Annotated in this window: 53 protein-coding genes, 1 tRNA gene and 3 pseudogenes (1 of these 57 only partly in view); 25 read left to right on the top strand and 32 right to left on the bottom strand. The window is 68.5% G+C overall.

What is annotated here, in order from left to right:
• Both BS329_RS30915 and BS329_RS30910 read left to right on the top strand, forming a co-directional pair.
• A protein-coding gene (locus BS329_RS30915) for a helix-turn-helix transcriptional regulator (RefSeq protein WP_076165117.1) crosses the window boundary here: on the top strand, positions 1-306 show its 3' end. It extends 342 nt beyond the left edge of the window; only the last 306 of its 648 coding nucleotides appear in the window; its start codon lies off the left edge, out of view; it ends in the stop codon at positions 304-306.
• Positions 303-1,265, top strand: coding sequence for a pyridoxal-phosphate dependent enzyme (locus BS329_RS30910; protein WP_076165115.1), 963 nt, complete (start codon positions 303-305; stop codon positions 1,263-1,265). The genes BS329_RS30915 and BS329_RS30910 overlap by 4 nt, the downstream gene beginning before the upstream one ends.
• 175 nt (positions 1,266-1,440) lie before the next feature.
• Here the strand turns inward: BS329_RS30910 and BS329_RS30905 are convergent, their stop codons facing one another.
• The 6 genes from BS329_RS30905 to BS329_RS30880 form a co-directional block, all read right to left on the bottom strand.
• Entirely contained in the window at positions 1,441-2,418 is a 978-nt protein-coding gene (locus BS329_RS30905; protein WP_076165113.1) for an alpha/beta hydrolase, read from the bottom strand.
• Between the two features lie 13 nt (positions 2,419-2,431).
• A complete protein-coding gene (locus BS329_RS30900; RefSeq protein WP_076165112.1) occupies positions 2,432-4,015 on the bottom strand; it encodes an acyl-CoA carboxylase subunit beta in 1,584 nt (527 codons plus the stop codon).
• Positions 4,012-10,425: a type I polyketide synthase gene (locus tag BS329_RS30895; RefSeq protein WP_076165110.1), complete on the bottom strand. Its 6,414-nt coding sequence runs from the start codon at positions 10,423-10,425 to the stop codon at positions 4,012-4,014. The genes BS329_RS30900 and BS329_RS30895 overlap by 4 nt, the downstream gene beginning before the upstream one ends.
• A complete protein-coding gene (locus BS329_RS30890; RefSeq protein ID WP_076165108.1) occupies positions 10,422-12,182 on the bottom strand; it encodes a fatty acyl-AMP ligase in 1,761 nt (586 codons plus the stop codon). The genes BS329_RS30895 and BS329_RS30890 overlap by 4 nt, the downstream gene beginning before the upstream one ends.
• A gap of 170 nt (positions 12,183-12,352) precedes the next feature.
• The gene (locus tag BS329_RS30885) at positions 12,353-13,744 is read right to left on the bottom strand and encodes an MFS transporter (protein ID WP_076165106.1); all 1,392 of its coding nucleotides are present in this window, start codon (positions 13,742-13,744) and stop codon (positions 12,353-12,355) included.
• A gap of 336 nt (positions 13,745-14,080) precedes the next feature.
• Positions 14,081-15,850 carry an alpha/beta hydrolase gene (locus tag BS329_RS30880; protein ID WP_084750407.1) on the bottom strand — a complete coding sequence of 590 codons (1,770 nt, stop codon included), beginning with the start codon at positions 15,848-15,850 and terminating at the stop codon, positions 14,081-14,083.
• A gap of 199 nt (positions 15,851-16,049) precedes the next feature.
• On the opposite strand from BS329_RS30880, the gene BS329_RS30875 reads away from it, so the two are divergent.
• Complete coding sequence (locus tag BS329_RS30875; RefSeq protein ID WP_143253282.1) at positions 16,050-16,721, top strand: 8-oxoguanine DNA glycosylase OGG fold protein; 672 nt, start codon at positions 16,050-16,052, stop codon at positions 16,719-16,721.
• On the opposite strand, the gene ppk2 is transcribed toward BS329_RS30875, so the two are convergent.
• The 3 genes from ppk2 to BS329_RS30860 are packed head-to-tail and all read right to left on the bottom strand — an operon-like array spanning position 16,707 to position 19,516.
• Positions 16,707-17,687 carry a polyphosphate kinase 2 gene (ppk2, locus tag BS329_RS30870; protein ID WP_076165101.1) on the bottom strand — a complete coding sequence of 327 codons (981 nt, stop codon included), beginning with the start codon at positions 17,685-17,687 and terminating at the stop codon, positions 16,707-16,709. The two genes, BS329_RS30875 and ppk2, sit on opposite strands and share 15 nt — an antisense overlap.
• Before the next feature lie 42 nt (positions 17,688-17,729).
• On the bottom strand, positions 17,730-18,638 hold the full coding sequence (locus tag BS329_RS30865) for a serine hydrolase (protein ID WP_076165099.1): 909 nt from the start codon (positions 18,636-18,638) through the stop codon (positions 17,730-17,732).
• The gene (locus tag BS329_RS30860) at positions 18,635-19,516 is read right to left on the bottom strand and encodes a LysR family transcriptional regulator (RefSeq protein WP_076165098.1); all 882 of its coding nucleotides are present in this window, start codon (positions 19,514-19,516) and stop codon (positions 18,635-18,637) included. Before BS329_RS30860 ends, BS329_RS30865 begins: the two co-directional genes overlap by 4 nt.
• A 145-nt stretch (positions 19,517-19,661) precedes the next feature.
• Here BS329_RS30860 and bla point away from each other — a divergent pair, with 145 nt between their 5' ends.
• Entirely contained in the window at positions 19,662-20,531 is an 870-nt protein-coding gene (bla, locus tag BS329_RS30855; protein ID WP_425266387.1) for a class A beta-lactamase, read from the top strand.
• 156 nt (positions 20,532-20,687) lie between these two features.
• Here bla and BS329_RS30850 read toward each other — a convergent pair whose 3' ends face one another.
• Positions 20,688-21,173, bottom strand: coding sequence for a MarR family winged helix-turn-helix transcriptional regulator (locus BS329_RS30850; RefSeq protein WP_076165095.1), 486 nt, complete (start codon positions 21,171-21,173; stop codon positions 20,688-20,690).
• 92 nt (positions 21,174-21,265) lie between these two features.
• On the opposite strand from BS329_RS30850, the gene BS329_RS30845 reads away from it, so the two are divergent.
• Together BS329_RS30845 and BS329_RS30840 are read left to right on the top strand one after the other, a co-directional pair.
• The gene (locus tag BS329_RS30845) at positions 21,266-21,703 is read left to right on the top strand and encodes a Rid family hydrolase (protein ID WP_076165093.1); all 438 of its coding nucleotides are present in this window, start codon (positions 21,266-21,268) and stop codon (positions 21,701-21,703) included.
• A gap of 107 nt (positions 21,704-21,810) precedes the next feature.
• Positions 21,811-22,206: an ATP-binding protein gene (locus tag BS329_RS30840; RefSeq protein WP_076165091.1), complete on the top strand. Its 396-nt coding sequence runs from the start codon at positions 21,811-21,813 to the stop codon at positions 22,204-22,206.
• A 118-nt stretch (positions 22,207-22,324) separates the two neighbouring features.
• Here BS329_RS30840 and BS329_RS30835 read toward each other — a convergent pair whose 3' ends face one another.
• The 4 genes from BS329_RS30835 to BS329_RS30820 form a co-directional block, all read right to left on the bottom strand.
• A complete protein-coding gene (locus BS329_RS30835; protein WP_076165089.1) occupies positions 22,325-23,113 on the bottom strand; it encodes an alpha/beta fold hydrolase in 789 nt (262 codons plus the stop codon).
• Entirely contained in the window at positions 23,110-23,628 is a 519-nt protein-coding gene (locus BS329_RS30830; protein WP_076165087.1) for a PadR family transcriptional regulator, read from the bottom strand. Before BS329_RS30830 ends, BS329_RS30835 begins: the two co-directional genes overlap by 4 nt.
• Positions 23,629-23,681: 53 nt before the next feature.
• On the bottom strand, positions 23,682-24,617 hold the full coding sequence (locus BS329_RS30825) for an alpha/beta hydrolase family protein (RefSeq protein WP_076165085.1): 936 nt from the start codon (positions 24,615-24,617) through the stop codon (positions 23,682-23,684).
• A 119-nt stretch (positions 24,618-24,736) separates the two neighbouring features.
• Positions 24,737-25,648 (bottom strand): NmrA family NAD(P)-binding protein, encoded by a 912-nt coding sequence (locus BS329_RS30820; protein ID WP_076165083.1) that lies wholly within the window; start codon positions 25,646-25,648, stop codon positions 24,737-24,739.
• 97 nt (positions 25,649-25,745) lie between these two features.
• Between BS329_RS30820 and BS329_RS30815 the strand changes: the two genes are divergently transcribed.
• From BS329_RS30815 to BS329_RS45230, 5 genes are all read left to right on the top strand, one after another.
• Entirely contained in the window at positions 25,746-26,300 is a 555-nt protein-coding gene (locus BS329_RS30815) for a TetR/AcrR family transcriptional regulator (protein ID WP_076165081.1), read from the top strand.
• A gap of 376 nt (positions 26,301-26,676) precedes the next feature.
• Positions 26,677-27,033 (top strand): hypothetical protein, encoded by a 357-nt coding sequence (locus tag BS329_RS30810; RefSeq protein ID WP_076165079.1) that lies wholly within the window; start codon positions 26,677-26,679, stop codon positions 27,031-27,033.
• Positions 27,034-27,279: 246 nt separating this feature from the next.
• The gene (locus BS329_RS30805; protein WP_076165078.1) at positions 27,280-27,729 is read left to right on the top strand and encodes a trypsin-like serine protease; all 450 of its coding nucleotides are present in this window, start codon (positions 27,280-27,282) and stop codon (positions 27,727-27,729) included.
• 3 nt (positions 27,730-27,732) lie between these two features.
• A complete protein-coding gene (locus BS329_RS30800) occupies positions 27,733-28,719 on the top strand; it encodes a helix-turn-helix transcriptional regulator (RefSeq protein WP_076165076.1) in 987 nt (328 codons plus the stop codon).
• Positions 28,720-28,883: 164 nt separating this feature from the next.
• Entirely contained in the window at positions 28,884-29,015 is a 132-nt protein-coding gene (locus BS329_RS45230) for a hypothetical protein (RefSeq protein ID WP_279628209.1), read from the top strand.
• A gap of 3 nt (positions 29,016-29,018) precedes the next feature.
• Here BS329_RS45230 and BS329_RS43995 read toward each other — a convergent pair whose 3' ends face one another.
• The 3 genes from BS329_RS43995 to BS329_RS30785 all read right to left on the bottom strand — a co-directional run bounded on the left by BS329_RS43995 (position 29,019) and on the right by BS329_RS30785 (position 31,330).
• On the bottom strand, positions 29,019-29,198 hold the full coding sequence (locus BS329_RS43995) for a hypothetical protein (RefSeq protein ID WP_076165075.1): 180 nt from the start codon (positions 29,196-29,198) through the stop codon (positions 29,019-29,021).
• 330 nt (positions 29,199-29,528) lie between these two features.
• Entirely contained in the window at positions 29,529-30,281 is a 753-nt protein-coding gene (locus tag BS329_RS30790) for a S1 family peptidase (protein WP_076165073.1), read from the bottom strand.
• Positions 30,282-30,355: 74 nt separating this feature from the next.
• Entirely contained in the window at positions 30,356-31,330 is a 975-nt protein-coding gene (locus BS329_RS30785) for a LysR family transcriptional regulator (protein WP_076165394.1), read from the bottom strand.
• A 115-nt stretch (positions 31,331-31,445) separates the two neighbouring features.
• On the opposite strand from BS329_RS30785, the gene BS329_RS30780 reads away from it, so the two are divergent.
• Positions 31,446-32,414: a M64 family metallopeptidase gene (locus BS329_RS30780; protein WP_076165072.1), complete on the top strand. Its 969-nt coding sequence runs from the start codon at positions 31,446-31,448 to the stop codon at positions 32,412-32,414.
• Positions 32,415-32,420: 6 nt separating this feature from the next.
• Here BS329_RS30780 and BS329_RS30775 read toward each other — a convergent pair whose 3' ends face one another.
• The 5 genes from BS329_RS30775 to BS329_RS44815 form a co-directional block, all read right to left on the bottom strand.
• Positions 32,421-32,870: an SRPBCC family protein gene (locus tag BS329_RS30775; protein ID WP_076165070.1), complete on the bottom strand. Its 450-nt coding sequence runs from the start codon at positions 32,868-32,870 to the stop codon at positions 32,421-32,423.
• A 74-nt stretch (positions 32,871-32,944) separates the two neighbouring features.
• Positions 32,945-33,829 (bottom strand): AraC family transcriptional regulator, encoded by an 885-nt coding sequence (locus tag BS329_RS30770; RefSeq protein ID WP_076165068.1) that lies wholly within the window; start codon positions 33,827-33,829, stop codon positions 32,945-32,947.
• A 10-nt stretch (positions 33,830-33,839) separates the two neighbouring features.
• Positions 33,840-34,901, bottom strand: a complete 1,062-nt coding sequence (locus BS329_RS30765; RefSeq protein ID WP_076165066.1) for an LLM class flavin-dependent oxidoreductase — start codon at positions 34,899-34,901, stop codon at positions 33,840-33,842.
• Positions 34,902-35,174: 273 nt separating this feature from the next.
• Complete coding sequence (locus tag BS329_RS30760) at positions 35,175-35,804, bottom strand: SecDF P1 head subdomain-containing protein (RefSeq protein ID WP_244197359.1); 630 nt, start codon at positions 35,802-35,804, stop codon at positions 35,175-35,177.
• A gap of 34 nt (positions 35,805-35,838) precedes the next feature.
• Positions 35,839-36,246 (bottom strand): SRPBCC family protein, encoded by a 408-nt coding sequence (locus BS329_RS44815; RefSeq protein WP_244197358.1) that lies wholly within the window; start codon positions 36,244-36,246, stop codon positions 35,839-35,841.
• On the opposite strand from BS329_RS44815, the gene BS329_RS30750 reads away from it, so the two are divergent.
• Positions 36,145-36,543, top strand: a complete 399-nt coding sequence (locus BS329_RS30750) for a discoidin domain-containing protein (RefSeq protein ID WP_244197357.1) — start codon at positions 36,145-36,147, stop codon at positions 36,541-36,543. The genes BS329_RS44815 and BS329_RS30750 overlap by 102 nt on opposite strands.
• On the opposite strand, the gene BS329_RS30745 is transcribed toward BS329_RS30750, so the two are convergent.
• Entirely contained in the window at positions 36,434-37,339 is a 906-nt protein-coding gene (locus BS329_RS30745; RefSeq protein WP_076165063.1) for an Lrp/AsnC family transcriptional regulator, read from the bottom strand. The two genes, BS329_RS30750 and BS329_RS30745, sit on opposite strands and share 110 nt — an antisense overlap.
• Before the next feature lie 210 nt (positions 37,340-37,549).
• On the opposite strand from BS329_RS30745, the gene BS329_RS30740 reads away from it, so the two are divergent.
• The 3 genes and pseudogenes from BS329_RS30740 to BS329_RS30735 all read left to right on the top strand — a co-directional run bounded on the left by BS329_RS30740 (position 37,550) and on the right by BS329_RS30735 (position 40,496).
• On the top strand, positions 37,550-39,211 hold the full coding sequence (locus BS329_RS30740) for an amidohydrolase (RefSeq protein WP_076165062.1): 1,662 nt from the start codon (positions 37,550-37,552) through the stop codon (positions 39,209-39,211).
• Positions 39,208-39,800 (top strand): annotated as a pseudogene (locus BS329_RS44810) (MFS transporter); the annotation flags it as partial. The gene BS329_RS30740 and the pseudogene BS329_RS44810, both read left to right, overlap by 4 nt.
• Entirely contained in the window at positions 39,801-40,496 is a 696-nt protein-coding gene (locus BS329_RS30735) for an MFS transporter (protein WP_360909792.1), read from the top strand. It abuts the pseudogene before it with no gap.
• On the opposite strand, the gene BS329_RS30730 is transcribed toward BS329_RS30735, so the two are convergent.
• Entirely contained in the window at positions 40,493-42,067 is a 1,575-nt protein-coding gene (locus BS329_RS30730; RefSeq protein ID WP_076165060.1) for a succinic semialdehyde dehydrogenase, read from the bottom strand. The genes BS329_RS30735 and BS329_RS30730 overlap by 4 nt on opposite strands.
• A gap of 13 nt (positions 42,068-42,080) precedes the next feature.
• Positions 42,081-43,709 carry a GMC family oxidoreductase gene (locus BS329_RS30725; RefSeq protein WP_076165058.1) on the bottom strand — a complete coding sequence of 543 codons (1,629 nt, stop codon included), beginning with the start codon at positions 43,707-43,709 and terminating at the stop codon, positions 42,081-42,083.
• Between the two features lie 234 nt (positions 43,710-43,943).
• Between BS329_RS30725 and BS329_RS30720 the strand changes: the two genes are divergently transcribed.
• Both BS329_RS30720 and BS329_RS30715 read left to right on the top strand, forming a co-directional pair.
• A complete protein-coding gene (locus BS329_RS30720) occupies positions 43,944-44,291 on the top strand; it encodes a hypothetical protein (protein WP_076165057.1) in 348 nt (115 codons plus the stop codon).
• 70 nt (positions 44,292-44,361) lie between these two features.
• Complete coding sequence (locus tag BS329_RS30715) at positions 44,362-45,744, top strand: alpha/beta hydrolase family protein (protein ID WP_143253281.1); 1,383 nt, start codon at positions 44,362-44,364, stop codon at positions 45,742-45,744.
• On the opposite strand, the gene BS329_RS44805 is transcribed toward BS329_RS30715, so the two are convergent.
• Positions 45,741-46,016: a S1 family peptidase gene (locus BS329_RS44805; RefSeq protein ID WP_244197376.1), complete on the bottom strand. Its 276-nt coding sequence runs from the start codon at positions 46,014-46,016 to the stop codon at positions 45,741-45,743. The genes BS329_RS30715 and BS329_RS44805 overlap by 4 nt on opposite strands.
• Between BS329_RS44805 and BS329_RS44800 the strand changes: the two genes are divergently transcribed.
• Entirely contained in the window at positions 45,949-46,233 is a 285-nt protein-coding gene (locus BS329_RS44800; RefSeq protein WP_244197378.1) for a hypothetical protein, read from the top strand. The genes BS329_RS44805 and BS329_RS44800 overlap by 68 nt on opposite strands.
• 261 nt (positions 46,234-46,494) lie before the next feature.
• Here the strand turns inward: BS329_RS44800 and BS329_RS30705 are convergent, their stop codons facing one another.
• The gene (locus BS329_RS30705; RefSeq protein ID WP_076165054.1) at positions 46,495-47,517 is read right to left on the bottom strand and encodes an LLM class flavin-dependent oxidoreductase; all 1,023 of its coding nucleotides are present in this window, start codon (positions 47,515-47,517) and stop codon (positions 46,495-46,497) included.
• Between the two features lie 272 nt (positions 47,518-47,789).
• On the opposite strand from BS329_RS30705, the gene BS329_RS30700 reads away from it, so the two are divergent.
• The 6 genes and pseudogenes from BS329_RS30700 (at position 47,790) to BS329_RS42895 (ending at position 51,576) form a co-directional block, all read left to right on the top strand.
• Positions 47,790-47,873: transfer RNA gene (locus tag BS329_RS30700), tRNA-Leu, on the top strand.
• Between the two features lie 326 nt (positions 47,874-48,199).
• Positions 48,200-48,526: a hypothetical protein gene (locus tag BS329_RS42060; protein WP_143253280.1), complete on the top strand. Its 327-nt coding sequence runs from the start codon at positions 48,200-48,202 to the stop codon at positions 48,524-48,526.
• Positions 48,523-49,593: a tyrosine-type recombinase/integrase gene (locus tag BS329_RS30690; RefSeq protein ID WP_244197354.1), complete on the top strand. Its 1,071-nt coding sequence runs from the start codon at positions 48,523-48,525 to the stop codon at positions 49,591-49,593. The genes BS329_RS42060 and BS329_RS30690 overlap by 4 nt, the downstream gene beginning before the upstream one ends.
• A gap of 278 nt (positions 49,594-49,871) precedes the next feature.
• A pseudogene (locus BS329_RS44795) lies at positions 49,872-50,084 on the top strand (XRE family transcriptional regulator); the annotation flags it as partial.
• A 29-nt stretch (positions 50,085-50,113) separates the two neighbouring features.
• A pseudogene (locus BS329_RS44790) lies at positions 50,114-50,488 on the top strand (hypothetical protein); the annotation flags it as partial.
• A 407-nt stretch (positions 50,489-50,895) separates the two neighbouring features.
• Positions 50,896-51,576, top strand: a complete 681-nt coding sequence (locus tag BS329_RS42895) for a hypothetical protein (protein WP_143253279.1) — start codon at positions 50,896-50,898, stop codon at positions 51,574-51,576.
• Between the two features lie 729 nt (positions 51,577-52,305).
• Here the strand turns inward: BS329_RS42895 and BS329_RS30665 are convergent.
• From BS329_RS30665 to BS329_RS30645, 5 genes are all read right to left on the bottom strand, one after another.
• Complete coding sequence (locus BS329_RS30665) at positions 52,306-53,208, bottom strand: LuxR C-terminal-related transcriptional regulator (RefSeq protein WP_084750395.1); 903 nt, start codon at positions 53,206-53,208, stop codon at positions 52,306-52,308.
• Positions 53,205-53,543, bottom strand: coding sequence for a hypothetical protein (locus tag BS329_RS30660; protein WP_076165051.1), 339 nt, complete (start codon positions 53,541-53,543; stop codon positions 53,205-53,207). Before BS329_RS30660 ends, BS329_RS30665 begins: the two co-directional genes overlap by 4 nt.
• Before the next feature lie 50 nt (positions 53,544-53,593).
• Positions 53,594-54,208 (bottom strand): Imm1 family immunity protein, encoded by a 615-nt coding sequence (locus BS329_RS30655; protein ID WP_076165049.1) that lies wholly within the window; start codon positions 54,206-54,208, stop codon positions 53,594-53,596.
• Positions 54,202-54,489: a DddA-like double-stranded DNA deaminase toxin gene (locus BS329_RS30650; RefSeq protein ID WP_076165047.1), complete on the bottom strand. Its 288-nt coding sequence runs from the start codon at positions 54,487-54,489 to the stop codon at positions 54,202-54,204. The genes BS329_RS30655 and BS329_RS30650 overlap by 7 nt, the downstream gene beginning before the upstream one ends.
• A 67-nt stretch (positions 54,490-54,556) precedes the next feature.
• The gene (locus BS329_RS30645; RefSeq protein WP_076165046.1) at positions 54,557-55,957 is read right to left on the bottom strand and encodes an RNA-binding domain-containing protein; all 1,401 of its coding nucleotides are present in this window, start codon (positions 55,955-55,957) and stop codon (positions 54,557-54,559) included.
• Positions 55,958-56,220: the final 263 nt, after the last annotated feature.

Genomic DNA, 56,220 nt, shown 5'->3' with positions numbered 1-56,220 from the left:
CAGCTGCGGACGCTGGTCGGCGAACTCGCCGACGTCGGCACCGCCACCGCCGAAACGCCGACCACCACCTTCGGCGACGACGTCGACGCGGTGGTGGACGCGATCGTCGACGATCACCAGCTCCGGCTGAACAAGCCCTGGGCCGCGCTCAGCCGCGAAGAACGTCTCGACCTGTTCCGCAGCCTGCACGCGCGCGGCGTCTTCGCCGTGCGGCGGGCCGTGCCGCAGGTCGCGGCCCGGATCGGGATCTCCCGCGCCTCCGCTTACAACTATCTCGCCGAAATCCGTGATCAAGGAGCATCATGACCGCCCCCGTGACCATCGAAGACATCCGCGACGCCGCCGCCCGCCTGGCCGGGGTCGCGCACCGGACCCCTGTCGTGCGGTCCCGCACCCTCGACGACCTCGTCGGCGCCCAGGTCCACCTCAAATGCGAGAACCTCCAGCGCATCGGGGCCTTCAAGTTCCGTGGCGCGTACAACGCCGCCTCCCGGCTCTCGCCGGAGCAGCTGGCCAAGGGCATCGCCGCGTATTCCTCGGGCAACCACGCCCAGGCCGTCGCGCTCGCCGCCCGGGAACTCGGGAGCAGCGCGGTCATTCTGATCCCGGAGGACACCCCGAAATCCAAAAAGGACGCCACCGCGGGCTATGGCGCCGAGATCGTCACCTACGACCGGTACACCGGCGACCGCGTCGCGATCGGCGAGGCGCTGGCGGCGGAACGCGGCCTGGCGCTCATCCCGCCGTACGAGCACCCGCACGTGATCGCCGGACAGGGCACCGCGGCGCTGGAACTGCTGGAGGAGACCGGTTCGCTGGAGACCCTGGTCGTCCCGGTCGGCGGCGGCGGTCTCATCGCGGGCAGCTCGACCGCCGCGAAGGCCGTGCAGCCCGGCATTCGCGTCGTCGGCGTCGAACCCGCCGCGGGCGACGACACCAAACGCTCGCTCGAGGCGGGCGAACGCGTCTCGATCCCGGTGCCGCGCACGATCGCCGACGGGCAGGCCGCCGCGATCCCCGGCGAGCTGACCTTCTCGATCAACCGGAAACTCGTCGACGACATCGCACTGGTCACCGACGACCAGGTCCGGGACGCGATGCGGTTCGCGTTCGAACGCCTCAAGCTCGTCCTCGAACCGAGCGGGGCGACCGGTCTCGCCGCGCTGCTCAGCGGGCAGGTGCCCGTTTCGGGCAAGGTGGGAGTGATCATCAGCGGGGGGAACGTCAGCCCCGAGCGCTTCGCCGAACTGATCGCGGCCAGGTAGCCCTCGCGAGTGGTAAGGACGGTTAGGGCCAAGGGGTGTTTTAGGTGCCTACTGCGATGCGCGGTGGCGGTCTCGTGTGACTAACGGGACGACACGCGTGTCGTCCATCCCGTCACGCGTGTCGTCCATCGGATCACACGTGCCGTCCAACCAGTCACGCGCGAAGGCAGACGGATCAGAGGCCGAGCCCGCCTGCCAGCACCGGCCAGGAACTACGCAGTGCCCGTTGCCAGTAAGGCCAGCTGTGCGTGCCGTCGCCGTAGTAGTCGACAGTCACCGGAACACCCTTGAGCTTCAGCCGATCCGTGAAGCTCACGGAAGAGGAGAGCGCCGCCGGTTCGAAGAAGTCGGACTGCCCTGGCGGGTCGAGCGGACCGGTGTTCCCGTTTCCGCAGGAGACGTAGAGCGCCGTGCCGCGCAGATCCTCGACGTGATCGAAGGGGTTGTTCGCCGACCACAGCGGCCGCATCCCCCAGCTGTCGCCCCAGAGTTCGAGGTAGTTGAAGATCCCCGCCCGGGCCAGGATTCCCTGGATGAACAGAGGAGCGCCTTGGTTCAACGTGTTCGGCACCCCGCTGTAGGACGCCGCGGCGGCGAACATCCCCTTGTGCTTGAACGAATACGCGAGCGCGCCGTACCCGCCGATCGACAGTCCCGCGATCGCCCGGCGCGCACCCGCGCGGTACCCGCGTTCGACGATCTGCCGTACTTCCAAGGTGTGGAAGGTGTCCCAGTCGGGAGTGTTCTTGAGGCCGAAGTTCCACCACTTCGTGTACATCCCCGCGGGTCCGCCGGTCGGCATGACGACGAGGGCGTCCTTGTCCGCGGTGAACGCCTTGACGTCGGTGAACTGGTCCCACGAGCGGTAGTCGACCGGTTCACAGCAGCCGTGCAGCAGATACAGCGCCGGCCAGGTCCGCGTGGGTCGCGCGGCCCAGCCGGCCGGGACCAGCAGGCGGACCATGCCGGTGGTGCCGAGTGCGGGCGAACTGATCTTCAGGTCGACCGTGCGCGCGTCCAGCCACGTCTCCTCGACGACCTTCGCGCCGTTGTCGGCGGTGGCCCCGGTGGGAGCCGCGATCGCGGGGACCGAGCTTCCGAGCAGGGCGACCATGGACAACACCAGCAGACCCCATCGCCGCCTTCGGTTCATCACTTCTCCTCGCTCACAAAGGGATGTTTCCGTGCTTCTTGGCCGGGAGGGTCTGCCGTTTGGTCCGCAGCGCGCGCAGCGCACTCGCCACTCGCAGGCGGGTCTGCGACGGCGCGATGACCTGGTCGACGTAACCGCGTTCCGCGGCGAGGTAAGGATTCGAATGCCGTTTGCGGTACGCCTCGGTGAGCCGCCGCTGTTCGACGGACCGCTGTTCCGGTGGCATCGCGGCCAGTTCGCGCCGGTGCAGCACCCGCACCGCGCCCTCGGCACCCATCACCGCGATCTCGGCGGTGGGCCAGGCCAGGTTGACGTCCGCGCCGAGATGTTTCGACCCCATCACCGCGTAACCGCCGCCGTAGGCCTTGCGGATCACCACGGTCACCTTCGGCACGGTCGCCTCGGCGTAGGCGTAGATCAGTTTGGCGCCGCGGCGGATGATGCCGTGCCGTTCCTGGTCCGCGCCGGGAAGGTAGCCGGGGACGTCGGCGAGGGTCAGGATCGGGATGGTGAAGGCGTCGCAGAACCGCACGAACCGCGCGGCCTTCTCCGAGGCGTCGATGTCGATCACGCCCGCCTGATGCAGCGGCTGGTTGGCGACGACGCCGATCGTGCGGCCCCGCACCCGGCCGAACGCGCAGATCATGTTGCGCGCGAAGGCACTGTGCACCTCGGTGAAGTCGCCGTCGTCGACGAGGCGGAGGATCACCTCGGCCATGTCGTAGGCCTGGTTCAGCGAATCGGGCACCAGCCGGTCGAGTTCGAGATCGGCGGTGGTGAGTTCCGACGCGGTTTCGTCGGCGTACTCCGGGGCGGCGTCGAGATTGTTGGACGGCAGATAGCCGAGCACGGTCTGCACCCAGTCGATCGCGTCCCGCTCGTCGGCGGCCCGGTGGTGGGCGTTCCCGGAGACCTCGCTGTTCACCTCGGCGCCGCCGAGTTGCCGGGCGGTGACCCGTTCGCCGCTGACCGCGTGCACGACGTCCGGTCCGGTGACGAACATGTGCGCGGTCTCATCGACCATCACCGTGAAGTCGGTGATCGCCGGCGAGTAGACCGCCCCACCGGCGCAGGGGCCCATGATCAGCGAGAGCTGCGGGATGACACCGGAGGCCAGCGCGTTGCGCCTGCCGAGTTCGGCGTAGTAGGCCAGTGAGACGACGCCTTCCTGGATCCGGGCGCCGCCGGAATCGTTGATCCCGACCACCGGGCAGCCCAGCGTCATCGCCAGATCCATCACCTTGAGGACCTTTTCGCCGAAGACCTCGCCCATGCTGCCGCCGAACACGGTGAAGTCCTGCGAAAACACGCAGATTTGCCTGCCGTCGACGGTGCCGTGCCCGGTCACCACGCCATCGCCGTAGGGCCGGTTGGCGTCCATCCCGAACTCGACGCACCGATGCCGCGCGAACTGGTCGAGTTCGACGAAGGAACCCGGGTCCAGCAACAGATCGATGCGTTCGCGTGCGGTCAGCTTGCCCTTGGCGTGCTGCCGGTCGACGGCGCGTTTCTCGGCGATCCGGACGGCTTCGTCCTGCCTGGCCGCGAGATCGGCGATCCGGAACGCCGTCGTCGGAGCGAACGGGACGTCGGTCATGACCGCGCCGCCCTCGGTGCCGCGAGCCGGGCCGCGAGCGCCGCGGCGACCACTTCGACGTGCGGCGGATCGATCATCGACAGGTGGTCGCCCGGCACCCGCACGACCTCGAGATCGGTGCAGAAGGCGTCCCAGCCGAGGGCGTCGTCGGTACGCAGGTAGCGCGGGTCGAGGGTGGTGGTCAGCGGATGCGGTTCTCGCGCCCGCATCAGCAGCACCGGTCCGGCATACGGTTCCGGGTCGTACCGTTCGGCCATCCGTGCGTCCACATAGGACTCGTATTGGTGCCGCAGCACTCCCGGGCCCATCCCGGGCACCCGCGCGGCCAGTTCGCCGATCACCAGCCGGATCTGCTCGTCGTCGCCGAGCCGGGCGAGATCCTCACGCGGGATGTCCAGCGGGACGCCGTAGGTTCGTTCGACGTGTTCGGCGAACCGGTCGAAGCGGTCCAGCAGGATCTCGTGTGCCGGTATCCCGGGCGCGGGCAACGGCAGGATGCTGTCGATCATGACCACGAGGTCGACCCGCTCCCCCGCCGCGGTCAGCCGCCGGGCCGTCTCGTAGGCCAGGCAACCGCCGAACGACCAGCCGCCCAGCCGGTACGGGCCTCGCGGCTGGATCTCCCGGATCAGGTCGAGGTAGCGGACGGCCTTGCCCTCGACGGTGTCCTCTTCGTCGATCCGTTCGAGCCCGTACACGGGCCTGCCCTCCGGCAGCAGGCGGACGAGTCCGTCGTAGACACTCGTCGGGCCGCCCGCCGGATGGAACAGGAACACCGGATCGGTGCCGCCTTCGCGCAGCGGCCGCACCGGGCAGCCCCCGCGTCCCTCGATCCGGTCACGCAGCAGATCGGCCATCGCGGCGATGGTCGGCGTGGCGAAAAGCCGGTCGGGGACAGGCCCGAGTTGTCCCTCGAACACCGAACGCAGCCGTTCCGCGCCGTCGGAATCGCCTCCCGCGGCGAAGAACTCTTCGTGGACGCCGGGCTCCGCGCCGCCCAGTTCCGCCTGCCAGTGCCGGGCGACCCAGCGTTCGGCCGGATCACGGGGTCCGACCACCACACTCGGTCCGGCGGGCCGGGCGCTTCCCCCGCCGAACCCGGCCTCTTCGGCGAGATGGTCGGCGAGTTCGGCCAGGCTGGCGCCACGCAACAGCAGGGGAATCGGCAGTGGGAGGCCCAAATCGCGGTCCACGACGCCCCTGGCACGCATGGCGGTGAGGGAGTCCAGGCCGAGCCGGGTGAGCGAGACGTGCCGATCGATCTCGTCCGCGGCGAGGCCGAGCATCCCGGCGACGAGCCCGGTGAGGTAGTCGGCCAGCATCTCACGGGCGGCTTCCGGCAGGACCGCCCGCAGCGCGTCCAGTCCGTCCCAAGTGGATGGTCCGGAAGCCGAATCCTCCTCCGGCACCAGGAGTGCGAAGAACGGTCGTTCGGCGAGACGCGGGAACAGGGCCAATACGGTCCCGGCGTCGACCCGGGCGATGCCGGTCGCCGCACGGCCTCGCGCGAGCACGGCGTCCATCGCCGCCAGTGCCTCCTCGGTGCCGAGCGGTTCGAGCACCGGATTGCGGCTGCCGACAGCCGCTCCGGCCTCGCCCCACGCTCCCCAGCCGATGGTCGCGGCCGGTAGTCCGGCGGCCCTCCGCCACGCGACGAGCGCGTCCACCCAGGCGTTCGCGGTGGCGTAGGCGGTCTGACCGGGCGATCCGAGCAGCGCGGCCGCCGACGAGTACGCCAGCCACCAGTCGAGGTCGTGTCCGGCGGTCGCCTCGTGCAACCGCCACGCTCCCAGCGCTTTCGCCCGCCAGACGACCTCGACCGCGTGGGCATCGACGGTGACCGCGGCGCCGTCGGACAGCACACCGGCCGCGTGCAGCACGCCACGCAACGGCAGACCGCCTTCCGTGGCCGCCGCGACCAACGCCTCGGCCGTTCCCGGCGCGGCGATGTCGCCTGTCACCACCCGGACGTCGGCGCCGAGGTCACGCAGGCCCGCCAGCATCGGTTCGACGTCCGCGTTCGCGCCACGCCGACCGGAGAGGACCAGCCTGGTGGCACCGCGTCCGGCGAGCCAGTCCGCCGCGACCAGACCGAGACCGCCGAGACCGCCGGTGATCACGTAAGCGCCGTCGCGCACCACGGTTTCGTGGCCGGGTTCGCCGAGTTCCGGACGGGCCAGCACTCTCGTGTACCGGATGCCTTCGCGCCAGGCGATCTCGTCGTCCGGCGCGTCCGCGCGGATTTCCGCCACCAGCCGGGCGGGATCCGGCTCGGCGCCGAAGTCGACCTGGCTCGCCCGCAGTTCGGGGTGTTCGAAGGCGAGGACCCTGACCAGCCCGCGCAGCCAGGCCTGGCCGGGATCGACGGCCGACTCTCCCGCGCTGACCAGCCACAACCGCGGCGCTGGCACCGTTTCGGCCAGTTCGGCGAGGACACCGGAGAGCGTGGCGACCACCTGTCCGGCTCGCATCGGGTCGGGCTCGCCCGTGGTGGCGACGCACACGAGCACACCGGTCACTTCGCGGGATCCCAGGAGTTCCACCAGTGCGGCCCGGTCTCCGAGCGGCGCGATCGCCAGCTCGTCCCCGGACTCGGTGAGCTGCTCACGCAACGCCGTCAGCCAAGGTTTGCCCGCGTGTTCGCCGTCGTGCAGCACGACCCAGCTCTGCTTGCCCGGTTCCGGCGCGGGCAGCTCGGCCCGCCGCCAGACCGTTTCGAACAGCAGGTCCGCCATCGGCACCGGCAGCGCCGAACGCTGGAACCGGCGGCAGTAGACCTCGCGGAACTCGACCAGGACGACGTTTTCGGCGTCGACCAGCTGGACACTGCCGACCAGGCCGTCACCGGCCGGATCGAGCGAGCCGAGCACGGCGTCGACCCGGACACCACGGCGCGGATCGCCCGCCAGGACGACCTCGCCCAGGGTCAACGGCAGGAAGACACCCTCGGCCTCGCGCAGCGCCTCCCCGCCGGCCGCGGCCAGCGCGTGCAGGCAGGCGTCGGCGATCACCGGGTGCAGGACATACGCCGGATGGTCGGCGGGCATGGTGATCGACGCCGACGCCCGGCCGGGCGCGGCCAGAACCCCGCGCAACCCACGGAAAGCGGGACCGTAGCTCTGCCCCATCCCCGCCAGCACCTGGTAGAGGTCGATCGGCCGGGCGTCCTCGCCGACAGCGCCGAACGGCACCACCGTGGTGTCCCCGTCACGGACGCGGGCGGTGGCGTGCCGGATCCAGCCGCCGTGCGCGGACCGCGCGTAGACGTCCACTTCGGACGGTCCGGAACCGGTGCCGAGACTGGTCGTCACCTCGGTGTGCGCGGCGAGCGGAAGCACCCGGTGCAGTTCGAGGCCACCGACCCGCAGTTGCCCGCCGGACCGCGGGACGGCCTTGGCCGCCGCGAGCGCGAGTTCCAGGAAACCGGCGGCGGGAAACAGCGGGACCCCCATCGCCGCGTGGTCGGCCAGCCACGGCAGGACAGCGGTCCCGACGTCCGCGCGCCACAGGTGCCCATCGCCGGTCGGCTGTTCGATGTGGACGCCCAGCAACGGATGCGTGCCACCGGTTCCGGGCCGGGAGGCCGCGCGGCGTGGCCAGAACCGCTCGTGCCGCCAGCGCGGGGCGGGCAGCGCGACCGGAACCGGACGGGGGCCGCGGGCATCGAGCACGCCGGGCAATCCGAGCGTGTGGAGCCGGGCGAGTGTGGTCAGGAACGCCGTCCGCTCGTCGATCTTGCGGCTCGCGGACGGCAGCGCGAGCGCCCCGGTGCTCTGCTCGATCGCGGTCAGCGCCACCGGATGCGGTGAGATCTCGACGAACACGCCGTATCCGTCGGCGGTCGCCGCCGCCAGTGCCTGGCTGAACCGCACCGGACGGCGCAGGTTCGCCGCCCAGTACTCGACGTTGAACGTCGGTGTCCGCTGTGGATCTTCGAGAACACTGCTATAGCCGGGGATTTTGGCCGGTTGCGGGGAGAGCCCGTCGAGGTCGGCGCGGAACCGGTCGACTACGGCGTCGACGGCGTCCGAATGCCCGGCACCCCGGACCGGCAGCCGCCTGGCCAGCCTGCCGAGGCTCTCGACGTGCGTGACCAGCGCCTCGACCTGGTCCGTGGCGCCGCTGACGGTGCACTGGACCGGCGACGCGTAGACCGCGACGGTGATCCCGGGGAATTCCGCTTCCAGGTCGGCCAGCTCGGCCGGAGACAGCTCCACCACGGCCATCGCGCCGTCGCCGGTCCCGTCGACCTCCGCGAGCAGCCGGGCCCGGGTGATCATCACGCGCAGGCCGTCCGCGACGTCCAACGCTCCCGCGACGACGGCGGCCGCGACCTCGCCCATCGAATGCCCGAGCACCGCGGCCGGGACGACACCGTGTGCGCGCCAGAGCCCGGCGAGCGCGAGCTGCATGCCGAACAACGCGAGTTGCGTCGCGCCGAGGTCCGGCAGGTCGCGCTCACCGGAGAACACCTCGCGCAGGGAGAACCCTGTTTCGGCCCGGAACACCGGATCGAGGGCCTCGATCTCGGCGCGGAACGCGGGTTCGCTGCGCAGCAGGAGGCGGCCCATCCCAGGCCATTGAGCGCCGTAACCGGAGAAGACGAACACGACACCGGGCACGGCCCCGGCCTCGGCGGCGGTCAGTCCCCGCACCGCGGCGGCCGCCCGGGCACGCCCGTCGGCGACCACGGCGCCCCGCACCGGGAGATGGTCCCGGCCCCGGGCCAGGGTCGCGGCGACGACGTCCAGCGGCACCGCGGCGTTGGCGGGGTCTTCGAGCCAGTCCGCGAGATCGGCGGCCCGCGCCCGGAGCACTTCGGACGACCGGGCCGACAACGCGAGCACCTGCGGGCCTTCGGTTTCCTCACCACGAGCGGGGAACGACGCGGCAGGCCACTCTTCGAGCACGACGTGGGCATTGGTGCCGCCGAACCCGAACGCGGAGATCCCGGCGCGCGCGACACCCGAGTACCGCGGCCAGTCCGTCCCGGCGCCGACCACTCGCAGGCCGAGACCGGCGAAATCGATGTGCGGGCTGGGTTCGCGATGATGCGGGGTCGGCGGCAGGCGCCGGTGGACCATCGCGAGAACGACCTTGATCAACCCGGCGATCCCCGCCGCGCCTTCCAAATGGCCGAGGTTGCCCTTCACCGAGCCGATCAGGAGCGGGCGGCCGGGTTCGCGCCCGGCTCCGAGCACCTCGCCGAGCGCACCCGCCTCGATCGGATCCCCCAGCTCGGTACCGGTCCCGTGCGCCTCCACGTAGTCCACCGAGGACGGTTCGACACCCGCAGCCGCGTACGCGTCACGCAGCAGTGAGGCCTGCGCGTCGGGACTGGGCGCGACGAGGCCGTTGGACCGGCCGTCGGAGTTCACCGCGCTGCCGCGGATCACCGCGAGCACCCGGTCCCCCGCCCGGCGGGCGGCCTTCAGCGTTTTGAGCACGACCACCCCGCAGCCCTCACCGCGGGCGATACCGTCGGCGGCGGCGTCGAACGGTTTGCAGTGACCGTCCGGGGCCAGCACCCCGGCACGCTGGAAGGTCGCGGTGACGGCGGGCGAAAGCAGCAGGTTCACTCCGGCGGCGAGCGCGGTCCGGCATTCGCCGCGACGCAGGCTCTGCACCGCCTGATGCACCGCCACCAGCGAGGACGAACAAGCGGTGTCGAGGGTGAGACTCGGCCCGCGCAGGTCGAACAGGTACGAAAGCCGGTTGGCGGTGATGCTCGTCGCAGCCCCGGTGGCGGACCAGACGTCGACTGCCGCGGGGTCGCTCATCGTCAGGTGGCCGTACTCACCAGCCGAAAGGCCGACGAACACGCCGGTCCTGCTTCCCCGCAGGGTGGACGGCGGGATACCGGCGTGTTCCAGCGCCGCCCACGCGACTTCGAGCAGTATCCGCTGCTGCGGATCCATTGCTTCGGCCTCACCCGGCACGATGCCGAAGAACTCGGCGTCGAAGCCCGCGATGTCGTCGAGGAATCCGCCTCGGCCCGGAAGCCAGTCGAGGTCGGTGTCCCAGCGACCTTCGGGGACCTCTCGGATGCCGTCGCGTCCCGCGTCCAGGAAATGCCAGTACCGCTCCGGGGACTCGGCCCCGCCCGGCAGGCGGCAACCGACGCCGACGATCGCGATCGGTTCCTCCGTACGGCCTTCCACGCTCACGACGGCTTCACGCTCTACTGTGGACAGTCGCTCGGCGAGGGCGGCGATCGTCGGGTACTGCCACACCAGGGTCGGCGGCAGCGGACGGCCGAGGTGCTGGCCGAGATCGGCGGCGAGTTCCATCGACTCCCGCGACGACAAGCCGCTCTCGTGCAGCGGGCGGTCCGGATCCACCCGGTCCTCGGGCACGCCGGTCCGCTCCGCCACCCGAGCGGTCAGCCAGGCACGGATCGCCGCGTTCACCCGAGCCGCCGCGCGGTCAGCGGACCATCCACATAGGACTTCCGGCACAGCGCGCGGCTGATCTTGCCGCTGGAGGTGCGCGGAACTTCGCCCGGTCCGAGGAAGACGACGTCATGCGGGCGCAGGCCGTGCGCGACCGCGACCGCCCTCCGGATCTCTCCGGCCGCCACGGTGATGTCGGCCTCGAACGCCTTGGCCCGCTCCAGCACCACGATCGCCGCTTCGCCGTCTTCATGCTCGATCGCGAAGGCCGCGGCGGAATGCGGCCGGACCGCGGGATGCGTCTCCACGGTCTGTTCGATGTCCTGCGGGTAGTGGTTGCGGCCGTCGACGACGACGAGATCCTTCAGCCTGCCGGTCATGAACAGCTCACCGTCGTGGCGCACGCCGAGATCCCCGGTCGCCAGCCAGCCCGCACCGGACTCCGGATCCACCGGCGGCAGACCGAAGACGGCGGCGGACGCGGCGGGCCGTCCCCAGTAACCGACGCCGATGTTCGGGCCGCTGACCTGGATCTCCCCCACCCTGCCCGGTTCGACGAGCGCGCCGGTGACCGGGTCGGCGATGCGGATCCGCTGACCGGCCGGAAGTCCGCAAGAGACGAGCGTGGTGGACGCCACACCCGGTCCGGCGGGGATCGCGACCCCCGCGGCAAGCCGGTCGCGGTCGAACGTGACCTGTCTCGGCGCCTTGCCCGCCTCGGTGACGGACACGAGCACGGTGGCCTCTGCCAGCCCGTACGAGGAACGGTGCACCTCGGGGCGCAGGCCGCACTCGGCGAAGGCGTCGTGGAACTTCGCGATGGTCGCGGGCAGGACCGGCTCGCTTCCGTTGATCAGCGAGACGACGCGGCTCAGTTCGAGGTAACTCTTCTCGTCCTCGCTCACGCGGGAAGCGCTGTAGGCGTAGGCGAAATTCGGGGCAGCGCTGATCGCGCCGGGGCTCGCCGAGAGCGCGCGCAGCCAGCGGGACGGACGTTCGAGGAACGCGAGCGGGTCCATCAGCACCGAGGCCACCCCGGCTGCCATCGGCGCGCCGATACCGAGGATCAGGCCCATGTCGTGGAAGAGCGGCAGCCAGCTGACGGTGGACGTCGCCGAAGTCTCGATCGCGTAGGCGTCGCAGGCCTGGCGGGCGTTGGTGAGCGCGTTGCGGTGGGTCAGCATCACTCCCGCCGGGGTGCGCGTGGAACCGGACGTGTACTGGAGGTACGCCAGTCCGTCCGGTTCCGGTCGCGGCCAGGACTGTTCACCGGCCGCGACCGGAGCTGAGGTGTCGACGGCGAGCACCGCGGGCCGCTCGGTGTCCGTCGAGGCGAGGAAACCGGAGACGCCGTCGATCCCGTCGGCGGTGGTGAGCACGACGCGCGGCGCGCAGTCGGCGAGCACGGCGGCCAGCCTGCCCGCGTGCCCGGGGAGGTCCGGGGCGAACAGCGGGACCGCGACCAGCCCGGCCCGGATCGCGCCGAGGAAGGCGACGACGTAGTCGGCGGACTGCCGCGCCAGGATCGCGGCCCGCTCCCCCGGCACGGCGAAAACCGCCAGCCGGGTGGCGAGAGCGCCGACCCGGTCGTCGAGTTCGCGCCAGGACAGGGTGACCGCCCGGCCGTCCGCGCCGGTTCGATGGTCGAGGTAGGTCACGGCGACCTCGTCGCCGAGTCGCCGGGCCCAGTACTCCAGCAGGGTCGCGAACGACTCCCCGAAGAGTGCGTCGTCCCGCCCTGGTGCGGCGACGACCGTTTCCGAAATGGTTTCCATAGCCCCTCGTTTGACGACGTGAGCAGGAGCGAGTGAATTCGGAACGGCACCGTTGCCGAAAATCGGATTCCATTCCGGAGACCGTTCTTTGTCTGCCGGGAACTGTATGGATCGGCCGGGAAGAGTGTCAATCAAAGGAGTGCGAAACACTGATTCCAGTGCGGCCATGCTCACCGTGAAGAGAGAAACGGGTCCCCCCGCTTGTCACTTCGGGACGGACTTTGCCCCGTTTGGCCGCTCAGCAGCCGGAGCGCGAGGAGCGCGCCGACGAGTTGCAACGCCGCCGCGGTCAGCAGACCCGCCGTGTAGCCATCGGCCAAAGCGGGTCCGTGGCCTTCGCCGAGCTTCGCCGTGCGCACCACCGTCAGCACGGCTCCGATCAGCGCGACCCCCAGCGCGCTCGACAGTTCACGGGACGCGGTGAGCAGACCGGAAGCGGCACCAGCGTGCTTCTCCGCCACGATTTCCAGCGCGTGCGAGGTCAGCGGCGTGGTCAGCGCGGATCCGGCGCCGATGAGCACCAGGCCGGAAAGCCGCGGGAGCACCTCCGGGACGTGGTTGACCGCGGCGACCGCCAGCAGTCCGGCGGCGACCAGGGCCAACCCGGCCGCGACAGTCCGATGTGGACCGAATCGCGGTACCGCCCAGGGCACGAGCGGGGTCGCGGCGACGACCGCGACCGCCACCGCGACCAGCGGCAATCCGGCGAGCATCGGCCCGAGCCCGAGGGATTCCTGGTGCAGCAACGGCGTGAAGAAGAAGACGCCCGAGACACCCAGTCCCCACAGCAACTGCACGATGAGCGCGCCGGTGAAGACCCGATGACCGGTCAGTTCCGCGGGCACCAGCCGCTCGCGCGCGCGTCTTTCCCTGCGCACGAACCAGATCGCGAAGCCCACCCCGGCGGCGCCGAGCACCACGCCCAGCTCCACCACGGCCGCGGTGACCAGGACCATCCCGGTGGTCACCACCAGCATCGACAGTACAGCGGGGCGTGCTTTCGATCCCCGATCACGACCGGTGGTGTCGAGAGTGCGCAGCAGGACCAGCATCGCCGCCACGAACGGGAGATTGACGAAGAAGATCCAGCTCCAGCCCAGGTATTCGCTCAGCACGCCGCCGAGCGTCGGGCCGAGGGCCAGCGCGACCGCGAGACAGGCCGTCCACACCGTCGCGCCGAGGGCCCGTCGTCGCGCGTCGAGATTCGTCCGCAGCAGGCTAAGCAGGGCCGGGACCAGGAACGCCGCCGCGGCACCCTGCAAGACCCGCGCGGAGATGACGAGCCACGCCGTCGTGGCCAGCCCGCCGGCGGCCGCTCCGGCGCCGAACGTGAGCAGCCCGGCCCTCAGCGTCGCGGCCTGCCCCCAGCGGTCGACCAGCGTGCCCGCCACCGGCAGCAGTCCGGCGAACGCGAGCATGTATCCGATGCTCACCCATTGCAGGGCGGGCAGATCGAGGGCGAGATCGCGGGCGATCGAAGGCGCGCCCGCCGCGACGATCGTGTTGTCGAGGGTGGTGACGAATGCCCCGAGCGCGATCATGGCCAGTGTCCGCGGAATCATTTCTCACCTCGCGAGTGAACGGTTTGCACCGTCCTTACCACTCACGACATGCTCACCCTTACTCACGTGACAATTCCCGTCTGCCCCGTTGACATCCCCGCGACAGAACCTCATTCGATCACGCCCTCCGCACCGCGCGGCACCGGCTGACCGCTGAAGTATCTGAAGGCCCCTTCCTTTCGCGTAGGTATACCGGTTGCGAAGCCCCGCGAGCGGGGAGGATTTCGGACGTTCACCGTCCGGAATCCTCCCCGCTCGACCCTTACGGGCACCAGCGATGTCAAAACCGGTTACCCAGAGCAGCGCTGACCAGCAGCTCTGCGACTTCGCCGGGGACTAACTGCTCGCGGGCATCCCCTTCTCGCCGGCTTCCGGCGTGACCGCGCCTTCGAGCAGTTCACGCACGATCTCGTTCGCCTTGCGCACCTGGGGCGTGAGCATCTTGATCTTGATCTTCCCGTTGTGCCCGAGGTTGCCGCCGACCTCGACCGTCGTGTCCTCACCCGGCAGGGGCAGCCCCTGGCAGCCGGTGAACTTCTCGTTCGGCGTCAGACCGGTCTGGAAGTAGGCGACGATCGGGTCGTCGACGCAGTCGGTGTTGTACGGGAAGATCCCGTGGCTGCCTTCGTTGTCGACGCTGATCATCTTCGCGCCCGGCAGGCCGTTCGCGGTGGCGATCCCACCTTCGTACGGCGTGGCCGCGTCGAGTTCGGCCTGCGCGACCAGCAGCTTCGGGAACGTCCTCTGGTCCGGCGCCGGCTTGGCGTTGGCGGTCGGCCAGAACGCGCACAGCGGCGCACCCGACTGGGCCATGATCGGCGCGATGAACGGCGCGTTCACGGTCAGGTCGGCCTGCCAGTAGTTCCAGTAGCGCAGGTTCTGGTTCCACTGGCCGTCCTGGCAGCGGATCGCCTCGAACGCGGCGTCCCAGGTCTCGACTTCGGCGCCGCCCTGGTAGGAGGCTTTGCGCTCGACCGAGTTCTTCTTCGCGATGGCTTCCAGCGCGTTCTTCTTGCCTTTGGCGAGGAACGCTTTGTTCGCGTCGGTCAGGCCGGGCGTGGTCAGCGCCTCGGCGACGACCTGCTCGAGTTTCTCCGCGTCGGTCCCGGCGGTAGCGGGCTTCTTGATCAGCGCGGCCACCATGGAGGCGGCCGACGGGTACTGCCTGGTGTCGTACATCGCCGGGATGATGAACCAGGCGGCGTTGAGCATGCCCGCGAACTCACGGGTGCCGCCCGCCTCCTCCCAGTCGCGGCGGATCTCGAACGGGTCGGTGCCCGCCTTGTACTCGGCGTCGTTGCGCGCCATGTAGGGCAGCAGCGCGTCCTGGAACTGGCGGTCACGGCTGCGCGGCTGAAGGTCCCAGGTCTTCTCCAGCGTCGAGCGGCTCGCGTCGGTCGAGGAGTCCAGCAGGAACCGATGCGCCTTGCCCGGGAACGTCGTGGCGTACCAGGTGCCGAGCCACGTGCCGTACGAGTAGCCGATGTAGCTGATCTTCTTCTCGCCGAGCAGCACCCGGATGAAGTCCATGTCGTACGCGGTCTGCTCGGTGGTGATGAACTTCGTCAGCGGGTTCTTCAGGCAGCCTTCGGCCTTCGCCCGGCTGATCACGTTCTGATCGGTGCTGTCCGGCACGGTGTAGCTGCACGTCAGCGGCGTGCTCAAGCCGACACCGCGGGGATCGAAGCCGACGAAGTCGTACTGCGAGGCCAGCACGGGGCTGCGCATCGCCATCGCGGCGCCCCACGGCAGGCCTTCACCGCCGGGTCCGCCCGGGTTGACCAGCGCGATGCCCTGTCTGCCGGTGCCGGGGTAGGCGGTCGCGGTCTTGGAGACGCGGACGCCGATGGTGTTGCCGTCCCGCGGGTCGTGCCAGTCACGCGGCACCTGGACGGTGGCGCAGGCGAGACCCTTGACCTTCTTCAGTGCGGCTTCCGTCGCCGGGGCGACCGAGGGGAACGAACACTCACCCCAGGCCACCTCCTGCTTGGTCAGCGCGCCGGCGAGCGCCGCCGTGTCCGGGTCCGCCTTGGTGGCGGGTGCCGCGCCCGCGGAGGAGGCCGGCACCAGGCCCGAGGCCAGAAAGGCACCGGCGATCACCGCCACCGCGCCTCTCCGCGTCTTTCTCGTACTACTGATCACCATGATCCCTTTCGACCGGAGCCCCCGACGTCCGTACGAGAAGTAAAGACAGGTGATCAGCACTCCCATACGGCCGTGAGATGGCGGATACCCGGCATGGCGGGATCTCGACACCGAAGGCGCGACCAGCGTAACGACTCCGGATGATTCGCGACCTGTGGGTGTGCCCGCGACCGATCTCAGCACCCTGTCCCTCCCCGGCTGGGCCGTGCCCACGGCCCCGCGCCGGGTGGCCGTGGCCGGGCAAGCGATCCGGATCCGAAGGGAATGGTGGCAGCGTTCGATCGCGTCCAGAAGGCTGCCCGGTGCGCCGCCGTCGGCCTCGACACTGACCCGCGCCGACGTCTGGGAGCCGGGCGAGGACGTGTTCGCCCTCCTGTGGCGGACACTGGCCTGGGGGTCCGGCAGTCACCTGCGGCAGAACAGCGCGCGGCTCAACAGCATCGAACGCGATCTACCGCGCGCGGCGGAACTCCTGACCCGGGCCGCGGCCGAATCGCGGCGCGATCCGGCCCGCGCCTACGCGGTCCTGCGGCCGGACAGGCACAACCTGATCCCCGGGCTCGGGCCCTCCTTCTTCACGAAGTTCCTGTATTTCGCCGGTGGCGGAGCACCGGGCCATCCCTGCCTGATCCTCGACCGGGTGGTCGCTTCCGCCCTGCGCGAATTCGGATGGGGCTCCTTGCATCGCGCCGGTCCCTGGCCCGTGGACTCTTACGAGCGCTACTGCGGCCTGCTCGCACGCTGGGCGAGTGAACACGGGTGCGCACCCGATGAGGTGGAGGCCGCGATCTTCTCCGGGAGGGTCACCCGGCCGGCGTCAACCCGGATGTAGACCGGGTCCGGGATCGGGATCCGTCGACCGCGCGATCGGCGTCGGGCTGAGCGACGCGTCGTCCTCCCCCTCTTCCAGGAGGGTCGCCGCGGCGCCGACCACCTTCAGATCCGGCTCGCCGACGGTGTCCTCGTCCTTGTCGGCGTAGTCCACCCGCGCGAGCACACTGCGCATCGCCTCGACGCGGGCACGTTTCTTGTCGTTGCTCTTGACCACCGTCCACGGCGCGATCTCCGTGTCGGTGGCACGGAACATCGCGACCTTCGCCTCGGTGTAGGCGTCCCAGCGATCGAGTGACTTGATGTCGTTGGAGCTGAGCTTCCACTGGCGCACCGGGTCGACCTGCCGGATGAGGAATCGGGTCCGCTGCTCGGATTTCGACACGGAGAACCACAACTTCACCAGGAGGATCCCGTCGTCGACGAGCATCCGCTCGAACGTCGGGGCCTGCCGCATGAACCGCTCGTACTGCTCGTCGGTGCAGTACTCCATCACCCGTTCGACGCCGGCGCGGTTGTACCAGGAGCGATCGAACAGCACGATTTCGCCTTCGGTGGGCAGATGGTTCACGTAGCGCTGGAAGTACCACTCGCCCTGCTCACGTTCGCTGGGCTTGCTCAGCGCCACCGCCCGCGCGCCGCGCGGGTTGAGATGTTCGGTGAACCGTTTGATGGTGCCGCCCTTGCCCGCCGCGTCCCGGCCTTCGAACAGGATCACCATGCGGCCGCCGGTGTCCTTGATCCAGTACTGCAGTTTCAGCAGTTCGATCTGCAACGACCTCTTGACCACGTCGTACTCGTCGCGGGTCATCCGCGTCGAATACGGATAGTTCTCTCGCCAGGTGTCGATCGGGGAACCGTCCGGGCGGAGCAGGACCGGGTCGTCGGCATCGTCGTAGTCGACGACGAGACGCTGGTCCCGCAGTTCCGGGAAGTGCGCGGCGAGATCAGGCGATGGGTCGAGCACACGTCGCTGATACCCGGGGTAGGCGGCGGGCAAACGCGGCGATCAACCGCGGCCCGCGCGCAAGTGATCGCGCAGCGCCCGCGCCACGCGGGCCATCAGCACTTCGGCTTCCGGCTGGATCGCCGCGGGCACCCGGGATTCGGTCAGCGCGGCGATCGCGAAGATGCCGCCGTCGGCGTGCTCGACCACCCCGACCTCGTGCCGCAGGTTCAGCAGGGTGCCCGTCTTGGACGACCATGTCGTGGCGTCGGAGACGAAGTCGGGACTCAGCCGCTGGCGCAACAGGTTGAGCCCCATGAGTTCGCGCACCCTCGCCGCCACCCGAGCGTCCACTTTGGACGGTTTCCACAGCGCTTCGAGCAGGCCGACGAACGCGCGGGCCGAGCCGGAACTCGCGCGGGTGATGTCCAGCTGGGGAACGGGATGTCCTTGTCCCGCGGTGCCCGCGCTGATCGCGAGGGCGTGCGCGAGGTGGACGTCCGTGGGGTCGAAGCGTTCCGCGGGCGTGTCGCTCAGATCCGCCGCCGGATGCCGCGCGGAGATCCCGGCGACACCCCAGTCGCGCGTCATCCTGGTGACTTCGGCGGGCGGTGTCAGGGAGAACAGTGCGTCGGCCGCGGTTTCGTCGCTGATGGCCATGGCGAGGTAGAGCAGGTCGTCGATCGCGACCCTCGCCGGATGCCGGAACCGGGTCAGCCCGGTCGGTCCGGGCGCGGTGGCCCGGCCCGGCCGGACGTCGATCGGGGTCGAGCCGTCCAGTTCGCCCAGCCGGATCCGCTCCAGGGTCGCCGCGGCGAGCGGGATCTTCACCAAGGAGGCGCTCGGGAACACCAGATCGGGATCGATGCCGATCTCGTACCCGGTCCGCAGGTCGCGTACCAGGAACGAGCCCCGCAGACCGCCGTCGTCGAGTTCCGCGCGCAACCGCGGGAGCGGCGTCTCCGTGGTCATGTCGTCTCCTCCGCGCCGAGACACCGGGCGATGTCGGACCACAATCGTGCACGCAGCCGCTGCGCGTCCTCGCCGAGCCCCGCCGTGATCTCGAAGCCGCGAGCGAGCCGGATCTCGCCGAGAGGCAGCCAGTCCAGCCCGAGTTCGGCGGCCTGGGCCGTCGAACACACCAGCAGATCGGCCGAACCGAACACGGCCGCCGCGGCCGCGGTGAGCGAATCGGCGACGGCGACCTGGGCAGGCCGCAGCCCCACCGAGTCACGCACGCGGAACAGGCGGTCGCGGATATGCGGGACGTCGTCCTCCGGCTGGATCCAGACCCGGCGCGGCGGGCGGCCGGATCGGCCGACACGCAACGTCTCCAGGTAAAAGGAACTCGCTCGCGGCCTGGTCCCACCGGCGACCCCCAAGGGAACCTTCCACCCGCCCTCTTCCGCGGGAACGGCCGTGAGAGCGGCCCGGACCTCTTGCGTGCGCACGAGTTCCGGCCGCTCGCGGGGACCGGCGCGGCGGAATTCCAGGAAGACGTCCAGCGTTCGTGCCGCCGCGTCGAGTTCGGCGAGTTCGCGGGTGGTGCAGGTTTCCGGTACCGCGAGCCGCATCGGCCGCAGTTTGGCGCGTTGCGCGTCGTGTTCCATCGCGTCGGCCAGGGCCACCAGGCGTTTCGCCGACGGCAGCATGTCCTGCCCGAACGGTGTCAGCAGGGCGCGACGGGTGGTGCGGTCGAACAGCCGCTCGCCGAAATGCCGTTCGAGCGCGGCGATGCGACGGCTCGCCACGGGCTGGGGAATCCGCGCGATGGCGGCTCCCGCGGTGAAGGAGCCGGCCTCGCTCACGCTCACGAACGCCCGGCAGCCGCCGATCAGGTCCACCACCACATACTATGCGTGAATCGCATGGAACCGGTCATTCAGGTCTTGGACAGCATGAGCGGCGATGGACAGACTGCGGACATCGAACGATCTTGAAAGGAAGTCACCCGTGTCCGTCATCTCCCGCCGGTGGGCAGGCCGAGCCGCGCTCCTGGCGCTCTCGGTCGTGTCACTCGCCGCGTGTTCCACTCCCGCCCCGGCGCAGCCGCCTGCCGCCGCACCCGTCAGCGCCCCGGTCGCGACAGCCGGACGAGCCGACTTCGAGCAGCTCGAACGCGCCTTCGGCGCCCGGCTCGGGCTGTACGCGGTGGACACCGCGACCGGCCGCGAGGTCGCCTTCCGCGCCGACGAGAGGTTCGCCTACGCCTCGACGCACAAGGCGTTCAGCGCCGGTGGCGTCCTGCAACGGACCCCGATCGCGGACCTGGGCCGGACAGTCACCTACCGCGCACAGGACCTGGTCTCCAACTCGCCGGTCACCGAAAAGCACGTCGACACCGGCATGCCGCTCCGCGACGTCATCGATGCCACCCTTCGCTACAGCGACAACACCGGCGGCAACCTGCTCTTCCGCGAACTCGGCGGCCCGGCGGGCCTCGGCGCGGTGCTGCGCGGGATCGGTGACACCACCAGCCACGTCGACCGGATCGAACCCGAACTGAACGACACCGCTCCCGGCGACATCCGGGACACCAGCACACCTCGCGCCCTTGCCGTGAGCCTGCGTGCCTTCGCCCTCGGCAACGCCCTACCCGAGGACAAGCGCAAGATCCTGGTCGACATCATGCGCGCCAACACCACCGGCGACACGAACATCCGTGCCGGAGTCCCCGGCTGGCCGGTCGCCGACAAGACGGGGACCGCGAGCTACGGGACGCGCAACGACATCGGCGTCATCTGGCCGCCGAACCGGGCGCCGATCGTCCTTTCGGTGCTGACCGACCGGGCCACCAAGGACGCCGGGATCGACAACAAGCTGCTCGCGCAGGCCACGGCGGTCGCGGTCAAGGCCCTCTCCTGACCGGACCTCCCGGAGTGGACACGGCACCCCGCCAGAGCAAACGGCTATACCGGATCGGACCGAATGGTCTTGGACATCGCCGACGACGCCGAATGAGACTGCCAGTGCGCGTAACCGCCGTCCAATTACGCATGATCGCCGTCTGATCACGCGACACTAGGCCAGGTCGGCGGGCCTCGCCCTCAGTCTCGCGGCGATCCGGGCCAGCGCCTGCCGGTCGTCTTCGGTCAGCGGGTCGAGGACGAGCTCCCGCACCGAACGGACATGCGTGGGGGCCGCGGCGACGACCACGTCGTAGCCGGAGTCGGTGAGCGCGGCGAGGGTGTACCGGCCGTCGGCGGGATCCGGCGAGCGCCGCACCCATCCGCGTTCCTCGAAGCGTTTGACCACATTGGACAGCCGAGAGAGCGAACCGTTGGCGAGGTAGGCCAGTTCACTCATCCGCAGCCGCCGCTCCGGGGCCTCCGAAATATGGCTGAGGGTCAGATACTCGAACAACGTCAGACCGGCTTCGTGCTGCAGCGGCGACTCGAGCCGCCCTGGCAGCAGCAGGACCAGGGAGACCAGACCGGTCCAGGCTTCTTTCTCGGACGGGGTCAGCCACAGCGCGTCGTCCGGGTCCGGGGTAGCGGAAGTGGCCATGCCGGAACCTTACCCACCGTGGCGCCACTTCACGCGTGAAGCGAATTCGTGCTAGGTTTGACTTCAAGAATGAAGTCAACGAAGGGATCACCATGACCAAGCCGGAGTTCTTCACCACCCCCGGTTACGGCGACCAGCAGCTGGCCGAGATGCGTTACAGCCAGGCGGTGCGCGTCGGCGATCGCATCGAAACCTCCGGGCAGGGCGGCTGGGACGACGACTGGAACTTCCCCGAGTCCTTGGAAGCCGAAATCGTCCAGGCCTTCGAGAACGTCGAACGGACCCTCGCCACCGCGGGCGCCACCTGGCGCGACGTCATCGCCGTGAACTCCTACCACGTCCCGGACTCCCCCGAGACCATCGGCGAGGCCCACAACCGCGTGATGGTCGCGCAGTTCCGCGAGCGCATGGGCGACCGCGCGCCCATCTGGACCGAGATCGGCGTCCCGGCCCTCGGCGCGCCCGGGATGCGGGTGGAGATCCGGGTGACCGCGATCGCCGGCCGGGAGGAGCCCCCGCGAGGCCGGTGATTCTCGAGCTCCACAGCGGAAGGAGTGTGAGTACCCTCCCTCCTGGGTACTCAGCCCATGCGCCCATGCTCTTGGCCCAGCTGGGAAAACCCGCTAAGGAGACACGCATGGGTAGAACCGGAACACGCCACGCCTACGAATTCCCCAGTGGCAGCGCGCCCCCGCTGCGGGAAGTCCGGGCATGGCTGCGCGACCGGCTCGGCGGAGTCGGCCGGGGCACCGTGGCCGACACCGAGCTACTGACCACGGAATTGGTCGCCAACGCGCACGAACACGCCGACGGCGTCACCGAACTGCGGGTGTCCCTCCCTTCCGGACGTGCCGTGGTCCGCGTCGAAGTCGACGACCGCCGCCCGCAACTGAAACCGCACCGGGTGGTCAACCGGGATCCGATGAGCCCGCACGGGCGGGGGCTGGCCTTGGTCGAGGCGATCAGTACCGACTGGGGGGTGGACACCGGCGCCGGGATCAAAACGGTGTGGGCGGAGATCCCGGTGCTCTGACACGATCACCGCGTGGACGACTCGCAACGCGGTCTCGCTCGGCCGGCTTCGAGGACTACGCCGCTCGCGGCTGGACGCTCGTCGACGTCCTGGTAGATCGGCTGGGACGCGGGCACGCTCACCGTGGAACCGGCGGTGCGCTGACGAGTGACGGATCCACGGTCCCGTCGAGCCACGCACGAAGGACCCGGTTGAACAGTCCGGCGTCCTCCACGTTCCAGATGTGGTGCATCCCCGGCACGAGCCGTGACTGCGCCTGGGGCGCGGCCCGCACGATTTCCGGCAGGGATCGCCGCACCGCGGCGGAATCCTTCTCCCCCGCGACCGCGAGCAGCGGGCCTGAGTAGCGACGGACCTCCTCGGGCGCCCCGCCCGCGCACGCTTCGGCGACCATCGCGGACTCGGTTTCGCGGCGCACCGAGACACCGTGCTCGACATACCGGTCGCGCGAGTCTCCGGGAAGCCTGAAGGCCACGGCCTGGGCACGCCAGAACCAGCGGGCTCGCAGGAATGCCAGCTGCACCCCGCAGTACAGGCGCATCCCGGCACCGGCGGGCAAGAGCGGCGCACTGGTGAGGAACGCCGAACTCACCCGGTCCGGATGCCGCGCCAGCACACGCAACGCGGTGAGTGCTCCGAGGGAAAGCCCGACGAGATCGAACTGACCGTCGACCCCGTGCCCGGTCACTCTCGCGACGACGTCGTCCGCCACCGCGTCCAGCCCCGGCCAGCCCTCGCGGACCCGCTCGCCGAAGCCCGGCAGATCCGGCGTGAACACCGTCCGGTCGCCGAACGCGGGCAACTGCGGCATCCACATCCAGTTCGCGACATTGCCGCCGTGCAGCAGCACCACCGGCCGCTTCGCCGTCGCCGTCCCGGCGGGGTGCACCTCGGGGAACGTGCTCACGCGAACTCCTCTTCGACCGTGTCCAGCCAGTCGAGTTCGACGCGCAGGTGCGCGATTCCGTTGTCCAAAGTAGACAGTCGCAACCGGCTGGCGCGGTCGGACGCCGCGGACTCGGCCCGCGTCCGTTCGAACTGCTCCAGCCGGGCCCGAGTCGCTTCGCGACGTCCCGCCAGCAGCGCGCGGAAGCCGTCATCGTCGAGGTCCGCGCCGAAGAACACCCGCGCGAGAAAGGGATCTCGTTCGACGTGCCGCTCCGGCTCGCTCGCCAGCCACCCGGCGAGAGCCGCCCGCCCCGCGGCGGTGATGCGGTGTTCCTGCCGGTCCGGCGCCCCGGACCCGGCCACCTTCTCGACCTCAGCGAGCCCGTCGGCGACGAGCTGGGCGAGAGTGCGGTAGATCTGCGCTTTGTCCGCCGCCCAGAAGTGCCCGACGGTCGACTCGAAATGACGCTTGAGGTCGTAGCCGGTCATCGGCACGAGCGCGAGCAGCCCCAGGATGAGACGGGAAAGAACCATGCCACTAGTAGACAACTCATCTAGAGATTTGTCAACTAGACTTCGTCAGGGACCTACTTCGACTCGATCCGTCCGAGCGGATCGGACTCGGCGGCCAGCGCGTCAGCCGCCTCCCGCCAAGCGGGATCGCCCGGGTGCAGCTCGCTGCGGAGATAGGCCGACGTGAGCCACTGCACCGCGGCCACTCGCCCCGGGTTCTCGTCCGTGGTCTCGGCGACGTCGTAGCCGGAGATCCCGCCGAGCCCGTGCTCCGCGCCGAACAGGGTGAGCAAAGTCTTGCGTCCCGGGGAAAGGAAGTACGGGTCGGCGTGCCAGTCCGGGCCGCGGACCGTCAGATGTGCCGAAGCGTCCTTGTCACCGGCGACGACGAGCGCGGGGGTCGTCATCGCGGAGAAATCCGCGCTCAGGAAGAAGGGGTAATTCTCCGCCACGAACTCGGTGACGGCGTCGCCGCCGCGGCCGGGTGCGGCGAGCAGCACTCCGGCGGAGATCCGGGGTTCGGCCAGGTTCACTTCCGTTCCGGTGCGGGGTTCGGTGTACCGCGCGCCCAGCAGCAGACTCGCGGTGTGCCCGCCCATCGAGTGCCCGGCAACGGCGACCTTGTCCCGGTCCAGGCGCCCGCCGAGGCCCGGTACCGCGGCCTCGATCTCGTCGAGCCGGTCGAGGATGCCGATCATGTCCTCGGCCCGGGATCGTTGATACAGGGGCGCTTCCGGGTGATCGGACCCCAAATCCAGCGTCCTGGAACTTAGGTGGGTGGGCTGAAGGACCGCGAACCCGTGCGTCACCCAATGGTTCACGAGCGGCGCATAGCCGTTCAGCGACGACAGGTGGTTCGAATGGCCCTGGCCGTGCGACAACAGGATGATCGGCAGCCTGTCGCCGGTCACCGGCACCGAGACCCGGACTCGCAGATCCACGGCACGGCCCGGGAAAGGCAGCACCACCGGACTGATCGACAGGACAGGGGCGGAGGCCGAAAAGCTCATGACTTGTCTTCCCTCGGGTCGGCGAACTAAACGGAACAGTGTTCCACAAACATACGGATCACTGTTCCGCTTTGTCAAACGCCCCTCGCCGGGCCGGCGCGCCTCGACGATCACACGGGTCAGGCGCCGGGGCGCAGGTATTTCCGGGCCCACTCCTCGAACCCGGTGAGCGGAAGGCCCAGCTCCGTCGCGTACTCCGGGCGCCCCGGCTGGCCGACGGCGTTCAACCACTCGTGCGAGGCGCCCATCGGCGGCATTCCCGCGGCCGACGCCTGCTCCACCGTCATCTCCGGTGCGGGCAGGCGTACGCCAAGAGCGTCGGACAGGATCGCGGCGATCTCCTTCATCGAAAGGAAATCACTCGCCAGTTCGAGCTCGACGCCGTCGAACCGCTCCGGCTCCGCGATGGCGGCCGCGGCCGCCGTGCCGATGTCGTCCACCGCCGCCAGCGACAGACGCGTCTCCGGCCTGAGGACGCTCACGAGACCGCCCTCGACGCCTCGCGGGAACAGGAACTTCATGGCAGGCAAGAAGTTCTCCATGAAGAAGCCCGGCTTGAGCAGGGTCCACCGCGGAAAACCCGCCGCCCGGACACGGTCCTGGATCGCGGCCTTGGCGCCCAGCGTGGGCTCCATCGAAGCCCAGCGTCCCTCGGCCCAACCGGGGGCCTCGACGTGCTGTCCCGCGCCTGACACGGACGTGTGCACGAACTGCGGCACCCCCGCGGCCTTCGCGGCCTCGACGAGGTTCACGCCCTGGGTCACTTCCCCGGCGAAGTCGAAACCTTCCACGCTCATTCCGGGCATCTGCACGGAGAACACGGCACGGGCGCCCTTGGCGGCCCGGACCACGGAATCGAAGTCGTGCAGATCCCCGACGGCGAGTTCCGCGCCGAGCGCCTCGACGGCCTCGGCCCCGGCCGGGTCCCGCACCAACGCGCGGACGGGGACGCCCGCCGCGAGCAGGGCGCGGACGGTCGCGCCGCCCTGCCTGCCGGTGGCACCGGTGACCAGAACGGGTTCTGAAGACATGATCGCTCCTTCGTGAGCATAAGTGGCGGGGTCCGCCGTTTATCGTCCGCTACGATATGGCGGGCCCCGCCACTTACGCAACCATCGAGGTGAAGGCATGTCCGACGGACGGCGCGCCGACGCACGGCGCAACTACGCGCGGATCCTCGCGGCCGCCGAGGAGGAGGTCGCGGCCCACGGTGCGAACGCGTCCCTGGAACAGATCGCCCGCGTCGCCAACGTCGGCTCGGCGACCGTCCGCCGCCACTTCCCCACCCGCCGCGCCCTGCTGGAGGCGGTGTCCGCGCACCGGATCGAGGCGCTGTGTGCCCGCGCGGTCGAACTGACCGGCGAGGGCGACAGCGGGGCCGCGCTGATGGACTGGCTCGAAGACGTCGTCGCCTACTGCGTTTCCGCCCGGGGACTGGCGGCCACCCTCGCCTATGACGGCCCGGTACACGAGAACTCCTGCTCGGCTGCCTTGGAGAAGGCCGGCGAGCCCCTCCTCCTGGGGGCCGCGCGGGACGGCGTGGTGGCCCCGGAGGTCACCGTCGGGGACCTCATCACGTTGATCGTCGGCATCGTCCTGGCCACAGAGCACCATCCGGATCCGGCCGCGCGCGCGGACCGGCTGTTCCGGCTCGCCGTGGCGGGCTGGGGCCCGCGGAATTGAACGGGGCCGGAGTGGTCGCCCACCCCGGCCCCTGACCGCGTTCGGGTGACCTCGTCTCGCGACGGCCGGGCGAGCCCGCCGCGGGCGCCGCTCATCGCGAGGATGCCGCCCCGTTGTGCAACTGGCCGATCTTGACGCCGCCGGCGGTCTTGAACTGGACACCGTCCTAGGTCGATGCGCCACGGCGCCCGTCTCGGCCATACTGTGGGCAATCGCCGGAGGACGCCGCTCCTTACTCAGTACATGGCTGTCCACTCAAGACCGGGCCGATTCAGCTATCCCCTACTGCACAAAGAGAATCGCGGGACCGTATTCCGGACACTGGGAGTACGGGCGTACACTCAACGCAGGCGAGCCGCGTGGAGGTCGATCCCTGATGGACGTGACAAAAACCCTGAAGTCCGCACTCACCGGGACGACAACCGAGTCGCGATCCGCGGTCCGTGAGCTGCGCCGGGAGACCGAGGACCTGGTGGCCCGCCGGGCGGGCAGGACGGCGAACCAGGTGACCGAACTGGGCGAGCGCCTCGCCGATCTGGTCCTGCTCTCCGGGAGCAGGCTCGCCGGTCTGGCCGACCGGCACAGCAAGCCCGTCGGCGAGGGCGTGCGCCGGGAAGCTGGCCGGATCGGCGATTCGGTGGAGCGGTTGTCCACGACGCTGTCGGATCGGGCCATCCTCATCGCCGAAGAACTGCTCGAGGCCGCGCCGTCCGGGAAACGCCGTCGTCGCTGACCCGCTCCGCGGAATATGACGCATCCGTGCCATCGGCACTTCCGTGCCGACCGGCCGGGTGCCGTGCCAGTCGGCGCGCTTTTCTCCCGTCTTTAGTCGCTATCAACGGCCGTATCCGCTTGCCTAGCATGGGAAAACCGGCAACGGATCCGGCCGGGCGACCCCTGGCGATCCCTTTGCGGCCATAACACGGGCGGCCCGTCGAATTCCCCTTCTTTCGTCGTTTCCCTGTAGCGGAAGGCACCCATGCGCATCCGAGGTCTCCTCACCGCACTGCTGTGCGCGGCCGGGCTCGCGACGGCCGCGCCCGCCGCCGGCGCGGCCCCCATCATCGACGGCCGATACGCCGACATCGCGCTGCTGAGGCTCGATCGTTCGGTCAGCACGACGTATTCCTCCCTCGGCACTTCCGTCGCCGCCGGTGACACCGAACACGTTTATGGCTGGGGTTACGACGAAGACGGCGACCTGCAGCGCCACCTCAAGGTCGCCCGGATGACGGTGACCAGTGTCGGGAGTGGACTGATCAAGGCGCGCGAGGGCGACGGTCTGACCGACGGCGGCGACTCGGGCGGGCCGGTGTTCGTCGGCGGCAAGCAGGTCGGCGTGCACATCGCGGGCAACAAGGTGGACAGCTCCACGCACACCGGCATCGCGGCGAACCGCACCTGGATCCGCGACACGTCGGGCGTCTAAGCCATGTCCCCCGACGGACTCGGCGCGCAACTGATCAGGCTGGGTCTCGGCGAGACCGCCGCCCGGATCTATCGCCGGATGCTCGAGAGCGCGCCCGTGTCGGCCGGGGAACTGGCGTGCCGGGAGGGCGACGCGGAAACCGTCCACCTGGCATTGAAAGAACTGGCCGACGCGGGGCTGGCGGTGTCGTCCGGAGTGGACGGCACCGATTTCCTCCCCGCCAACCCCGGTGAGGCGCTGGCCGCGCTGACCACGCGACGGCAGGCCGAACTGCACGACGCGCGGCTCGCGGTGCAGACCGCGTACCGAGCCTTCCGGCGGGCGCATTCGGGGATGCCGCACGCGCAGGATCTGCTCGAAGTGGTCACCGGCGACGCCATCGTTCCCCGGTTGCAGCACCTCGCGACCATGGTGCGGCACCAGGTGCGCCGTCTCGATTCCCCGCCCTATTTCACCGGCGGCCACCGGAATCTCCTCGAGGAGGAGCAGTTGCGGCGCGGGATCACCTACCGCTGTGTCTACAGTGGAGCGTCACTCGGCGATCCCGGTTATCTCACCGGGAACATCCTGCCGTGCCTGCGCGCCGGTGAGCAGGCCAGGCTGTTGCCCGAACTTCCGGTGAAACTGACCCTCTTCGACAACCGGGCGGCCACCATCGCCCTGACCATCCGCGAGGCGGATCGCAACCAGTCCATCGTCATCGTGCGGCCTTGCAGCCTCTTCTCCGCGTTGGAGGGGCTGTTCGAAACCTCGTGGGCGGCGGCGCTTCCACTCGACCGGCGAGGCCAAGCGTCCGAGCAGCCGATCCGGCCGATCGAACGGGAGTTGCTGATCCTGCTCGCGGCCGGGCGCAAGGACGACGAGATCGCCGCCGAACTCGGCGTCAGCAGGCGCACCCTGTTCCGCTATCTCGAAACCCTGATGGATCGCGCCGGTGTCACCAGCCGCTTCCAGCTGGGCGTCTTCGCCTCACACAACGGCTGGCTCTAAACCCGCAATTCGTCCTCTAGTTGCGGTAGTTTGTGCCGCCAACTACCGCAACTAGAGGACGAATCGCGGGCTGCCCTCACCCGGATGGGGTCACCCGGCCAACTCGTCCCCGCTGCGGCGAGCGCCGGGAAAGCGGAGGGTGATCTTGAAAGGAGGGCGGAATCATGGGCAATCACCGTCAGCAGAACGCCACCGCATCGCTCCGGATCGCCACCGCCGGCCTGCGGGTTTTCGCGGTCGTCGTCGCGGTCGCGGCTTGCGCCTGGCTCGCGCTTTGGCTCGCGTTCACTCTGTGAGGATCACTGCCCGCCCGGCTGCGGCGCCGGCTCGGGGAGCGGTTCGGGGACCCCGGGATCCGGCAGCGGTTCGGGCTTCCCCGGGTCCGGCACCGGCTCGGGCACTCCGGGATCGGGCACTCCGGGATCCGGCGGCATGGGGTTCGGCGGCGCCGGAGGCGCGGTCATTCGCTCGGTAGTCATGGCGATACCTCCTGCTCAGGCAGCTACCCGGTCGATCACCGGCCGAAACAGCGAACTCGCGTGCTTGGAGGCGGAACACGCGTCCAGTTGAGTAATTCCGTGGCGATCGGGCCAACCGCAAGAAGCGGACGTGGTCTCGCATCGGCTCGGTTGCTCAGCGTGTGAAGGCCTCTGGCGCAAGGAAGAGGCCCGCTGAACTTCACGTTCCGGGCATTGACCCTGAGCGTAGGCGACAAGGCCTTGACGTACGGGCATACGGCCGCTAAAAGACCGATTTGACTCGAAAAGCGTCCTCCATAGACAGTCGCTGAGCCTCACGGAACCCACCGTCTAGGCCGTTTGGGTGGCGATCCAGTCCGCGATGACGTCCGCACGGGAGGTCGTCTCGACCCCGCTGTGCGGGCAATTCGGCCCGGTCGTCTCCAGCGAGACCAAAGCGCCGCTCTTGCCTCCCGGGACGAAGTACGGCGCGCCGGAGTCGTAGGTGCAGGCGCTGGTCGTGATCGCCGGGCCCGCGCCGCGGACCCCCACCGTCGTAGGGGCCACCGTGGCCACCTGGACGGTTCCCTGCTGCATCCGGGTCGCCGGAGCGGGATTCGTCGCGGTCAGGCTGCCCCAGCCCGCCAGTGTCAGCTGCTGGCCGACCGCGGGAAGCACGCGGTTCACCGTCAACGGGGTCACCATGCTCACCGGGGTGTCCAACTTGAGGAGGGCGACGTCGTTTTCCTTCGCCTGCCGCACTTCGATCGCCTTGCGGGCCACCCCTGATTCGGTCGCTTCGTCGACGAGCCCCAGCGTCACCGTGGTCGGGTACGGCATCTTGCCCGAGACCCGCTTGCGGTGCGCGTCGTGGAAGCAGTGCCCGGTGGTGACGACCCAGCCGGGCGAGACCAGCGCACCCGTGCAGTAGCTGCTGTAGGTCGAGCCGTCCGGGCGCGGGATCTTCGTCATCGCGATCTTCGCGACGAAGCCGAACTGCCCCGGTGGGACAGCGGAGCCGTGGGCGACGTCCGGCGCGGCGAACGCGGCCGGAGCGGTGAGGATGGTCAGGACAGCGGCGGCCAGCAGGGCGCGCAGACGCAATTTCTTACCCTTCGTCGATGAGGTGATCCGAGGCTAGGACCACCGCCCCGACAGGGGAATTCCCCGACCAGGTGTCACCCGATGGCACGCCGGACGGCGACCGGTTCGCCACGGCGGGCGAGCCAGTGCCGGTAGGGGCGACTGCTGTCGGTGTCGGACCGGTAGGCCGCCTCGGCCGCGGCGATCAAGACGTCGCTGGTCCCGCCGAAGGCACCTTCGGTGTTCCAGGCGATCAGATACCGCATCCACAACGGATCTCCCGTGAGAGCGCGGATCGCGATCCCCGGTGTGGCGGGAAAGGTCACCTGGCACGGGGAAGCCGCCCGGCCCGCGGCGATCAGGCGTTGCAGCGGCCGGAGTTCCGTACTCCGATGCGCGACCTGCGGCCGGAATCCCGACCGCGCACAAGCTTCCTCGAAACACTCGGGCCAGCCTGCACCGTCGGACGGCCCGAGCACCCACCGTTCCCCGGCGAGGTCGGCGAGGTCGATCTCGGTGCCGCGGGCGGCCGGATGGTCCGCCGCGATCGCCACGAACACCGGTTGCGCGGCCAGCGGCCGCAGCGCCACCCCTGGCGCCGGGGGAAGGACGTGACCGGGGTAGTCGGCGACGACGGCGGCGTCGAGTTGCCCGCCCGCCACGAGATCCAGCAGTCGCAGGGGTGAGAACTCGGTGGTCACCGAAACCGCTTGCGCCCGGCCGGAATCACCGAGCCGGTCCGCCAGCTCGACGACCATCGAACCACCGATCCCGCCCAGCGCGACCGGCCGCTTCTCCCCGTCCGCCAGCCAGCGTGCCGCGTCCCGGTGCATCGTGTCCGCCGCGGCGAGGACGGTCCGCGCGCGAGCGAGCACGCATTCGCCGAACGCCGTCGGCACGACCCCTTCCCGGCTGCGGACGAACAGCGTTTCGCCGAACGCGCGCTCGATCCGTTGCACGGCGGCGGTCAGCGCGGGCTGGGTGCTCCCGACGCCGATCGCCGCGCGCGTGATGCTGCCCGCGTCGGCCACGGCGCACACCACCCGCAGATGACGTAACTCGACATCCATCACGCGGACCTTATGGCCACTTGGGATGTGCCGGAAGCCGTCGAAAGTCGGGATCGTTTTTCGTACTCCGCCTCTCCCCTTCCCCTCCCCTCTCCCCTCCCCGCAAGGAGCACGCATGCGACGCGCATGTCTCATGTTCGCGCTGACCGCGACCCTCGTCGTCGGCTTCGTACCCGCTGCCGCGGCGGCGGCCCCGGCTCCCCGGTTCACGACTTCGATGGAAACTTTCGAACCAGGAGGAACCATCAGCCGGGTGGACGTCACCCGTCCGGCTTCGGACCGAACAGCGGCGCCGCAGCGGATCGCGAGCGCCGCAGCGGTGACCCCGATCGAAACCAACGGCCCCAGCGCGACCACCTTCGATCTGGTCTTCGTCGGTGACGGCTACACCTCCACGCAGCTGGGCACGTATTCGCAGCACGTCCGGTCCAGCATCGCGGCGCTGTTCGCCATCGAGCCGTACAAGAGCTACCGCAAGCAGTTCAATCTCTGGCAGGTCGACGTCGTCTCCGCCCAGTCCGGCGTCACCAACGACCCGACACAGGGAGTGCGGCGCAACACCGCGCTCGGCTCGTACTTCTGGTGCGGCGGCATCGAGCGGCTGTTGTGCGTCAACGAAACCAAGGCGAACCAGTACGCCGCGGCCGCGCCGGACGTCGACCAGGTCATCATGCTGGCGAACACCACCAAGTACGGCGGCGCGGGCGGCGGCGTCGCGACCTCCTCGGGCGGCAACATCCAGGCCAGCCAGATCGTCGCCCACGAACTCGGGCATTCCATCGGCGGACTGGCCGACGAATACGACTACGGCACTTGCGACACCCGCGAACCCCGGGAGCCCAACGCGTCCGCGCTCACCGCCACGCAGATGCGGGACCGTCGCGCCAAGTGGCACACCTGGCTCGGCAAGCCGTCCCCCGACGGCGGCACGGTCGGCGCGTTCGAGGGATCCCGCTACTGCAAGACCGGGATGTACCGCCCGAGCGTGAACTCGCTCATGCGCACACTCGGGCAGCCCTTCAACCCGCCGAGCACCGAAGCGATGATCGCCGGATTCCACCGGGAGGCCGTCGCCGGGCACTGATCCCCGTCATGGTCGCCGGGCCGGGCCGCCGGCGTGGTCGGCGAGCCCGGTCGCCATGTCCCGCATGAAACGGCGGAGATACCACCGGAAGATCCATGCGCTACCCCGTCCCACGCGATACGTTCCGTGCCAATGGATCCGGGTACCGCCGCCGGGTGTTTCACTCAGATCGACGGCGGCCTGGTAGTCGACCATCACCGGCACGTCCACGCCCTCGTAGGCGAACCGGCGTTCGGGGTGGAGCGCGGTGATCCGCTCCTTGGTGACCGTCTTGCCGGTTCGGAAGGCTCGGACCGCCCCGACACCGTCTCGTCCGTCGGCGGAAAGCCCTTGAGACGCACCGGTTTCCAAAGATTCCACCCGCGACCAGACCGGCCAGCTGCGGGCATCCAGCAACAGTGCCCACACCGCGGCGGGCGGCGCCGTCGATTCGGCGGTGACGTCGTACGACTGCATTCCAGAACTACTCACACGCCTCACCCTAGGAACGGGCGGCCGAGGTCACCATGTGCGGGATTGCGGTGCCGCGATCAGGAATTGCGGTACTCGGAAGGACGCGATCCGGTGTGCTTCAGGAAAGCGGCCGACAAGGCGCCGGGAGTGGCGAACCCGCATCTACCCGCGATCCGGGCGATCGGGAGGTCGGTGCCGCGCAGCAGTCTTCGCGCCTCTTCGATCCGGAGCCCGCCGAGGAAACGGTGTGGTGTCTCGCCGGTCTTCTCCTTGAAGACCCGGATGAAGTGGTAAACGCTCAGATGTACTTCGGCGGCGATCTCGGCGACGCTGAGCGGATCGGCGAGCCGGTCGCGCATCATCGCCACGGCCGCGCGGACACGTTCGTCCTCCCGGCCCGCGCTCGGCGGGCCCGGTTTCCGCGCGTGGCGGGTGAGCAGGTGCACGGTGAGGAAGGCGGCCGCGGATTCGGCGTAGAGGTCGTCCTCTTCTCTCGCGTTCCCGACTGCCCGGACCAGCTCGTCCAGCAGCGGGTCTCCCCCGGCCACGGACGCCGCCATCGCTTCGTGGTCCACCGCGCGACCACCGAGCCGCGCGGCGACCGACTCCACCGTGACACCTGGGACGTGCACCTGAAGGCTGCGCATCGCTTCGTCGCCGCGGTAGCGACGCGACACCGGCCTGCCGGGGACGGCGAGTTCGAGCCGTCCCCAGCGGTGACGGTTCCACCGGCCGTCACCGCGGGTCTCCATCACCGCCCGTCCCGAGAGCGGCAGGACCAGGTGCAGATCCGCGACGGCCGGCATTCGCAGGTCCTCGGCGACCGGAACGTGTTCGAACCGCTGGACGAGCAGGGACTGCCACCCGGAATCCTCCCAGCTGCAATAGGTCCGCCGGACGTAGCGGGCCATGTCGAAACCGGCATACGGCTGAAGGTCGAATCGCTCGGAGTCGAACACCACGGTTCCGAGGCTAGACCGTGCCGAGCAGTTCCTTCACCCGCGGGACGACCTGCTCGCCGTAAAGCCGGATCGATTCCAGCCGCTGCTCGTGCGGGAGCGCGCCCGCCCCGTACTTGAGCTGGAATCGCGACAGGCCGAGGGCCCTCACCGCCCAAGCGATCTTCTGGGCGACGGTCTCGGGAGAACCGACGAACAGCGCGCCGCGCGGCCCGGCCATCGCGTCGTAGTCGGCCCGGGACATCGGGCCCCAGCCGCGTTCGGCGCCGATCTTGGCGAAGGCGGCCTGGTGGTGCGGGAAGTGCTGGGCCACCGCCAGTTCGTCGGTCGCGGCGACGTGTCCCGGGCTGTGCATGGAGATCGGCAACTCCGCGTGGCCCGCTTCCTTCAAGGCACGGCGGTACAGGTCGGCCAGCGGTGTGAACTGCTCCGGCGACCCGCCGATCACCGCCATCACCAGCGGCAGGCCGTACGCGGCCGCGCGGACCACCGACTGCGGGGTGCCGCCGACCCCGACCCAGGCGGGCAGGCTCCCCGATTCGGTGACCGGGAAGGCCTGTGCGCCGTCCAGCGCGGGACGGACGGTCCCGGTCCACTCGACAGGTTTCTCCTCTTGCAGATGCGTGAACAGGTCGAGTTTCTCGGCGAACAGCGCTTCGTAGTCGTCCAGCGAGTAGCCGAACAGCGGGAACGACTCGGTGAACGAGCCCCGGCCGAGTGTGACCTCGGCGCGGCCCCGGGAAACGGCGTCCAGTGTGGCGAACCGTTCGTACACCCGCACCGGATCGTCCGAGCTGAGCACCGTGACCGCCGTGCCCAGCCGGATCCGTTCGGTCGTGCCCGCGACCGCGGCCAGGACCACGTCCGGCGAGGACACCGCCATCTCCGCGCGGTGATGTTCGCCGACACCGAAGTAGTCCACGCCGACCTGATCGGCGAGCACGCCCTCGGCCACGACCTGGCGGATGGCTTCGGCCTGGCTCACCGGCTGGCCGTCCGTGCCGTTCTCCACGTCGCCGAAGGTGTCCAGGCCGAAGGACGGCGCCTGCCGGGTGCCCAGGATCTCGTAACCCATGTCCAACTCCTCAAGTAGTTGAACGCTCAAACGTCCGGATCGATGAGCATATTCCAGTGCAGGGCCGACTTCGTGAGTGGTCATGACCCCTAGCCACCCGCGCCTGGCTGTGTCGCGAAAGCCACTTCCCAGACGTCAGGTGTCGCGAAAGTGGCTTTCGCGACACCCTCGATCGCGGCGCCTGTCCCACGTGTCCCGGAGGCCACCTTCAGGACAGCCGGGCACCCTCTCGCTCGCCGCGAGTAGTCCTCTGGTCGCGGTCTCGCGGCCAGGTCACCCGCCGGCGATGTCGCGCGCCAGTTGCCGGGCCTCGTCCAGGGTGAACTTGCCGGTGATCTGGGTTTCCCCGCCGGTGATGGCGGACTGGATCGTCGGCGCGGTCAGGACGCGGCTCTTGAGCACCATCGCGACCTGCTTGCCGACGTTCGCCGCGGTCCACTCGCCCCACGTCCGCGCGCCCGCGGGGGTGAAGCTGAGACCGATGATCGTGCCCCCCGACTGGGTATCGAGCTGAGCTTTCGCCTTACTGAGATCGGCACCGGTGAGGAACGCCGGGCCGAGGATGTACTTCGTGCCCTGCACGCGATCGCAGGTGATCAACGGGAGCGCCGGATCGTCGCGGCCGTCCAAGGGATCCGGCCCCTTCGAGCAGTCCAACGCCGTCGCGATGGCCTGTTGTTCGGCCGGGTCCGCGCTCTGGCGGTTCGCCGTCGAACCGGTCGCCGGGCCCGGCGGACTCGGTGGGAGCTCGGTCAAGACCGGCCGAAACCGCAGCCGGGACCCGTCCTTGACCACGAACCCGTCGCCGTCGGGCTCGGGTTGACCGGAAACGTCGGACTGGCACCCGGTGACACCGAGCAGGACGAGGGCGACCGCCACGCAAAGGATTCGCACGGCAGGCATTGTGTCGTGTTCCGCGTCCGCGCGGGAGGGGAATTCAGCCTCGCCGCCGCACGGTCCGTTCGAGAATCCCGAGCGTCGCCTTGAGCGCGGATTCGGGGACCACCGGGAAGGTGACGCGTTCCTTCCACTCCTCGCCCACCTCTGACCAGTGGTAGTACGACGTCACGAGGGTGCCACCCTCCGCGGGCTCGAGCCGGTAGCCGTAGATGTGGCGGGCATGCGGCCGACCCGCCTTCGACGGTCCCCGCCGCTGGCGAAGGTGTGGCCGACACCCCAGCAGGTGACGCCGCGACCAGGTCAGGTGGCCGTCCCGCATACGGTCGTCGAGGTCGTCGGCCGGATGGTCGACGGCGATCCCGAGACCTTCTACTGGAGCGATTGGGCACCTCGCGCGGGTGACGCCATCGGTGTCGACCTCGGCACGGCACAGCCGGTGTCCCATGTGGACATCCTGATGGGCAAACCGACCAGCCCGGACGACTTCGTCCGCAACGGCGTCCGCGAGTACTCCTCCGACGGTCAGCAGTGGACGGTGGTGAAGACGGTCACGGAACCCGTGATCTCGGCGGACCTACCGGACGGCGCGAAGGCACGGTTCGTCCGGGTGCTGTGGCGGCTCTGTCCCGTCCTCAGCGCCGCGCGAGTTCTTCCGCCGTCGGCAAAGGCCACTCGTAGCGTTCCTTGGCGATCCGAAGATGAACCCACGTCTCCGCGGTCACCACGTCGGGCCTGCCGCTGATCTCCTCGAGCGCCCGGTCGAGGTCACGGGCCGACTGGGCCGCGATGGTGGCGACGACGTCGAACCGGCCGATGGTCCTGGCCAGAAATTCGGTGTCGTCGCGCGCGGCGAGCGCCGCGGTCACGGCGTCCCCGGCGCCCCGCACGTTCAGGCCGATCCCGCAGACCAGGCCGGCGTCCGGGCGGGCGCGGCTGAGCACCGGCGCGATCCGGATGACGTCGTGTTCCACGAGGTAGCGCACGCGGGTGCGGGTGGCCGACGGTGACAACCCGACGTGCTCGGCGGTGCGCGCGAAACTCTCCCGCCCGTCGGCCTGCAGCCGCAGCATGATCGCGAGGTCACGGTCGTCCAGCCGCAACCAGGGCGGCAGCGGGCGGCCCGGCATGAACAGGCCCTTGACCACGTCCACGTAGACCAGGGTGTTGACCTGTTCCACTTCCGGCAAGCCGCGGATGTCCGCCACGGTGCGGTAAAGCTCCGGGGAATCGGGCAGCCGTAGCTCGGCGACGGTCTGGTACTCCCCGCTCACCGCGGACACGAACGCCGCGGCGGGCAGTGCCGCGATGGCGTCCGTCGTGGCCTGAGACCGGCCCGAGGTGCGGATCGCGAGGTGCGCGTACGCGGTGAGGCCGAGGAACTCGGGATGGACCGCCGCGACCACGTTGAGCGAGCCGTCGGCCTTCAACTGCTCCAGCCGGGCCGAGACGGCCGACCGTGACGCGCCGACGCGTTTGGCCAGATCGGCCACGCTCATCCGGCCGTCCGCACGCAGAGCCGCGACCAGGGCGTCGTCCAAGGCAGTTCTCCTCCGCTGAATTTCCGCCGACGAGCGGGAACATATCACTTGCCTAGACCCACACTGGACAGCATGGATGAAGCGCTATGTCCTCGATCGACGGCATATCGATCGTGAACACCGTCTGTGCACAAGTGATCTGATTGCGCCCGGTAGCCCTCCTCGCTTACCTTCGCCCCACTTCACCGCCGAAACCCAGGAGTCCGCGCGATGCGCCTGTTGCCCCTCGATCGTTCAGTCCTCGACGCGACCGCGACGATCCTGCGTCCGGAAGAGCTGGTGACCGTGGACGACGCCACCGAAGGCGCCTCCGCGGTCCTCGTGTTCGGCGAGGAGATCGCCGCGGTCGGCTCGGTGGACGAATGCCGCGCCAGGGCGGCGAGCCTCGGCCATCCGGCGCCGGAGGTCCGGCGGTTGCCGGGCATCCTCCTGCCCGGCTTCGTCGACCCGCACGCGCATCCCCTGATGTACGGCCAGATGATGACCTGGGTCGACTGCGGCCCGCTGCGGGCTTCGTCCATTCCGGACATCGTCGCCCTGCTGCGTGAGGCGGCCGATCGCACACCGGCGGGAAGGCCCGTCCGCGGTTACGGCTACGAACACCGCAACCTCGCCGAGAAACTCCACCCCCGCAAGGAAGAACTCGACGCCGTCGCCGCCGATCGCGAGGTCTACCTCATGAACGCCAGCGGACACGGCGGCGTGGTCAACAGCTACACGCTGGCACGCAACGGCGTCACCCGCGACACCCCGGATCCCGACGGCGGCGTGTTCTTCCGCGACGAGCACGGCGAACTCACCGGCGAACTCTCGGACGCGGCGTGCAACATCCTCACCGGCGTCTCCGGGGTGAAGGTCGGCCACCACGGGCCGAACTTCCACCTCGAGGACGAGCCGGACGAGCACGAACGGCAACTCGCCGCCGCGCAAGAGAAGTTCCTCGCCGCGGGCGTGACCGCGATCGGCGACGCGCAGGTCACGCGCCGCGAGTTCGACATGTATCTGCGGCTCGACGAATCCGGGCGGCTCAAGACGCGGGTGCACATGTACCTGCTGTCGCATCTGCTCGACCAGAGCCTGGAAATGGGCCTGCACGGCGCCTTCGGCACTCCCCGGCTTTCCTTCGCCGGCATCAAGTTCTACGCCGACGGCACACTCGGCGGCTGGACCGCCTACTTCCCGGACGGCTACGTCGGCGACCCGTGCCGGACCGGGCAGCTTTATCACGAGCCCGCGGACTACGCGGCGCTGATCGCGAAGGCGCACGCGGCCGGTCTCCAGACCGCGACCCACGCCCAGTCCCCCACCGCGATCGCCATGGTGCTCGACGCCATCGAGGCCGCGCAGGCCCGAGATCCCCGTCCCGACGCCCGTCACCGCATCGAGCACTGCGGGCTGCCGTCGCCGGAGCAGATCGGGCGGATGGCCGCGCTCGGCGTCCACCCGGTCAACCAGCCGCAGCACTACTACAACTGGGGCGAGGGCGTCACCGACGCCGTCGGCACGCCGGGCGAACGCTTCAACCCCCTCGGCGAATTCCAGGCGGCGGGTGTGCCGGTCACGCTGAGTTCGGACGCGCCGGTCGCGGAGCCGAACCCGCTCGAAGCCATCCAGACCGCGGTGACCAGGACGACCCGGCGTGGTCACCGGCTGGGCGGCGACGACCTGCTGATCGACGTCCGGTCGGCCGTCGCCGCGCATACGATCGCCGGCGCCAGGGTGCTCGGCCGGGAACGCGACCTCGGCTCGATCACCCCCGGCAAACGCGCCGATTTCGTCCTTCTCAGCGAGAATCCCCTGACCGGCGAGCCCAGCCGGATCGCCGGTATCCGCGTGCTGGAGACCTGGATCGACGGCGAGGTGGCCCGATGACCGTCCAAACCGACACCCAGTCACTCCGGCGTGCCCGCAGGGCCGGACTCGCCGCCTTCGTCGGCACCACCGTCGAGTGGTATGACTTTTACATCTACGCCACGGCCGCGAGCCTGGTCTTCGGCACCGTGTTCTTCCCCGAGACCGGCGACAGGCTGACCGGGGTCGCGGCGGCCTTCGCGACCTACGCGGTCGGGTTCTTCGCCCGGGCGCTCGGCGGCATCGTGTTCGGGCACGTCGGCGACCGGGTCGGCCGCAAGACCGCGCTCGTGGTGACCCTCACGATGATGGGCGCGGCGACGTTCCTGGTCGGCTGCCTGCCCGGGTACGCCCAGATCGGCACGTGGGCACCCGTTCTGCTCGTGGTGCTCAGGTTCGTCCAAGGGCTCGCCGTGGGTGGCGAGTGGGCGGCGCCGTGCTCATGGCCGTCGAACACGCGCCACCGGACAAGAAGACCTTCTACGGCGCGTTCGCGCAGGCCGGTAACCCTGCGGGGGCATTGCTGGCCACCGGCCTGTTCAGTCTCCTGAGCACCGGTGGCACCGAATGGCTCAGCACGGTGGGCTGGCGAATCCCCTTCTTCGCTTCCGTGCTGCTCATCGGTGTCGGCCTCATCGTGCGCCTGAAGGTCGAGGAGTCGCCGGTCTTCGAGGAGAGCGCCGAAGAAACCGGCGCTCCGATCCTGTACGCCGTCCGGACGAACTGGAAGCCGATCCTGCTGGGCATCTGCGTGCTGCCCGTCGCGGTCGGCGGCTACTACCTCGTCACCACCTTCGCGACGGCGTACGCGACCGATCCCGCCGTCGGCGTCTCCGAATCGCTCGTGCTCAACGCGCTCACCATCGCCGCCTTCGTCGAGCTGGCCGTCAGCTTCGGCGCGGCCTGGCTCGGTGATCGCTTCGGCCGGGTGCGGGTGGTCGTCATCGGGCTCGTCGGCGTCGCCCTGCTCGCGGCACCGCAGTTCCTGGTGCTCTCGACCAAGAACACGGTGCTGATCATCGCGGCGTTCGTGGCGATGCGCCTCGCCATGACGGCGACCTACAGCCCGATCGCGGCCATCCTGTCGCAGATGTTCCGCCCGCGGGCGCGGTACACGAGCATCTCGCTGTCCTACCAGCTGGCGGGCGCGCTCTTCGGCGGCCTGTCACCGTTGGTGTCGACCCTGCTGTTCCAGGCGACCGGCAGTGTCTGGCCGGCGATCGGCCTGCTGATCGGCATGTGCGTACTCAGCATCGCCTGTGTGCTGGCCGCACCCCAGCACACCGACGTAACGGACACCGTCTAGCGGATCCGGAAGCGCCGCATGAGTTTCAGCCCGGAAAGCATGCCCTCGACATACTTTTCGTAGGTCTGGCCGCCACGGGGACCCATGACCTGTTTCTTGAGCACCGCCACGTTCTTGACGTCGGTGTACTTGAGCAGGCCCTGGTCCCCGTGGCGTGCGCCGACGCCGGAACTCTTGACACCGCCGGACGGTGTGCCCTTGGCGGCATAGGCGGTGGCGAGGATGTCGTTGATGTTGACGTTGCCCGACTCGATGCGCGAAGCCACGGCACGGGCGGCGCCGACGTCACCGCCCCAGACCGAGGCGTTGAGGCCGTACTCGGTATCGTTGGCCAACGCCACGGCCTCGTCGACCGTGCGGTACTTGTGCAGTGCGACAACGGGTCCGAAGGTTTCGGTGACACCGCAGAGCATGTCCTTGGTGACGCCTTCGAGGATCGTCGGTTCGAAGAACGCCGGGCCGAGATCCGGACGGGGCTTTCCTCCACAAAGGACAGTCGCACCCTTGGCCACGGCGTCGTCGACATGCGACTTGACCCGGCCCAGATGGTCGACGGAGACGAGCGAACCCATGTCGGGCCCGAAGTCGTAGGCGGCGCGAACGTCGAGCGCCTGGGTCTTGGCCACGTAGGCGTTCTTGAACTCGTCGTAGCGGGACTCCGGCAGGTAGATCCGCTCGATGTGCATGCAGATCTGCCCGGTGTTGCCGAACGCGCCGAAGATCGCGCCCTGCACGGCCTCGCCCAGATCGGCGTCTTCGAGCACGATCATCGGGTTCTTGCCGCCGAGTTCGAGGCAGCAGCCGATGAGGTTGCGGCCCGCCCGCTCGCCGATCACCCGGCCGGTGGCCGTGGAACCGGTGAACATCACGTAATTCGCCTGATCGATGAGCGTGGGGCCGACGTCCGGTCCCTCGCCGCACACGACCTGGAACAAGCCCTTCGGCAACCCGGCCTTCTCCAGCAGCTCGACGCCGTAGAGCGGGGACAGCGCCGTCTTGTTGTCCGGCTTCAGCACGACCGCGTTCCCGGCCATCAACGCCGGGACGGCGTCGGAAATGCCGGTGGCGAACGGGAAGTTCCATGGCGCGATGATGCCGACCACGCCTTTGGGCCGGCGGATCTCGGTCGACGTCGTCAGGAACGGGATCGGGCCGCCGCGTTTGGCCGGCGCCAGCAGTTTGGCGGCCCGCGTGAGGTAATGGCTCATCACCATCGCCGGGTCGCAGGTCTCTTCGATCGCCATCCGGCGGTTCTTGCCGCTCTCGGCCTGGATGAGGTCGGTGACGATCGGCGCGTTGTCGACGAAGAGCGTGTGCGCCCGCTTGAACACCTCCAGCCGCTGCTTGAGCGGCGTCACGGCCCATTCCTCCTGCGCGGCGCGAGCGGTGGTGAACGCCTGCTCGATATCCTCGGGTGTCGACTGGGGCAGCTCGACAAGCACGTCACCGGTGTAGACCTCGGTGAGCTTCCAGGTCGCGCCGGACGAACCCGGCACCCGGGCGACGAGCCGCCGCAGGAACGCGTCGGTCACCGACGCCGGACGGGTGAGCGCGAGCGGTGTGACGGTCATGGCCCTCTTTCCGTCAATTGTCCGACAGGACGAGCTGCGCGCCCATCTCGCCGATCATGATGGCCGGTGCGTTGGTGTTGCCGCCGGTGATCGACGGCATGATCGAAGCGTCGCAGACCCGCAGGCCTTCGACCCCGCGGACCTTGAGGTCGGGACCGACGACCGCGAGTTCGTCGACGCCCATCCGGCAGGTGCCGACACCGTGGTACACCGAGGTCGCGCGATTCAGGATCGCGTCACGCAACGCTTGGCCCCGTAGCCCTTTGCCCGGGTGGAGCTCTTCCTTGATCGAGCCGTTGAACGCCCCCGAGGCGAAGATCTCGCGGGCCATCTCCGAACCCTCGCCGAGCACCTCGAGATCGGCCGGATCGGACAGGTACCGGGGGTCGATGAGCGGTGCCGCCGTGGGATCGGCCGAAGCGAGTCGCAGCGTGCCGCGGCTCTTCGGGTAGATCAGCGTGGTCAGCACCGTGAGCGCGGGCCGCTTGTCGACGTCGTGCCGGATCGGCGCGTCCTGGTTGGGCGTCACGTACGCCCACGGCAGGAGGTGCAGCTGGAGGTCCGGGACCTCGGCGGCCTGCGACGTCTTGAGGAAAGCGACCGCCTCGAAGACCGAGTTCGCCAGGAAGGTCGTGCCGGGCCGCATCAGCTCCTTGACGAGGCCGCGTGCGAAATACGGCGGTGTGCCCTTGTTCTTGCTCGACGACACGTGGAACGTCAGCGCGTGGAACATGTGGTCGTGCAGGTTGTCGCCGACCGGCAGATCCGCCAGTACGTCGATGCCGTGCTCCTTCAGGTGCTCGGCGTGGCCGATCCCGGACAGCATCAGCAGATGCGCGGATCCGACGAAGCCCGCCGAGAGGATGACCTCCTTACCGGCGCGCAGCGTGCGCCCGCCTCCGTCCGCGTCGACGACATCGACGCCGACGGCGCGGCCGTTCTCGATCAGCACTTTCTTCGCCAGCACCCCGGACTGGACCTCGAGCGTCGCGGGCGCGAGGTGGTGGATGTACCCGCGCGAGGCGCTGTAGCGCAGGCCGTCGGCGGCGTTCTGCTGCATCCGGCTGACGCCCTCTTGCGACTCGGCGTTGTAGTCGTCGAGGATCTCGCAACCGATCGCGTCGGCGGTCGCCTGGAGGAACTGGAGTGTGCCCTCCTGTGGGATCTTGTTGCGGGTGACCCGGATCGGCCCGCCCGCGCCGCGGAACTCGCTCTCGCCGTCCTCGAAGTCCTCCATCCGCTTGTACGCGGCGTTGACGCTGTCGGCGTCCCAGCCCTTGTTGCCCTCCGCGGCCCACGAGTCGAAGTTGGCGCGGTTGCCGCGGACGTAGACCATGCCGTTGATGGAGCTGGAGCCGCCGACCACCTTGCCGCGCGGCACCGGCATCCGGCGATCGAGAACGTGTTTCTGCGGCACCGAGTAGTAGCCCCAGTCGAAGGGCTTCTTGAGCTGCGGCACCGCGTGCATCGGGCCGACCAAGCCCGGCTTCTTGACCAGCAGCTTCTCGTCGCTTTTACCCGCCTCGAGCACGATCACGCTGGCCCCGGCCGCCGCCAGCCTGCCGGCGATCGCCGCTCCCGAGCTGCCCGATCCGACGACCACGTAATCGGCCTCGTCGCCGCGCGGCGCCCTGTTCGCCATTTCCGCTCCTCGGTCCGCCACCGTGCAGAACTGTAACCTGTTCTAGTTCCGTCACCGTATAGCGAGACCGGCCGGTTGCGCAACGCCCGGCCCGCGAACCGGGCGGTCGCGTCCCGCGCCCGTCGATCACCGACCGGATCGGTCGACCCACGATCAGGTCGAGCACCGGTACCGGCGAGTGGACGTGACCGGGAGACCTACCGGAGTTCTCGATCAGCTCTTTACTGTCGTCCCATGCGTAAACTCAACGCTTTCCTCGCCGTCGTCAGTGCTGTCGCCCTGTGTTTCGCCATTCCGGCGACGGCCTCCGCGGCCGAAGGCGAATTCAGTTACCGCTACTACGACGCAGAGGGGGAAATCCAGGTCGGCTCCCTGGTCGATCCGCCCAGCCGCGAATGCATCGAGATCCCCGAAACAGCCGACTGGGACGTCTCCGCCGCCTTCCGCCCGCGCAACAACACCGACTCACGCGCGGTGGTGTTCAAGAACGCCGAATGCGAGGGAGACGACTACTTCTCGCTCCGTCCCCACGGCGGCCACGGCTCGGACAGGCTTCTCCTGCGCTCGGTGATCTTCAGCTAGCCGAAGCCGGGAATTCGGAGCTGGACAATTAACCCGGTTCACCGGAAAGATGACCGCCGGGGTGATTGTCATGGCGCGGCGTGGTTTGATCTTCATGGTTCTCTTCACCACCTTACTGGGGCTGGTGGTCCCGAGTGCCTCGGCCGCCGGACCGGTCACCAGATACGAGGGCGAACTCGAAGGTGCCCGATATCTGGTCCTGGTGCCGGAAAACTGGAACGGCACGCTGGTGCTGTGGAGTCACGGCATGTACTCCCTTGCCTATCCGGAGCCGGATCGGATCGCGCTGACCTCCCAGCTCTCGACCGAATCCTTCTTGCTGGAGCAGGGCTACGCGCTGGCCGCTTCCCAGTACCGCGCCGTACGCGGCTGGTCGATCGAGGAGGCGCTGACCGACCAGATCCGGTTGCACGACTGGTTCGGCCGCACGGTCGGCCCGCCCCGCCGGACCATCGCGGCGGGCGAATCGGTGGGGGCGATCACCGCGACCCTGCTCGCCGAGCGAAACCCGCGCCGGTTCGCCGGGCTGATGACCTTCTGCGGCAACCTCGCGGGCGGGGCCGCGCACTGGAACTCCGGGCTCGATCTCGGTCACGCGCTGAACACCTTGCTGGACGCGCGGCTCCAACTGGTGCGGATCACCGACCCCGAAGCCAACACGGACAGGTTCCTAAACGTGGTTCAGGCCGCCATCGAGAACCCGGAAAGCCGGGCCAGACTCGCCTTGGCGAACGCGCTGGCCGAGATCCCCGGCTGGCTGGACCCCACCCGGCCCAGGCCTCCGGACGTCTCGGAGCAGGTTTTCTGGCAAGCCGCCTGGGATCGCTTCTACCGCGTCAGCGCGTTCGGCGTCGACAGGGTCGCCTTGGAACAGCGCGCGGGTGGCAACCCGAGCTGGAACGCCGGCGTCGATTACCGGCGGATCCTGGCGAACGCCGGTGAGCGGCCGCTGGTGGAACGGGCCTACGCGGAGGCGGGGCTGGATCTCGGCGCCGACCTCGACAAGCTGGCGAAAGCGCCGCGGATCTCCCCGGATCCGGCCGCGGCGGGTTACCTCGCCCAGTTCGGGCTGCCGCTGGGGCGCACCCCGTTCCCGGTGCTGACCATGCACACCGTCGCGGACGGCACCGCGCCTGCCGCACACGAACGCGCCTACGCCGAACGAGTCGCACTGGTCGGTGACCGGCGGAACCTGCGTCAGCTGTTCGTGAACCGGGCCGGGCACTGCGTGTTCACCGGGTCCGAAGAGATCACCGCGCTGCGCATCCTGGAGCGGCGGCTGGACGACGGAAGCTGGCCATCGGCCGATCCTGCCGCGCTGAACGCCGACGCCGTCAAGCTCGCGCCGGAGCACCAGACAATCTTCGACGCCGTCCGGGACATCAGGGTGACGACCACCCCGGCGTTCGCGCGCCACTCCCCTCCCCCATACCCGCGGATCCTGCCGTTCTAGGTTCCGGTGAGGATCGTCAGCCCGTAGGCCGACAGGACGCGGTTGACCGGGAAGAAGTAGGTGGTGCCGCCGCTGGCGCAGTTCCCGCTGCCGCCGACCAGCACGCCCTGCGCCTGCGTCCCGCTGACGAACGGCCCGCCGTTGTCACCCGGCTCGGCACACACGGAAGTGCGGGTCAAGCCGGTCAGCGTTCCTTCAGGGAAGGTGATCGACACGTTCTTCGCCTGGATGATCCCGCACCGCCAGCCGGTGGTCGCGCCGTACCTGCACACCGAGGCGCCGACCGGGGCCTCGGCCGACCCGGTGATCGTCACCCGGCTGTCGGTGGGCGGGATCGAACCCACCAACCGCCAGTCGGTCGTATTGGTCACCCGGATGACGATCGCGCCGTTCGGCGGAAACTGCGCCGCCGTGACCACCCCGACCACGCGGCCCGCGCTGCGAACGGTGTCACCGGGTTTGCCACAGGCGGAACTCGCGATCAAGTAGCCGGCATTCCCCGAGACGGCGGCGAATCCGGCAGTGCACCGAGACGAGAAACTGGTTTGCAGGAGGCTCCCGCCCCCGAGCGGGGCGGGAGCGCTCGCTTGAGCGAGGGTCGGCATGGCGAGGCAGAAGGCCAGGACCAGGCCGGACAGACAGCGGAATCGGGGCAGTCTCATGGGACCCTCCGATGGCCGGGGAATGCCTCGATCCTAACGAGGCCCGGCACTCCTGCCCATCGGCCGAATCGCGCATTCCCTCGCCACCTCAGCGCCAGCCGAGCTCCGGCGCCACGTGCGTGAGGATGCTTTCCAGCACGTGCGCGTTGTACTCGACACCGAGCTGGTTCGGGATGGTCAGCAGCACGGTGTCCGCCGCCTGGATCGCCTCGTCCGCCTTGAGCTCCCGCACCAGCTCGTCCGGCTCGGCGGCGTACGAACGGCCGAAGATCGCCCTGGTCGTCTCGTCGATCATGCCGACCTGGTCACGCGACTCACGGTCGCGGCCGAAGTAGGCGCGGTCCAGGTCGTTGGTCAGCGCGAAAATGCTGCGGCTCACCGACACCCGCGGCTCGCGTGGGTGACCCGCCTCTTTCCACGCTTCACGGTAGGCCTCGATCTGCTTGCGCTGCTGAACGTGCAGCGGCTCACCCGTCTCGTCGTCCTTGAGCGTGGAACTCTGCAAGTTCATGCCCAGCTTCGCGGCCCAGACCGCCGTCGCGTTGGAGCTGGACCCCCACCAAACACGCTCACGCAAGCCCTCGGAGTACGGCTCGAGCCGCAGCAGCCCCGGCGGGTTGGCGAACATCGGCCGCGGGTTCGGCTGCGCGAAGCCCTCGCCGTCGAGCAGCTTGAGGAAGACCTCGGTGCGCTGCCGGGCCATGTCCGCGGCGGTCTCCCCCTCCGCCGGGCCGTACCCGAAGTAACGCCACCCGTCGATCACCTGCTCCGGGGATCCCCGGCTGACACCGAGCTGAAGCCTGCCGCCCGAGATGAGGTCGGCCGCGCCGGCGTCCTCGGCCATGTACATCGGGTTTTCGTAGCGCATGTCGATCACGCCGGTACCGATCTCGATCCTCGACGTCCGGGCACCGATCGCCGACAACAACGGAAACGGACTACCCGCCTGCCGCGCGAAGTGATGCACGCGGAAGTACGCGCCGTCGACACCGAGCTCCTCGGCCGCGACGGCCAAATCGATCGACTGATGCAGGAAGTCGGCGGCGGACCGGGTCTCGGAGTGCGCGCTCGCCGACCAGTGGCCGAACGAGAGGAAACCAATCTTCTTCACGTCACGTGTAAGCGTCCGGTGACCGGGTTTGATTCCCTGCCCCGACGTCATGCCACGCCCTGAACCACCCTGCCGATAGTCACTCTAGGTCACATGACGTCACGTTCTGCCTTTATAGCTCTCGACCTGCGAACTTACGGGCCACGCTTGCCGCATCGGGATCTCACGGCTGCCCGACGGTAACCGATCATGGTCTCAACGTGAGTCGTCGTGACGATACGTACCCCCCTGATTCAGGGCCTCTGGGCGACGTATACTCTCTTCATCAGCAAGTCCGAGTGGCGGAATGGCAGACGCGCTAGCTTGAGGTGCTAGTGTCCTTAACGGACGTGGGGGTTCAAGTCCCCCCTCGGACACGTCAGTGCGTGATTGGTCCCCAGTTACGCAGGTACTTTGACACACGACGTTGTTACTTGCACACCCCCTGTGTGCCGCAACAGATGCGGCCCGGGGGGTTAAGTGCTGTCTACAGGCACGAAGTCGGCCGTGTCCCTGCGGCCGCACGGTGTCCCGGCGTGGGCTCAGCAGGTGCGCGATGACAGACAGTGTCGTAGCTCCGCTGGTGTCGCCCCCATCTCCAGGTGATGGTCTACGGCGCCGGGCCGCACAAGACGAGAAGCCGGAGCCCCTGCCCCTGGCGGCGATCCCGTCGATTCCGCGTGGCACGCCGGTGTCTTACGCGATGGCAAGACTGGACGCTTCCGGCCGGATCTCCGATCAAGCGACCCTGCATGTACTGGGCTGGGCGCCGGGAGAACCGCTGACGATAACCGCCGTGGACGGCGCGGTCATCCTTCGGCGGGACCCGCGCGGCGTCTTCACTCTCGCGCCGGCCGGATACCTGCAGATTCCGGCCCCCCTGCGCACGAGGCACGGGTTGACAGCGGGCGACCGGGTACTTCTGACCGCGGTCCCCCGTCGCGCCACGCTCCTGATCTACACCACGGCCCTGTTGCATCAGCAGCTCGTCGATCACCACAGCAGTTTGCTGGGAGGCGACCAGCCGTGACCCTGACCTCTCCGCCGTTCGGCGCAGGGCAGGATCGGGCGGCCAATCTGGACGCGGCCCGGCTACTGCTCTCCAGCCTAGGTATCACGCCCGCCGACTTGCTGGACACCGCCGCCCCGCGCCCGCCCGCGCCGACATTCGCGGTCTACGTGCCCGTCGTGTCCGATGCCGTCTCGCCCGGCACGCGCAAGACCTACCAGCCCTACTGGAACTACGTAGTGGATCGCTGGGGCACACGCGGCATCGATGAACCCTCCCCGTCCGAGATCAAAGCCTTCAGCCAGGTCATCAAGGCCCAGGCCGAGCAACGTGGACGCCGCAACGCCCGCGGTGGCACCAGCGCCGTGGAGAATTTCATCGCCGCCATGCGTTGCCTCTATCGGCACGCCGAAGCCGACGACCTCATCGATCACCACGACAACCCCGCATCCAAGGTCGACAAGCCCCGCCGTGCCGACTCTCCCCGGTACGCCTTGCCACCCGATCAACTGGTGAGTATCAACCACTACGCCGCCACCACTGGCAATGACCCGGAACTCGATGCTCTTCTCCTGCGCTTTCATACTGAAACAGCAGCTCGTCGCCAAGGGGGTCTCAACCTTCGGCCTCAAGACCTCGATGCAGAACAGTGCTTGGTCTACCTGCGGGAGAAAGGCAGCAAACACCGCTGGCAACCCGTATCCCCCACTCTCATGCGGCACCTGCGGTCGCACGCCAAGGACCGCCATTCCGTCGAGCCTCACAAACAACTCTTCCGCTACCGCAGCGGCCAACCCATCACCAGCCGCCGCTATGACCACCTGTGGGACAGACTCGGACGCCACCTCCCCTGGATCTACACCCAGGACGTCTCCACACACTGGTTGCGCCACACCACTCTCACCTGGGTCTCCCGCGCCTTCGGCCGCGCCGTCGCCTCCGGCTACGCCGGCCACTCCAGTAAGGCCAGCACGAACCACGACGGCACCATCGGCGTCTACGACAAGGCCACTCTGCAGGAAATCGCGAGGGCTTTGGAGGCTCTCACCGGTGAACCGCACCCCCTGGCCACAACTCGCATCGACTGACCAGCGCACGTTCCCCTCCACGAGCAAATCCGGCTCAAGCCATGCATTGGCAGCTCGCTGGATGCACCTGTGTCCAGCCTCTGCCCGTATGTGGACGGTTCCAGGTCTTCCCCTGGACTCGATGGGGTCTGGCCTGATCCAGGTCTCCCCCTGGGCGCTCCAAGGTCGTCCCAAGGGCGGTGTTCGAACCAGCAGCTATCCAAGGACTATCCGAGGGCTCCGTCGGGCGCTGTGCCCGGTCCTTTCCAGTTCACGTCAGCCGGAGCGCCCATATCGACGCCACCTCCCCGCTTCTGCCACTCCCCCGGCTCAACCGGGCGCTCGGAACCCTCTGGGAGCGCTACGACGCCGAACAAGGGCTGTGGGCCTGGGGAAGCGGGGATCTACCCATCTGGCAGACGCTCGACGCCGTCACCTCCCTCCGCGCGGCCGCGCTCGCCGTCGCCGCGCCCCCGCTCAGCCCTCCAGGAACCCCAGGTACGACTTCATGATCGACACTCCGCCATCGACGACCACCGCCGATTTCCGGATCCGGCTCCACGTCTGGCCGGAGTCCGCGGAACCGTCGCGCGGCGAATCCAATCCGCACAGCCACCGATGGGAATTCGCCTCGACCATCATCGCCGGAGAAGGCTTGCACATGGCCGGGTTCCGCGAAACCACCGAAGGCGGCAAGGCGCACAACCGGTACCGCTACGGTGCCGATCCGGCGAATCCGGCCGCCTTGCTCGCGGACGGCGAAGCCCGCCTCGAGGTGGAGAATCGCCCCGGCTTCGGCAGGGACGAGGGCGCCGCGCTGACCCTGGAGATCGTCAACCACCTGCGGCATCCAGTGTTCCTGCACCCCGGCACCCGGATCTTCAATCTCATGCTGTTCGCCACTACCGGTAGCGACCGGCGCCCGCCCGCAGAAGGCACGTGTCACGCGGCGGGATTCATCCTTGTACTCTACCTAGGGGCTAGGTAGAGTACCGGCATGCCTGGCCCAAGGATGACGCTTCCAACTCAACTGGTTTTACGAGAGCTTGTCGCTGATCCAGCCCGCGAGATGTATGGCTTGGAGATCTGCGGTGCCGCAGGCCTGCCCAGCGGCACAATCCACCCAATCCTGACCAGGCTAGAGAAGGCAGGTTGGCTGCGTAGCCGCTGGGAACGGATTGACCCCAGCGAATTGGGGCGTCCCCGGCGACGCTACTACAGTTTGGACCCGAATAGTTTAGGTGTCGTCCAAGCTGCTTTACGCCGGACAGAAGCCTCCACACAGGCTTTGTCGCGCCTGCGTCCAGGCATGGCCGGTGGCGCATGATCGACACAATCGCTGCCACTCTAGATCGCCTATGCAAAATCGCCGCCTTCAATGGACGTCAAATCGGAATTCAGGGTCCAGTCAAGGAACTAAAACGCAACAGTGAGATTGCTTACAATCAAGCCGAGATCCTTAGCCGGGAATACGGATTGAACTTTGGCTTCAATGAACCCATCGAAGGACCGTCGTCTACCAGCAACAAGGATTTCGATACTGAAATATTCGTCGGTGAGCTAAGTTCCGCCTGCTATGCCCTTAGAGGAATTTCTCATGAACTGGAAGGCATAGCAGCCAAGATACCCGCATACGCCGCAATTCAGGGTCGCATACGCGCCCGCGCCTTTGTGCACGAGTTTTACACACTTCTTGAACTTGCCGATGAGGTGTCCAAAAAGGCGAACGGCGCATATAGGTCTCAACTCATTGATCACATCGTCAACAAACAGGTGCGGAAAACGTCCTATCGCTTAACCAAAGTCGCAGCTGGAATCCTCCCAATCGGCAGTCGCATAGACTACGAAGAACGATTTCGCTCCGAACTTTTCGACCTTGCCGAAAGCGGCTCGGGATGGTGGAAACAGGTGCGCCACTCGCTTCGAGTCCTCATCAGGGCACCGTGGCTTCGATACGAAATACGCGCCATGACACTGTCGCCAAGGAGAAGTAGCGATGACTGACACTTCACCTACGCGACCGCCCCCCAATAAAGGATGTCCGCGCGGCATTATCGGATATACGATATAAGATCGAGAGCGCACACGGAATGCGTTAGCCGTGATCAGATGGGCAACCCTTGTGGTTCTCATCCTCGCTGCGGCAATTGTGGCAATGGCGACACTTGCGCCGGTAGCCGCGGTCGGCATTGTCGGGACCGCATTAAGCGCAATCGGTGCAGCGCAAAGACGCAAGCGCAACACCATCAATCAGAGTCGATAAAAGCATGGTCTGTGGCCAGCTCCGCCCAGACCGACCAGTCCTCGCTGCCTTCCGCCAACGTTAAGGATTTCGAAGTCGAGGACTGATGGACCGAACACGGGCAGACGGCGATGCGCGAGACCCCGAGTAGGTGCTGACCACCGCCACGGACCAAGCGTGCTAACCAGGACTCCGAAGGAACCCGCTTGGGTAGGCGAGGTCCAGCAGCTGCTACTGATGCCCTCGCGGTAGTCGTTAGCCGATCTCGACGAAGGTATTGTTCGGCACTCTGCCGCAGCGTTCCCGGACGCGAACGCCGACGACAAGACCGAGCCTGGAGTGAGACAGCTGAGCGGCCGCCGAGGCCTCCGGCTCGCCTGACGTGGAGGTATGTCCCATTAGTTTGACCTTCAACAACGGAATCGAAGCTACCGTTTTAGGACCGTCGAGTTCGCCCAGCAGCCGTTTCGAAATCTTCCGTTGTTCGCGGGTCAGCTTTCGGGCCTGATGGCTCTCGACCGATACTCGGTGATGTCGGCCGCTCTGATGAGTCCATCCTGGATAGCGCGGGCGAGCAGGGCTTCCTTGGTCGATGCTCGGCGGCCGACCGCAGCGTATTTGGTTCGGGCCCGGTCGATGTACTGCCGGACCGTTGCCTCGCTGATGCTCATCCTGGCTCCTACCGAGGCTTCCGACATGCCTTGGAACCAGTACTTGAGCACGGCGAGTTCTTGCTTGGACAGTGCAGGCCGCAACGGTCGGGCGTCGGCGATCATCGCGCCGGCTGTCGTGGGAGTAACGTAGGGGCGGTCGGTAGCGGCGGCGACGATCGTCTCCACGCAGTGCTCGCGGCTCCCGTCTTTATCCAGGAATTCCGCGCCCGCGTCGAGTACCGCGAGCACGTACTCTGGCTCGGAGTGAGCGGAAAACACCACCACCCGGTGTCCCGCCCCGGTGAGACCAGCGATCCGGTCGACGATAAGCGTGCCTCGCAGATTCAGGTCGACTAGCAGGACGTCGGCGGTGCCGCCGGGGCCGGCAAGGACTTCGTCGACGTCTGCCCCGCTCGCCACGATCCGTACCCGCCTGCCTGGATCACGGTCCACCCATGCCCGAACGCCGTCGATCGCGACCTCATGGTCTGCGATGATCGCGACGGTTACCTGCCGGTCCAGCTGGTTTGCGTCCACAGCGGCAGCTGTGACCCCTGTCTCGACGGCGCTCTCCGATGAGTCACGAGCAACAGGGTTCGTATCGACGATCTCGTCGCCAGGCAGCGAGTTCGCGATCGCCCGGACAATTTCCGGCGCCACTCGTCCCTGTTTCTCGTCCAGAAGCAGACGTAGTTGCGCGGCAGCGATCTGCTCCTCGGTTACGCGACGCGATCGAGTCATTCGCCCTGCCCCGTCTTCTCTGCCGAGTTCAGTATGTCGCCGAGCACACGCTGGTGGAACACATCGAGCAGCCGATACTCGTCCTGCTCCGCGAGCTCTGATCTGGCCAGTTTCATCATAAGACTCAGCCCGGCTGTACGCTTCACCGCTGACTCGTCGAGAGCTAGCTCTGCGGCCCAGGTGAACCGGCGCCACCATTCCTCGCGACGCGCCGCCCGCTCCCGCTGCTCAGTCGCCCGGTCATTCGCCCGCACACCAAGGCGCGCCCCCAGGAAGGCGCCCGAGGTCGCGAGGATGCCGACCAGGGCGGTCACACCGATCTGCCACCAGGTCACTGCCTGAGCCCGCCCTCTCCATCCGCTAGGCAGCACACCCTACCGACATGTCAGTAGTGCCGAGACCAGGACACAACACAGAGAATCCAGAGAGCAGAGCCGAAGTTCGACCTGCGGCGCTCGTCGCCCGCGGAGTATCCAACCCCAGCCCCTGGCACCGACTCCAACAGCTTGCCTCCGACTGGAACACCGCGCGAACCACACCCCGTCGGCGGGATGCAGAGCGCAATCACGCAGCAAGTGAAGACTTCCCGCCACCGCACCCCAGTGGGCCGGACACCGCCCGAGGCCACATAGTCGTGGACCGCTTGCCGGACATCTACCATTGAGATCTCCGCGTTGCTCGGAACCTCGCGCTCGTGGGACTGGTAGTCGTAGGCCACCGGCTCCGGCGATGTTCCGCCCGACGTGCTGATCACGCTCGTCTCGTCCTTGCCCGCGTAGCCGACAAACCCGCACGTGGTAGCCGCCGCGCGCACACCGAACTGAAGGATCGACCAGCCGTCCTCGTCTCGGTGGTCGATCAGGGCCACCAAGCCCACCTCGACCTCCGGCGACTCGGCCTCGGCCACCATCCGGTCCAGCAGCTCGTCCACCTCCGTGGGCGTGCTCACCGCGAGGGGTTCCCGCTGACCTGGGTCGAACCAGGCATCGAACGTCACCACTGCTTATGTCCCCGATACACCGTCGTGAACCCGCCCGTCCCGTGGACCGTCAGCGTGCTGCCCTCTGGCAGCACCACGCCCAGCAGATCGTCACAGCATGCCTGGCCCTTGCAGGGCACGTTGTTGATGACCACCGTGGCGTCCGTGATCCCGCTGTCGCGCATCTCGGCGGCGATCTTGAGTTCCACGTCCGCGGCGGCCGTCAGCGGCACGAACGGGCACCCGGCCTCCTTCACGATCTCGTTCACACGGTCCGTGCGGTCGTCCCGTCCGCTGGTCACCGGCGGCTGCTACATCCTGACGTGCCCGCGCGACTGGGCCCTCGTCATACTCGCGTAAGTCGTCCGCTCACTTAATGGAAACGAGACGCGATATGCCTGCTTGATTCATGACATCGAGTGCGACGCGCCGAATCTGGTCGAGGTAGCCCTCGTCCGCCACCGTCGTTCTGATCGTGGTTTCCACGGGAATGAAATGAGTGATGCGAGATGGACCGCTGCCGAGTTGGAAACCGCCGTCGTTGACATGGTTGACAGTGATCGGCCCTCGGTTCCGGTGCTCAAGACCCAAGCGGACTTGATAGTCCACCTTGTCACCGGACTCGGCCGCTTTCCTGATAAGGGCCAGGAGGTCAGCGACGAACCATTCGAATCGTCGTGAGCTGATGGTTGTGTCGTCGGCGGAACTCGTCCGGAGCGGCATGCCTCCGATGACCGCGGCGAGACTGACAGAGCCATCGAAGTGCACTTCCGCCCACGCTTCCCGCCATGGCTCGGAACTGCTGCCAGGACTCGCCACCCAACGACGAAAGCCGGTCCCGACGGCGGGATAAACACTGTTGAGGGGGCGGTACTTGGACGAGCCGGCGATGCTAGTGCCGAGCTCAATCGCGCCGTCGACGATGCGGTTCGCATCGAGCCGGCTCAACGGGCTGCCGGAACTCGGGCTCGTCCGAGGGTGCGCCACGCCGATCATCCATACTCGCTGGTCAGTGACGCGCTGGAGACGCGCCTGATCGAAGGCCTCCTTGAGCAGGCGCTGTACCTGACCTAGCTCTTGTTCGCGCTGGAGGCGCGCTTGCTTGAAATCATCCTCAAGCTGACGCTGCGCCTGCTCCTTTTCGCGTTGAAAACGTTCTTGTTCGCGCTGAAGGCGTTCTTGACTGACGTCCTCTTCAAGTCGGAGCCGTTTCTGTTCCAGCTCTCGTTCGCGCTGGAGCTGCACCTTGCGTTGATTATCCAGCCGGGTTCGGTAAAGTCGTTCGAGTTGCGGCTCGCGCATCCAAATAGTGTCTGCGTCATTTCGGATCGGTGCGCCGAAGTGCTCACCGCGATAGATGAGATGCGGGACGTCAACACTGTAAGGCACGACGACGACGAGAGCACGCTCACGGTCGTCACCAAGCGGAAACAATTTAATCTTACGCACAGGCGGGTGAATATGGTTAACCGCCGCCACCTGGAAAGTTCGTACATAGTTTTCGGTCACCTCGCCGACGTGTACTCGACTTGTGGCTTTTTTCTGATCTTCAGCGACGCCGTAGATAATCACACCGCCGCCACTGTTGGCCATCGCTGCGATGTCTTTCAGAACGTCGCTCTTCGCAATTTCCTTGGCCACCGGGAACGACTTTTTCCAGTCAAGATCGTCCATTTCGGATATTTGCGCGCGGACGGCGGCGTCAATCATGTCGTTAGTCAGTGGGCTCGCCGGCATCCCCAGAGCGCGATGCAGCGCGGTGTAAGGCATCGCCAGATCCTACTCAGAGGCGAGACTCCTGCTGCTGGCTCATCGATTCAACCGACCGCCGCCCACCGATCCTCGACCTCCTCCACCAAGCGCTGCGGGCTGCCGACCGCTGTGGCGAACCCATCACCGCGCAACCAGGCCAGTCAGCAAGTCGCGTCATGATCGGCACCGCACGGGCCGCGCCCTGCCGTGAGCGGAGTCCCGAGCGCAATCACGCAGCTAGTGCCTCATCAAGAAACGTTGACGTCGTAACCGTGTCGCGT

This window comes from Amycolatopsis coloradensis (genome assembly GCF_001953865.1).
Taxonomy (GTDB): Bacteria; Actinomycetota; Actinomycetes; order Mycobacteriales; family Pseudonocardiaceae; genus Amycolatopsis; species Amycolatopsis coloradensis.
Note: the sequence above shows the minus strand (reverse complement) of the source record. Positions and strands in the feature narration are given on the sequence as shown.

Excerpts from the sequence above, each read along its gene's own strand:
- BS329_RS30810 (WP_076165079.1), top strand. The coding sequence starts at position 26,677 with ATGGACGTGACAAAAACCCTGAAGTCCGCACTCACCGGGACGACAACC.
- BS329_RS45230 (WP_279628209.1), top strand. The coding sequence starts at position 28,884 with ATGGGCAATCACCGTCAGCAGAACGCCACCGCATCGCTCCGGATCGCC.
- BS329_RS30775 (WP_076165070.1), bottom strand. The coding sequence starts at position 32,870 with ATGCAGTCGTACGACGTCACCGCCGAATCGACGGCGCCGCCCGCCGCG.
- BS329_RS30890 (WP_076165108.1), bottom strand. The coding sequence starts at position 12,182 with ATGGAAACCATTTCGGAAACGGTCGTCGCCGCACCAGGGCGGGACGAC.
- BS329_RS30730 (WP_076165060.1), bottom strand. The coding sequence starts at position 42,067 with ATGACCGTCACACCGCTCGCGCTCACCCGTCCGGCGTCGGTGACCGAC.
- BS329_RS30785 (WP_076165394.1), bottom strand. The coding sequence starts at position 31,330 with ATGGATGTCGAGTTACGTCATCTGCGGGTGGTGTGCGCCGTGGCCGAC.
- BS329_RS43995 (WP_076165075.1), bottom strand. The coding sequence starts at position 29,198 with ATGACTACCGAGCGAATGACCGCGCCTCCGGCGCCGCCGAACCCCATG.
- BS329_RS44815 (WP_244197358.1), bottom strand. The coding sequence starts at position 36,246 with ATGGGACACCGGCTGTGCCGTGCCGAGGTCGACACCGATGGCGTCACC.
- BS329_RS30905 (WP_076165113.1), bottom strand. The coding sequence starts at position 2,418 with ATGAACCGAAGGCGGCGATGGGGTCTGCTGGTGTTGTCCATGGTCGCC.
- BS329_RS30720 (WP_076165057.1), top strand. The coding sequence starts at position 43,944 with ATGCGTAAACTCAACGCTTTCCTCGCCGTCGTCAGTGCTGTCGCCCTG.
- BS329_RS30780 (WP_076165072.1), top strand. The coding sequence starts at position 31,446 with ATGCGACGCGCATGTCTCATGTTCGCGCTGACCGCGACCCTCGTCGTC.
- BS329_RS30885 (WP_076165106.1), bottom strand. The coding sequence starts at position 13,744 with ATGATTCCGCGGACACTGGCCATGATCGCGCTCGGGGCATTCGTCACC.
- BS329_RS30800 (WP_076165076.1), top strand. The coding sequence starts at position 27,733 with ATGTCCCCCGACGGACTCGGCGCGCAACTGATCAGGCTGGGTCTCGGC.
- BS329_RS30900 (WP_076165112.1), bottom strand. The coding sequence starts at position 4,015 with ATGACCGACGTCCCGTTCGCTCCGACGACGGCGTTCCGGATCGCCGAT.
- BS329_RS30750 (WP_244197357.1), top strand. The coding sequence starts at position 36,145 with ATGGTCGACGGCGATCCCGAGACCTTCTACTGGAGCGATTGGGCACCT.
- BS329_RS30820 (WP_076165083.1), bottom strand. The coding sequence starts at position 25,648 with ATGTCTTCAGAACCCGTTCTGGTCACCGGTGCCACCGGCAGGCAGGGC.
- BS329_RS30765 (WP_076165066.1), bottom strand. The coding sequence starts at position 34,901 with ATGGGTTACGAGATCCTGGGCACCCGGCAGGCGCCGTCCTTCGGCCTG.
- BS329_RS30805 (WP_076165078.1), top strand. The coding sequence starts at position 27,280 with ATGCGCATCCGAGGTCTCCTCACCGCACTGCTGTGCGCGGCCGGGCTC.
- BS329_RS30740 (WP_076165062.1), top strand. The coding sequence starts at position 37,550 with ATGCGCCTGTTGCCCCTCGATCGTTCAGTCCTCGACGCGACCGCGACG.
- BS329_RS30665 (WP_084750395.1), bottom strand. The coding sequence starts at position 53,208 with ATGACTCGATCGCGTCGCGTAACCGAGGAGCAGATCGCTGCCGCGCAA.
- BS329_RS42895 (WP_143253279.1), top strand. The coding sequence starts at position 50,896 with ATGATCGACACAATCGCTGCCACTCTAGATCGCCTATGCAAAATCGCC.
- BS329_RS30815 (WP_076165081.1), top strand. The coding sequence starts at position 25,746 with ATGTCCGACGGACGGCGCGCCGACGCACGGCGCAACTACGCGCGGATC.
- BS329_RS30830 (WP_076165087.1), bottom strand. The coding sequence starts at position 23,628 with ATGGTTCTTTCCCGTCTCATCCTGGGGCTGCTCGCGCTCGTGCCGATG.
- BS329_RS30715 (WP_143253281.1), top strand. The coding sequence starts at position 44,362 with ATGGCGCGGCGTGGTTTGATCTTCATGGTTCTCTTCACCACCTTACTG.
- BS329_RS30850 (WP_076165095.1), bottom strand. The coding sequence starts at position 21,173 with ATGGCCACTTCCGCTACCCCGGACCCGGACGACGCGCTGTGGCTGACC.
- BS329_RS30645 (WP_076165046.1), bottom strand. The coding sequence starts at position 55,957 with ATGCCTTACACCGCGCTGCATCGCGCTCTGGGGATGCCGGCGAGCCCA.
- BS329_RS30840 (WP_076165091.1), top strand. The coding sequence starts at position 21,811 with ATGGGTAGAACCGGAACACGCCACGCCTACGAATTCCCCAGTGGCAGC.
- BS329_RS30845 (WP_076165093.1), top strand. The coding sequence starts at position 21,266 with ATGACCAAGCCGGAGTTCTTCACCACCCCCGGTTACGGCGACCAGCAG.
- BS329_RS30865 (WP_076165099.1), bottom strand. The coding sequence starts at position 18,638 with ATGACCACGGAGACGCCGCTCCCGCGGTTGCGCGCGGAACTCGACGAC.
- BS329_RS30910 (WP_076165115.1), top strand. The coding sequence starts at position 303 with ATGACCGCCCCCGTGACCATCGAAGACATCCGCGACGCCGCCGCCCGC.
- BS329_RS30725 (WP_076165058.1), bottom strand. The coding sequence starts at position 43,709 with ATGGCGAACAGGGCGCCGCGCGGCGACGAGGCCGATTACGTGGTCGTC.
- BS329_RS30825 (WP_076165085.1), bottom strand. The coding sequence starts at position 24,617 with ATGAGCTTTTCGGCCTCCGCCCCTGTCCTGTCGATCAGTCCGGTGGTG.
- BS329_RS42060 (WP_143253280.1), top strand. The coding sequence starts at position 48,200 with ATGGCAAGACTGGACGCTTCCGGCCGGATCTCCGATCAAGCGACCCTG.
- BS329_RS30760 (WP_244197359.1), bottom strand. The coding sequence starts at position 35,804 with ATGCCTGCCGTGCGAATCCTTTGCGTGGCGGTCGCCCTCGTCCTGCTC.